At 42.0% G+C, this 57,671-nt stretch carries 44 protein-coding genes and 1 pseudogene (1 of these 45 cut by a window edge); 7 read left to right on the top strand and 38 right to left on the bottom strand.

All coding sequences use genetic code 11. The features are described from left to right. Positions 1-24 precede the first annotated feature (24 nt). The 18 genes from ilvN to T541_RS22185 form a co-directional block, all read right to left on the bottom strand. Positions 25-507 carry an acetolactate synthase small subunit gene (gene ilvN, locus T541_RS0107935; protein WP_026652208.1) on the bottom strand — a complete coding sequence of 161 codons (483 nt, stop codon included), beginning with the start codon at positions 505-507 and terminating at the stop codon, positions 25-27. 77 nt (positions 508-584) lie between these two features. Continuing rightward, a complete protein-coding gene (gene ilvB / locus T541_RS0107940) occupies positions 585-2,213 on the bottom strand; it encodes a biosynthetic-type acetolactate synthase large subunit (protein WP_026652209.1) in 1,629 nt (542 codons plus the stop codon). A 21-nt stretch (positions 2,214-2,234) separates the two neighbouring features. Then, positions 2,235-4,778 (bottom strand): homocysteine S-methyltransferase family protein, encoded by a 2,544-nt coding sequence (locus T541_RS0107945; RefSeq protein WP_026652211.1) that lies wholly within the window; start codon positions 4,776-4,778, stop codon positions 2,235-2,237. Beyond that, positions 4,771-5,787: an acyltransferase family protein gene (locus T541_RS0107950; protein ID WP_197025155.1), complete on the bottom strand. Its 1,017-nt coding sequence runs from the start codon at positions 5,785-5,787 to the stop codon at positions 4,771-4,773. The genes T541_RS0107945 and T541_RS0107950 overlap by 8 nt, the downstream gene beginning before the upstream one ends. 35 nt (positions 5,788-5,822) lie before the next feature. Then, on the bottom strand, positions 5,823-6,359 hold the full coding sequence (locus tag T541_RS0107955; protein WP_026652213.1) for a hypothetical protein: 537 nt from the start codon (positions 6,357-6,359) through the stop codon (positions 5,823-5,825). Between the two features lie 17 nt (positions 6,360-6,376). Beyond that, the gene (atpC, locus tag T541_RS0107960; RefSeq protein WP_026652214.1) at positions 6,377-6,799 is read right to left on the bottom strand and encodes an ATP synthase F1 subunit epsilon; all 423 of its coding nucleotides are present in this window, start codon (positions 6,797-6,799) and stop codon (positions 6,377-6,379) included. 3 nt (positions 6,800-6,802) lie between these two features. After that, a complete protein-coding gene (atpD, locus tag T541_RS0107965; RefSeq protein ID WP_026652215.1) occupies positions 6,803-8,194 on the bottom strand; it encodes a F0F1 ATP synthase subunit beta in 1,392 nt (463 codons plus the stop codon). A 4-nt stretch (positions 8,195-8,198) separates the two neighbouring features. Further along, positions 8,199-9,131 carry an ATP synthase F1 subunit gamma gene (gene atpG, locus T541_RS19150; RefSeq protein WP_051538156.1) on the bottom strand — a complete coding sequence of 311 codons (933 nt, stop codon included), beginning with the start codon at positions 9,129-9,131 and terminating at the stop codon, positions 8,199-8,201. Positions 9,132-9,137: 6 nt separating this feature from the next. Beyond that, positions 9,138-10,934 (bottom strand): F0F1 ATP synthase subunit alpha, encoded by a 1,797-nt coding sequence (atpA, locus tag T541_RS0107975; protein WP_242840761.1) that lies wholly within the window; start codon positions 10,932-10,934, stop codon positions 9,138-9,140. Continuing rightward, positions 10,927-11,421, bottom strand: a complete 495-nt coding sequence (locus T541_RS0107980; protein ID WP_026652217.1) for an ATP synthase F0 subunit B — start codon at positions 11,419-11,421, stop codon at positions 10,927-10,929. Before T541_RS0107980 ends, atpA begins: the two co-directional genes overlap by 8 nt. A gap of 22 nt (positions 11,422-11,443) precedes the next feature. Then, positions 11,444-11,662, bottom strand: coding sequence for an ATP synthase F0 subunit C (gene atpE, locus T541_RS0107985; RefSeq protein WP_026652218.1), 219 nt, complete (start codon positions 11,660-11,662; stop codon positions 11,444-11,446). A 44-nt stretch (positions 11,663-11,706) separates the two neighbouring features. Beyond that, a complete protein-coding gene (locus tag T541_RS0107990; RefSeq protein WP_420314801.1) occupies positions 11,707-12,390 on the bottom strand; it encodes a F0F1 ATP synthase subunit A in 684 nt (227 codons plus the stop codon). A gap of 69 nt (positions 12,391-12,459) precedes the next feature. Beyond that, positions 12,460-16,335 (bottom strand): hypothetical protein, encoded by a 3,876-nt coding sequence (locus tag T541_RS0107995; protein WP_026652221.1) that lies wholly within the window; start codon positions 16,333-16,335, stop codon positions 12,460-12,462. Between the two features lies 1 nt (position 16,336). Beyond that, entirely contained in the window at positions 16,337-18,850 is a 2,514-nt protein-coding gene (locus T541_RS0108000; protein WP_026652222.1) for an MMPL family transporter, read from the bottom strand. Between the two features lie 158 nt (positions 18,851-19,008). Further along, entirely contained in the window at positions 19,009-21,405 is a 2,397-nt protein-coding gene (locus T541_RS0108005) for a hypothetical protein (protein WP_026652223.1), read from the bottom strand. 42 nt (positions 21,406-21,447) lie between these two features. Further along, positions 21,448-21,759 carry a PilZ domain-containing protein gene (locus T541_RS0108010; protein ID WP_026652224.1) on the bottom strand — a complete coding sequence of 104 codons (312 nt, stop codon included), beginning with the start codon at positions 21,757-21,759 and terminating at the stop codon, positions 21,448-21,450. Positions 21,760-21,984: 225 nt separating this feature from the next. Further along, complete coding sequence (locus T541_RS0108015; protein ID WP_026652225.1) at positions 21,985-24,501, bottom strand: DUF342 domain-containing protein; 2,517 nt, start codon at positions 24,499-24,501, stop codon at positions 21,985-21,987. A 310-nt stretch (positions 24,502-24,811) separates the two neighbouring features. After that, positions 24,812-25,546, bottom strand: coding sequence for a methyl-accepting chemotaxis protein (locus tag T541_RS22185; protein ID WP_420314802.1), 735 nt, complete (start codon positions 25,544-25,546; stop codon positions 24,812-24,814). Between the two features lie 66 nt (positions 25,547-25,612). Between T541_RS22185 and T541_RS22190 the strand changes: the two genes are divergently transcribed. Beyond that, positions 25,613-25,663 (top strand): hypothetical protein, encoded by a 51-nt coding sequence (locus T541_RS22190; protein ID WP_420314803.1) that lies wholly within the window; start codon positions 25,613-25,615, stop codon positions 25,661-25,663. A gap of 414 nt (positions 25,664-26,077) precedes the next feature. Here T541_RS22190 and T541_RS22195 read toward each other — a convergent pair. From T541_RS22195 to T541_RS20655, 5 genes and pseudogenes are all read right to left on the bottom strand, one after another. Next, positions 26,078-26,611: pseudogene (locus T541_RS22195) on the bottom strand (cache domain-containing protein); the annotation flags it as partial. A gap of 249 nt (positions 26,612-26,860) precedes the next feature. Next, positions 26,861-29,704, bottom strand: coding sequence for a pyruvate, phosphate dikinase (gene ppdK, locus T541_RS0108025; protein ID WP_026652227.1), 2,844 nt, complete (start codon positions 29,702-29,704; stop codon positions 26,861-26,863). A gap of 53 nt (positions 29,705-29,757) precedes the next feature. Then, positions 29,758-30,660 carry a glycerophosphodiester phosphodiesterase family protein gene (locus tag T541_RS0108030; RefSeq protein WP_026652228.1) on the bottom strand — a complete coding sequence of 301 codons (903 nt, stop codon included), beginning with the start codon at positions 30,658-30,660 and terminating at the stop codon, positions 29,758-29,760. A 179-nt stretch (positions 30,661-30,839) separates the two neighbouring features. After that, on the bottom strand, positions 30,840-32,159 hold the full coding sequence (locus T541_RS0108035; protein WP_026652229.1) for an MFS transporter: 1,320 nt from the start codon (positions 32,157-32,159) through the stop codon (positions 30,840-30,842). A 48-nt stretch (positions 32,160-32,207) separates the two neighbouring features. Further along, the gene (locus tag T541_RS20655; RefSeq protein ID WP_051538157.1) at positions 32,208-33,962 is read right to left on the bottom strand and encodes a GDSL-type esterase/lipase family protein; all 1,755 of its coding nucleotides are present in this window, start codon (positions 33,960-33,962) and stop codon (positions 32,208-32,210) included. Positions 33,963-34,125: 163 nt separating this feature from the next. Between T541_RS20655 and T541_RS19160 the strand changes: the two genes are divergently transcribed. Continuing rightward, positions 34,126-34,536, top strand: a complete 411-nt coding sequence (locus tag T541_RS19160; protein ID WP_026652231.1) for a LysM peptidoglycan-binding domain-containing protein — start codon at positions 34,126-34,128, stop codon at positions 34,534-34,536. Positions 34,537-34,890: 354 nt separating this feature from the next. On the opposite strand, the gene T541_RS0108055 is transcribed toward T541_RS19160, so the two are convergent. Both T541_RS0108055 and T541_RS0108060 read right to left on the bottom strand, forming a co-directional pair. After that, on the bottom strand, positions 34,891-35,361 hold the full coding sequence (locus T541_RS0108055) for a methylglyoxal synthase (protein ID WP_026652232.1): 471 nt from the start codon (positions 35,359-35,361) through the stop codon (positions 34,891-34,893). A 117-nt stretch (positions 35,362-35,478) separates the two neighbouring features. Further along, positions 35,479-36,507, bottom strand: coding sequence for an SDR family oxidoreductase (locus tag T541_RS0108060; RefSeq protein WP_026652233.1), 1,029 nt, complete (start codon positions 36,505-36,507; stop codon positions 35,479-35,481). 128 nt (positions 36,508-36,635) lie between these two features. Between T541_RS0108060 and T541_RS20660 the strand changes: the two genes are divergently transcribed. Both T541_RS20660 and T541_RS19170 read left to right on the top strand, forming a co-directional pair. After that, positions 36,636-37,478, top strand: coding sequence for an AraC family transcriptional regulator (locus tag T541_RS20660; protein ID WP_081779905.1), 843 nt, complete (start codon positions 36,636-36,638; stop codon positions 37,476-37,478). Between the two features lie 75 nt (positions 37,479-37,553). After that, positions 37,554-40,076 carry an ATP-binding protein gene (locus T541_RS19170; protein ID WP_051538158.1) on the top strand — a complete coding sequence of 841 codons (2,523 nt, stop codon included), beginning with the start codon at positions 37,554-37,556 and terminating at the stop codon, positions 40,074-40,076. Between the two features lie 31 nt (positions 40,077-40,107). On the opposite strand, the gene T541_RS0108075 is transcribed toward T541_RS19170, so the two are convergent. The 3 genes from T541_RS0108075 to T541_RS0108085 form a co-directional block, all read right to left on the bottom strand. Further along, positions 40,108-40,728, bottom strand: a complete 621-nt coding sequence (locus tag T541_RS0108075) for an Hpt domain-containing protein (protein ID WP_026652235.1) — start codon at positions 40,726-40,728, stop codon at positions 40,108-40,110. Further along, positions 40,725-41,084, bottom strand: a complete 360-nt coding sequence (locus T541_RS19175) for a response regulator (RefSeq protein WP_051538159.1) — start codon at positions 41,082-41,084, stop codon at positions 40,725-40,727. The genes T541_RS0108075 and T541_RS19175 overlap by 4 nt, the downstream gene beginning before the upstream one ends. 155 nt (positions 41,085-41,239) lie before the next feature. Continuing rightward, positions 41,240-42,205: a hypothetical protein gene (locus tag T541_RS0108085; RefSeq protein WP_026652236.1), complete on the bottom strand. Its 966-nt coding sequence runs from the start codon at positions 42,203-42,205 to the stop codon at positions 41,240-41,242. 269 nt (positions 42,206-42,474) lie between these two features. On the opposite strand from T541_RS0108085, the gene T541_RS0108090 reads away from it, so the two are divergent. Next, on the top strand, positions 42,475-43,749 hold the full coding sequence (locus T541_RS0108090) for an endo-1,4-beta-xylanase (protein ID WP_026652237.1): 1,275 nt from the start codon (positions 42,475-42,477) through the stop codon (positions 43,747-43,749). 2 nt (positions 43,750-43,751) lie between these two features. Here the strand turns inward: T541_RS0108090 and T541_RS0108095 are convergent, their stop codons facing one another. The 3 genes from T541_RS0108095 to T541_RS0108105 are packed head-to-tail and all read right to left on the bottom strand — an operon-like array spanning position 43,752 to position 47,099. Further along, positions 43,752-45,107 carry a sodium-dependent transporter gene (locus T541_RS0108095; protein ID WP_334291898.1) on the bottom strand — a complete coding sequence of 452 codons (1,356 nt, stop codon included), beginning with the start codon at positions 45,105-45,107 and terminating at the stop codon, positions 43,752-43,754. 44 nt (positions 45,108-45,151) lie between these two features. Beyond that, on the bottom strand, positions 45,152-45,847 hold the full coding sequence (locus T541_RS20665; RefSeq protein WP_081779908.1) for a 4'-phosphopantetheinyl transferase family protein: 696 nt from the start codon (positions 45,845-45,847) through the stop codon (positions 45,152-45,154). 25 nt (positions 45,848-45,872) lie between these two features. Continuing rightward, positions 45,873-47,099 carry an EAL and HDOD domain-containing protein gene (locus T541_RS0108105; RefSeq protein ID WP_026652239.1) on the bottom strand — a complete coding sequence of 409 codons (1,227 nt, stop codon included), beginning with the start codon at positions 47,097-47,099 and terminating at the stop codon, positions 45,873-45,875. A 186-nt stretch (positions 47,100-47,285) separates the two neighbouring features. On the opposite strand from T541_RS0108105, the gene T541_RS0108110 reads away from it, so the two are divergent. Then, positions 47,286-48,428 carry a glucose-1-phosphate adenylyltransferase gene (locus tag T541_RS0108110; RefSeq protein WP_026652240.1) on the top strand — a complete coding sequence of 381 codons (1,143 nt, stop codon included), beginning with the start codon at positions 47,286-47,288 and terminating at the stop codon, positions 48,426-48,428. Then, positions 48,428-49,546 carry a glucose-1-phosphate adenylyltransferase subunit GlgD gene (gene glgD, locus T541_RS0108115; RefSeq protein ID WP_026652241.1) on the top strand — a complete coding sequence of 373 codons (1,119 nt, stop codon included), beginning with the start codon at positions 48,428-48,430 and terminating at the stop codon, positions 49,544-49,546. Before T541_RS0108110 ends, glgD begins: the two co-directional genes overlap by 1 nt. Positions 49,547-49,621: 75 nt before the next feature. Here the strand turns inward: glgD and T541_RS0108120 are convergent, their stop codons facing one another. The 7 genes from T541_RS0108120 to T541_RS0108150 all read right to left on the bottom strand — a co-directional run. Continuing rightward, positions 49,622-50,338, bottom strand: a complete 717-nt coding sequence (locus T541_RS0108120; protein ID WP_026652242.1) for a hypothetical protein — start codon at positions 50,336-50,338, stop codon at positions 49,622-49,624. Positions 50,339-50,341: 3 nt separating this feature from the next. After that, complete coding sequence (locus tag T541_RS0108125; RefSeq protein WP_026652244.1) at positions 50,342-51,688, bottom strand: esterase/lipase family protein; 1,347 nt, start codon at positions 51,686-51,688, stop codon at positions 50,342-50,344. A gap of 782 nt (positions 51,689-52,470) precedes the next feature. Continuing rightward, complete coding sequence (locus tag T541_RS0108130; protein ID WP_026652245.1) at positions 52,471-53,871, bottom strand: glucosidase; 1,401 nt, start codon at positions 53,869-53,871, stop codon at positions 52,471-52,473. A 96-nt stretch (positions 53,872-53,967) separates the two neighbouring features. Continuing rightward, entirely contained in the window at positions 53,968-54,813 is an 846-nt protein-coding gene (locus tag T541_RS0108135) for a carbohydrate ABC transporter permease (RefSeq protein ID WP_026652246.1), read from the bottom strand. 20 nt (positions 54,814-54,833) lie between these two features. Then, positions 54,834-55,739, bottom strand: coding sequence for a carbohydrate ABC transporter permease (locus T541_RS0108140; protein WP_026652247.1), 906 nt, complete (start codon positions 55,737-55,739; stop codon positions 54,834-54,836). Positions 55,740-55,843: 104 nt separating this feature from the next. After that, positions 55,844-57,286: an ABC transporter substrate-binding protein gene (locus tag T541_RS0108145; RefSeq protein ID WP_026652248.1), complete on the bottom strand. Its 1,443-nt coding sequence runs from the start codon at positions 57,284-57,286 to the stop codon at positions 55,844-55,846. A gap of 143 nt (positions 57,287-57,429) precedes the next feature. Next, positions 57,430-57,671 carry the end of a TIM-barrel domain-containing protein gene (locus tag T541_RS0108150; protein ID WP_026652249.1) on the bottom strand. It continues 2,278 nt past the right edge of the window, so 242 of the gene's 2,520 nt are visible here — the last part of the coding sequence; its start codon lies off the right edge, out of view — the gene reads right to left on this strand; it ends in the stop codon at positions 57,430-57,432.

The following is a 57,671-nucleotide window of genomic DNA, read 5'->3' on the forward strand; positions in this document are numbered from 1 at the left end:
AGTCACAACACGCATTAACTACACTCACTGCTCATTACACTTAGTAAGGGCCACAGTTCCAGTGCGCGCGATCTCTACTATGCTGACACTCTTTAGCATCTCGATAAAGAGCTCAATTCTTTCGGAGGTGTCACAGATCTGGATGACCATCATGTTCTTGGACATGTCAACGATGTCAGCCTTCATGATCTGGCAGTTCTCCATGATGTCACGACGGTTCTCCTTGTTGTACTTGACCTTGATGAGCATAAGCTCGCGGTTGATACTCATGCTCTCTTTAAAGGTCTTAACCTTGATAACATCTATCTTCTTGTTGAGCTGTTTCTCTATCTGCTCAATGGTTCTCTCATCACCACTTGAAACAATGGTCATGCAGGATACGCTCTTATCAGCAGTCTCACCAACAACCAGAGAATCGATATTGAAGTTCCTTCTTGAGAAAAGACCTGCTACCTTGGAAAGTACACCTGCTCTATTTTCTACTAGTACTGAGTATATTCTCTTCATCTGGGGCTCCCTTTTCAAATCATATTTAAACAAATCTATTACGATCAGTAACTTTCACTATCATTAACCATCATCCATCAGTATTTAACCAGATCCATAGGATCCACGCTAACTTCCATGATGCAGGAAGAATCATCCTTAAGGAACTCATCTAAAGCCTTCAGGATATCTGTATCTCCGTCCACCTTCATGTAGCCCATCTTGTAGGCCTGGGCAATCAGTGAAAGATCAGGATCATCTGAAAGCTGAACCATTGAATAGTTGTCGTCATAAGCATAGTGCTGATGCTCTCTTACCATTCCAAGGAATCCGTTCTTCATAACAACAATCTTTACATTGACCTTGTACTGCTTCATGGTAGCCAGCTCCATAAAGGACATCTGGAAAGCACCATCTCCGATCACAGCTACCACCTGTTTCTTAGGAGCAGCCATCTTGGCACCCATGGCAGCTGGAATGGAATAGCCCATAGTCCCCATACCACCAGAGGTAAGGAATCTGCCATTCTTAACGATGTGATAAGCACAGGACCAGATCTGGTTCTGGCCCACATCTGCCACATACACAGCATCATCCTTCATCTTAAGAGACAGCTTAGTAATAAAGTCCTTAGGATCCACATATTTACCAGTGGAAGCACTTCTTAGTGACCCCATGCTACTCTTATAGCCCTCAAGCATCTTAAGCCACTCAGAATGATCATCTGCATGGTTATCATATTTAAGGAATTCCTCAAAAATATGCTTAATATCTCCAACAAGAGGAATTGTAGGACCAACATTTTTACCGATCTCAGCAGGGTCGACATCAATGTGGACCATTACCTTGTTCTCTGTAATAAGGTCAGGTCTGTTCACCGCTCTGTCAGCAACTCTTGCTCCAACCATGAGAAGCAGGTCTGACTCATTCATTGCCCTGTTAGCAAAAGGCTGTCCGTTGTTGCCCACCATTCCAAAGCAAAGAGGATGCTCAGTAGGCATAACACCAATACCCATCATGGTAGAAACAACAGGCACCTGATTAAGCTCAGCAAACTTCCTGATCTCCTCTGTGGCACCACTAAGGTGAACACCGCCGCCAACACAGATGATAGGCTTCTTAGCCTTCTCAATTTCTTTAATAACCTTCTTGATCTGGGCCACATTACCATGAACAGTAGGCTTGTAGGATCTCATGGAAATAGACTCAGGATATGCAAATTTTCCAGATAACTCAGCCATCTGAACATCATAAGGAATATCAATAAGTACAGGGCCTCTACGACCAGTGTTGGCAATATAGAAGGCCTCTTTAAATATCCTTGGAAGGTCGTTAACATCTCTAACCAGGTAGCTGTACTTAACAAAAGACTCCACAGCTCCTGTAATATCAGCCTCCTGGAACACATCACTGCCGATCATGTCAGAATTAACCTGACCTGTGATGCACACAAGAGGAATACTGTCCGCATAGGCAGTAGCTATTCCTGTTATAAGATTAGTGGCACCAGGACCTGATGTGACGGCGCAGACTCCAACCTCACCGCTTATTCTGGCGTATCCGCTGGCACAATGAGCTGCATTTTGCTCAGTCCTAATAAGAACAGTCTTAATATCTGTCTTAAGAATGCTGTTCCAAAATGGATCGATCGCAACTCCAGAATAACCGTAGATTACTTTAACCTTTTCTTTTTCAAGACACTTTACTATCGCCTCTGCACCAATCATTAAGGCCACCTCCAAATGTATTTAAGCAATTTCCAAAATCTTCTTAACTACTCTGACTGCATCTGCAGCATCAGATGAATAACCATCTGCACCAATTTCAAAGGCATAGTCCTCAGTAACAACTGCGCCTCCAATTATTATCTTGGCTTTAAGCTCCTCTTTTCTTGCAAGCTCCACCACGTTCTTCATTTCCTTCATGGTGGTGGTCATGAGAGCAGAAAGAGCTATGATACTAGCATCATTTTCCTTGGCAGCCCTTATTATCTCTTCCTTAGGCACATCCTTACCAAGGTCGATCACTCTAAAGCCATAGTTCTTAAGCATAAGAGCCACCAGGTTCTTACCAATATCATGGATATCCCCGTGAACTGTGGCAATTACAATAACAGGAAGCTCCTCATTAACCTCTCCGTCATCCTTAAGAAGAGGCTCAAGATATCCAATAGAGAGCTTCATGGCTTCTGCTCCGGATATTAGCTGTGGTAAAAAGAACTTACCCTTATCAAAAAGTTCACCAACCTCGTTAATTGCAGGCATTAGCACGTCATTAAGAATAACCTTTGGCTCAATGCCGCTCTCAACAGCTTCCTTGGTATCTCTGACAATGGTTCTCTTAGAACCACTTAACACATCCTTCTTAATGATGGCCAGATAATCCTTGGAACCATCTCCTGAAGCGCTTGCTCCAGTAGTTCCAGCTGCAGCCTGTGTGCTTCCAGCTCCAGCTCCGCCCTGAGCATTCCCAGAACCTGTAGCGCCAGCACCAGCTCCGCCAGCTGACATCTTAACTTCGCCGTCGTACCTGCTCATTCTCTCAATATATCTGATATCAGACTCTTCCTTGTTCTTAAGAAGGTCTGAAGCAAAAGCAGCATTAACCAACATTTCCTGTGATGGATTAGCAATGGCCATTGTAAGGCCCTTAGATATGGCCATAGTAAGGAATGCTGTATTTATAAAGCTTCTCTGTGGAAGTCCAAATGAAATGTTAGACAGTCCACAAATTGTTGCTAAATCGTTCCTATAACAATATTCTATAGTATCTAGTGTATTTAGTGCAGCATTTTTATCTGCACCGATGGTGGCAACAAGTCCATCCACCACAATGTCAGTCTTGGTCATACCAAGATCAAAGGCCATGTCTACCAGCTTATCCACGTTTTCCTTCTTTTCTTCAAGGTCCTTTGGAAGACCAGAAAAACTTAGAGGCAGCAGAATAAACATAGCGCCGTATTTCTTAGCAAGAGGAAGGAATTCTTCAGCCTTACCCTTCTCAAGAGAAATGGAATTCATAAGGGCTCTACCAGGATACATCCTAAGAGCAGCCTCCATTACCTCTTTACTACTTGTATCAATACAAAGTGGAAGATCTGTCTGGGACATTACTTCTTCAAGAACCTTAAGCATCATGTCCTTTTCATCGATTCCGCTCATTCCCACGTTAATATCAAGAATAGCAGCTCCCTCAGCCTCCTGACTCTGGGCAAAATCACTTACCATATCAAGATTGCCTTCACGAAGCTTTTCCTGTAATTTCTTTTTACCAGTAGGATTGATCCTCTCTCCCACGATCATAAAAGGGTCATCCATACCAAAGGACAGACTCCTTCTCTCTGAACAAAGGTATCTGCGACCATTTATCTTCCTAGGAATAGGATTACCATCCTCTCCAGTAAGAGTCTGGGGATCAAGCTCTCCGTAGGCATTCTTGAGCCCTGCAATATAATCAGGAGTAGTTCCGCAGCAGCCGCCCACAACAGAAGCTCCCGCTTTAAGAAGCAGTTCCATCTCCTTAACAAAAGTGTCCGAATCCATGTCGTATTCAGTGCTTCCATCAGGAAGAGACTTAGGAAGTCCAGCATTAGGCTTAGCAATAATAGGAATACTGGTGACACTGGCCATGGCAGAAATAACCTCCATCATCTTATCAGGACCAGTAGAACAGTTGGCTCCAATAGCGCAGGCTCCAAGGGCTTCCAGAGTAATTGCACAGGAAGCAGCATCACTTCCATAAAGAGTTCTTCCGTCTGCCTCAAAGGTAAGGGTCACCATAACTGCCTTATCTGTGACCTCCTTGGCAGCAAGAAGAGCTGCTCTGCACTCCTGAAGACTCATCATGGTCTCAACTACAAAGATGTCAACGCCTGCTTCATCAAGGATCCTGATCTGCTCCTTGTAAACCTCCACAAGATCCTCAAAATCCATATCTCCAACAGGCTTAAGCTGCTTACCGGTCATGGTGATATCACCGGCAACAAGAGCCTTTCCTCCTGCTGCTTCTTTAGAGATATTAACAAGGTCAGTATTGATCTCTTTTATCCTGTCTACAAGGCCGTAATAGGTCAGCTTAACCCTGTTTGCGGTAAAACTTGGGGCATAAACGATGTTACTTCCTGCCTCCACGTACCTTCTCTGAAGGTCCACCATTACATCTCTATGCTCAAGAATCCACTGTTCAGGACAGACTCCCGCAGGCATTCCAGCCTTCATCAGGTTGGTTCCTGTGGCTCCATCCAGGAATATTACTTTATTTTTGGAAAACTCTAGAAACTGTTCTTTAGTCATGACTTCTTATACTCCTAAACCCCATGGGAATTATTCCGAATAACACAATACTTATTGCCATTATAATAAAGGGCTTTTGCCACATCAATTGATATTTTATAATGTCTTTGTTATAGGCAATGTCATAAATGGCTATGATCAGCACGTGGTAGTAGTAAATACCTGCTGATCCATCTCTGCCAAGCTTCCACCAAAACATACCGCCCTCTTTAATTTTCTCAGAAATGAAGAATATTCCAAGAATAATCAGAACTGAACCCACATATACTTCCTTAATTCCAAAGATTCTGATCTCCACAAAGGTTAGTATCAGTCCCAGCGCAGCCATCATAAGTCCCTGGTAAAAGAGCTTATTCTGATCCCGGTCCTTACCATCAACATAATCTGAAAAGATGATTCCCAGAAGAACAAAGGGAAGTCCCACAAATAACCAGTTTCGAAGCAAAAACCAAGTGGTAATGCTGATATCAAAGGGCCTTATAGGATATACGGTCTGCAATAGCTCACCAAAGAAAAGACCTGCAAAGGTAAGCACAGTGACTACCTTGTACCACTTCCTTAATACCGGTGCAAAAAGATATATGAGCCCATACACATAGATAAGGGCAAATAGAAACCACATATGGTCAAAAACAAAGGAGGAATCATACACAAAGCGCCCTGAATTAAAAAGCACAAACAACACTGTCTCATAGAGATTGTACTTAATTCCAAGCCACTCTCCAAAGGATACTCCCCTCTCCAAATGAACGATAAGAGAAAAAACAAGATAAACCAGGTAAACTACTGCCGTAGCCTTAAGGAGCCTAAGTAAGCTCTTTTTAACCTTAGTTCTTATCTGGGCTGCAGACACAAGCCCCTTATCTGCTAAAAGAAATCTTCCCGACAGCATGAAAAAGAATGGCACTGCAAATCTTGCCACTCCCTCTGTGTAATCACCAACAGCTCCAGGGAACTTGGCATGGATGGTGATGACAAACAGACATGCTATGAATTTCATCAAATGCAAAAAACGATTCTCTCTCATAATAATACAAGCACTGATTATTCCTCAGTGCTTGTGTCTCCTCCAATAGTTGAAAACTGCTGCGCTTCTTCAGGAGTAACTGTAACGCCCTCTCCTGTTGGGTCTTCGCCGTGAAGAACCTGAAGCATAATAAGAACTCGGCTGTTAGCTCTCTGATAATACTGAGAAGCAAGCTGCTCGCTGCTTTCGTCAAATTCATTGTCGTAGGCGTAGTGATAATACTCATCTGCCATGGACATGTAGTCCGCAGCCTCAACAGCAATGTCGCTAATGCCGGCAAATTCTGAAGGGATAGTAAGCTCAGCCATAGCCTTGTACTCGGCATTCATCTCATCAAGATAGCCAAGAAGCTCGGCCTTAGCCCCATCAGAATTAGGGTCTATAGCATTTATAGCCTCGTCGTAATAAGAAAGCTTGTCATAGAAAGCAGCCATGCTCTCCTTGTAGCTTGCAAGCTGTGAAGAATTCTTTTTACCACATCCAACCAGTGAAAACAACATTACAGTAGTTACTAAAAGTGTTCCGATAAATCTTTTAAGTCTTATGTTAAACAAGCAAAACTCCTCCAAAATCAATTCGAATACTTAGATGCAGTCTTAAGTCTTGTCAGGGCTCTTGCAAGACCTGCCTGAGACTTCTTAAATTCCTTGATGGACTGCTTTTGTAAAAGGTGCTCCATGGCAAACTCATAAGCCTCCTGAGCCCTTCTCTTATCGATATCTTCTGGTCTTTCAACGGTATTAACAATAACGATACATCTGTTGTTGGCAACCTGAACAGAACCAAGGCTCACTGCGCCATAGATCCACTTTCCGTCAGGGGTCTTGATCTTAATAACTCCATCAGAGATACCAAGAATCATCTCCTCGTGATTGGCCAAAAGAGCTATCTCTCCATCCTCAAGGGGAAGGATGATCTCCTCTGCCCTGTCATCGTAGAATATACCATTTACAGATATAACCTGAAGACCAAAAGTCGCCTTTTTTTCATCCATACTTTATGCCTCTATCTGTCTAGCCTTCTCAATTACTTCATCTATACCACCTACATTAAAGAAGGCTGCTTCTGGATACTGATCCATCTCACCATCAATGATAGCCTTAAAGCCCTTGATGGTCTCACTAAGAGGAACAAACTTACCAGGAATTCCTGTGAACTGCTCAGCTACATGGAATGGCTGAGAAAGGAATCTCTGGATCTTACGGGCTCTGTGAACTGTGGTCTTATCCTCATCACTGAGCTCTTCCATACCAAGGATTGCAATGATATCCTGAAGCTCTTTATACTTCTGAAGGATTTCCTGAACCTTCATGGCAGTTTCATAATGCTCCTTACCAACAACGTCCTCCTCAAGAATTCTACTTGATGACTCCAAAGGATCAACAGCAGGATAAATACCCTGTTCCACGATCTTACGGGAAAGAACTGTTGTGGCATCAAGGTGCGCGAAGGTTGTTGCAGGAGCAGGGTCTGTAAGGTCATCTGCAGGCACATATACAGCCTGAACAGAAGTAACAGAACCGTATCTGGTTGAAGTAATTCTCTCCTGAAGTGAACCAAGATCTGTAGCAAGAGTTGGCTGGTAACCAACGGCTGAAGGCATTCTTCCAAGAAGGGAAGAAACCTCAGAACCTGCCTGAACAAATCTGAAAATGTTATCAATGAAAAGAAGAACGTCCTGATGGCCCACGTCTCTAAAGTACTCAGCCATAGTAAGTCCGGTCTCGGCAACTCTCATACGAGCTCCCGGTGGCTCATTCATCTGTCCAAACACAAGGGCAGTCTTACTGATAACGCCAGACTCTGACATTTCAGTATAGAGATCGTTACCCTCACGGGATCTCTCACCAACACCGGTAAAGATAGAATATCCGCCGTGCTCTGTGGCGATATTCTGAATAAGCTCCTGGATAAGGACAGTCTTACCTACACCAGCTCCTCCAAAAAGACCTATCTTACCACCCTTTGCATAAGGTGCAAGAAGATCGATAACCTTGATTCCTGTCTCTAGGATCTCTACAACAGGGCTCTGGTCAACAAGAGCTGGAGCATCTCTATGAATCTCCCATTTCTCCTTGGAAGAAAACTCGCCCTTATTATCAATAGGCTCTCCCAGAACATTAAAGAGTCTTCCAAGAACCTCTTCTCCTACAGGAACTGTAATAGAGCCTCCTGTATGATGAACAGGCATATCCTTGCAAAGTCCCTCACTTGGAGCCAGCATGATACATCTTACTCTGTCCTCTCCGATATGCTGGGATACCTCCATGACACGTCTTTTGCCCTCAACATAAACCTCAAGGGCGTCGCTTATGTATGGAAGTTCACCATCTTCAAATTTAACGTCTACTACAGGTCCCATGACCTGCATGATTTTTCCGTCCTTCAACTTATTAACCTCTTTTTGCCTTTTCTTTGGCTTCCTTGACTTGTTTAGCTCTCTTAAGAGCCTTGGCTCCACTGACAACCTCAGTTATCTCCTGGGTTATCATGGCCTGCCTTGTCCTATTGTAGTTGCGCTTTAGGTCTGACAGCATCTTCTCTGCGTTCTTATTGGCAGAATCCATGGCCATCATACGTGAGCTCTGGACACTACAAAAGGCCTCAACCAGGGCGCCATAGATATAACCAGTTACATAGTTAGGAACGATATTATCAAGAACCGCTCCAGGGCTTGGCTCCATAAGGAATTCCTCAAGGATTGCCCCTTCTGGTGGCTTCTCCTTACGGATATCTGTGATGATTTCCAAAGGAAGGAGCTTCTCAAATCTGGTCTCACACACATTACCATGTACTGTGGTGTAGATTACATAGAACTCATCTATCTTACGCTCGTAGTAGTACTCAAGAATCTCTGCCGCAATCTTACGGGCTCTGTGGAGCGTAGGATTCTGAGAAGTAAACATAAAGGATTCCTCAATGGGAATGTTCCTTGATAAAAAGTGGAATCTTCCCACCTCGCCTATAACGAAAAGCTTGTAGTTATCGTTATCCTTGGCTATCTGTTCCTCAGCAAGCTTAAGAACATTGTGATTATATGCACCAGCAAGTCCCTTATCATCTGTAAAGACGATATATCCTTTTCTTCTCTCTTCTTCCGGAATATCAAGCCTTGTCTCAAGGAAGATATTCTCAACCTCTTCCGGAAGGTGCCTTACGATTCTGGAGATCATTGCCTTGGTGGCAAAGAAAAATGGCTCCGTATCTGTCAGCATCTTCTTGGCTCGTCTTAGCTTGGTAGAAGAAATGAGGTACATTGCATTTGTGATTTTTTTGGTGTCATTGACACTATTTATTCGATCTTTTATTTCTTTAATAGTTGCCAAATCTCTTTACCCCATGGAAAGCTGATTATCCTTAATCTCTTCCTTAAGCTTTTTATTCTCTGCATCATTGAATGCATCTACTGCATCAAGAATTCTCTTTTTAAGCTGTTCAGAAAGATCTCCTGACTTATCAAGCTCCTCATAGATGGAAGCCTGTTCAGTTTCAAAGAACTGAAGAAGTCTTTCCTTGTAGCTGCGCACATTCTTAACAGGAACCATATCAAGTCTTCCTGCATTGGCTGCCACAAGAATTACTACCTGCTCATGCATGGCCAGAGGATGCTCAAGAGGCTGCTTTAACAGCTCCATAAGCACATTACCATGGGCAAGCTGATTCTTGGTGGTCTCATCAAGATCTGAACTGAACTGTGTGAATACAGCCATTTCTCTATACTGAGCCAGATCTACTCTGATACTGCCGGAAGCCTTCTTCATGGCCTTGGTCTGGGCAGCACTACCAACTCTGGAAACAGAAAGACCAACATTGACAGCAGGTCTCATACCCTCAAAGAAAAGATCACTTTCAAGGAATATCTGTCCATCAGTAATGGAAATAACATTGGTAGGAATATAGGCAGATACATCGCCTGCCTGGGTCTCTATGATAGGAAGCGCAGTAATGGAACCGCCTCCCAAAGCTGATGAGAGTTTACTTGATCTCTCTAAAAGCCTTGAATGCAGATAGAATACATCTCCAGGATAAGCCTCACGGCCAGGGCTTCTCTCAAGCAAAAGAGATAACGCTCTGTAAGCCACAGCATGCTTGGAAAGGTCATCATAAATAATGAGAACGTCCTTACCCTGATGCATGAAGTACTCAGCCATAGCTGTTCCTGAATATGGTGCTATATACTGAAGAGGTGCTGTGTCTGAAGCTGTAGAGCTGACTACTATAGAATAGTCCATAGCACCGGTCTTCTTAAGTGTCTGAATTATCTTGGCAACAGTTGATGCCTTCTGTCCAATGGCAACATAGATACAGATAACATCCTTGCCCTTCTGATTGATGATGGTATCAAGAGCGATAGATGTTTTACCAGTCTGTCTGTCACCGATAATAAGCTCTCTCTGGCCTCTTCCGATAGGGAACATGGTATCAATAGAAAGAATACCTGTCTCCATTGGCTCATTAACAGACTGTCTGTCAATGATACTTGGCGCAGGCTCTTCCACTGGTCTGTAGCCAGATTCCTTAATATCTCCAAGACCATCAATAGGGGTACCAAGAGAATCAATAACCCTTCCAATAAAGGCCTCTCCTACAGGAATACCGGCCTCTTTGTAGGTTCTGACAGCTCTTGTGCCCTGCCTAATGCCTGTGTCGTTACCAAAAAGGATACAACCGATGTGATCCTCTCTGATATCCTGAGCCATACCCTTGGTTCCATCCTCGAACTCGATGATCTCACCATAGAAAGCATGCTCAATTCCATCAACATTAGCAATGCCGTCACCGACCCAGACTACGCTTCCAACCTCTCTATCCTTGATAGAAAGCTCGAAGTTCTCCACCTTGTCGCTGAGCATTGAAATGATCTTGCCAGTTTCATTGGATCCGCTCTTCTTGCGAACACTATTAAGTTCTGCGCGGAGCTGCCTTGCTCTTCCGGCATCACTCCAGTCATACTCAAAATTACCGCAGGAAATAATGAAGCCACCGCCAATTGATGAGTCCTGAACAATCTCAACATCAATGTCTTCTGTATCAAATTTCTTGTACAAAAGAGCTTTGATCTTGGAAAGCTGATCATCACTTGGGGCTGTTCCTGCATACCTAAGTACAGCTTTTAATCTTTCACTCATCTTTTGCTCCAGCTTCACTTATAAATTTGTCATAAAGCTCTTTGTCATCGTCAGCACTATGTCTGCCAGCTGCGATCTTACTAGCTGCATCGATTACCATATCAGTAAGCTCTGCTGCGTAGATCTCCTTAGCCTTGGCATTCTCAACCTCTGCGTTGTGCTTAGCCTCTACAAGGATCTGCTCACCCTTCTTCTTGGCATCAGACACAATTCTCTCATACTCGTCATAGCCCTGCTTCTTGATGTCGGCAAGAATCTGCTCTTTTTCCTCATCTGCAAGAAGGATCTTCTGCTCGTACTGTCTTTGGGTCTCCTTGGCCTCATTAGCAGCAAGCTCAGCTGCCTTGGTAGCCTCGTCCACCTCTTCCATTCTCTTATTGAGGATCTTATCAACTCTGCCAAACAAAAACTTTCTAAAAAGGAAGTACAGGATGAGAAGGTTGATTATAGTGTAGACAATGTTCATTATTGTAACGTTATTAAACATCCCAAAAACCTCTTTTTAAAAATTATTTTACGAACAAAATAGCAAGGGCAATGATAAATCCGTAAATAGCAGTAGCCTCTGCAAGGGCACAACCAAGGATAAGAAGCTTCATGATCTTACCATCTGCTTCTGGCTGTCTTGCTACAGCGTCAGTTGCCTTGGATGTGGCAAAACCGATACCGATACCTGCTCCGATTCCTGTAAATACAGCGATTGCTGCTCCAAGTGCTGTTAAATTCATAGTAATACTCCTTTCATACGTAAAAGATATAAGTGGTAAAGCTATTACTCTACTGCTTCGCCTATATACAATGATGTTAAGAAGACAAATACATAAGCCTGGATCATACCATCAAAGATATCAAAATAAAGACTGAATGGAACTGGAAGAACTGGAGCAAAAATCCCCTTAATAAGCTCCATGATAACTGTTGCACCAAGGACATTACCAAAAAGTCGCATGCAAAGTGAAAGAGGTCTGATAAAGAGCTCTAGGATATTCATAGGAAGAACAACTGCAATAGGAGCTGCAAAGCTCTTAAGCCATCCTCCTACACCCTTTTCCACTATTCCTGCTGCCTCCACAAGAATGATACTCATAAGGGACAGTGCCACGGTAACATTAAGGTCCATGGTTGGCGGTTCAATGCCAAAAAGGCCTGATAAATTGGCAATTCCAAGGAAAATCAAAACAGTACAGATATAATCAGTATATCTATCTGCTTTCTCCCCAAGTATTCCCTTTACCACGCCTCTTACAAACAATACAAAGGACTCAACGGCAGCCTGACGCCGTGAGATGTTATGCACTTTCATATTGCTGGTCAAAATAAGGATAAGGACAAAGACCACAGCCATTATTATCCATGTGTGGACGACAGATGCCTTAATATCAAACATTCCATCCCCAAATGGCAGCTTGATCATGGTCTTGTCTTCTAGAAGAATTTCATGTATAAGTTCACTAATATTCATATTAAACGCCCCCAAAACTTCTTTTATTATAAGAAACATAGAAGCTTTGTGCAATCAGTAAATCTATTTTTTCTTCTTATCCTTCCGCTTCTTGTCTTTGTTTTCAGCCTTTTTCTCTTCTTTTTTCTCTTCTTTTTTCTCTTCTTTCTTCTTTTCCAGTATCTCTTTTATTTTATCCTCAGGATCATCTTCTTCATCTTCGTTATAGAATAGGTTCTCTTTTCCTTCAATCTTCTTGGAAACTACTCTGTAAAGTTTTCTAGCGATCTTAGGCACTCGTCTTCCATTCTTGGCAATTGAGTATCCCACGATAAAGAAGATCATGATAAGAGCAAATACGATAAAGAAGAATACTGCTGCCAGGATAGTCACAAAGGAATTAAGTCCCATTACATTAACTGAAAGCTCAATGTTATTGCCTTCTATCTCGTAAAGGGAGTATTCGCCAAAGGTTCCAACCTTTTCAAGTTTTTCCTTTGAACCGTCCTTTACCAGATAGATTTCCTCTTTTACAAGGTCCAGCGTTGAAAATGGCACATTAACCTTGAACCTTACAACGTGGGTCTGCTTTCCATCATCTGGAATTGTAATCTTAAGGGTCTCATAATTTTCAATAGTGTTGTTAAAGGTAGCAAAAAGGCTCCCCTTAGTATACTCATCAACATCTACATTGACAGTTCTTTCTACAGTCAGTTCATCCTCTTCCTTGAATTCACCATCCACCAGAACTTCAGACTGCTTGTATTCATCCCCAAGGCCCTCTTCCGATAAAGTAGTCTTGCATCTTACATAGGTGGCCTTTACAATCTGATCTGTAAAAAGAGCTCCCTCCTTATTGTCAAAGGAGATATAATAGCCTTCTTTCTGCTCAATCTCTGGGAAGTCCTCTGGTGACAAGCTTCCACCATAGAGCTTTTTAACCTTGCATATGTTAGTGACGCTGTCATCAGTATCCACCAGCACAAAGGTAACCATAATATTCTTAAACTCTGAAGGAGCGCTGGTCATGGCATCCCTGTAGGAAGTAGGCTCTGCCTTAAGGGAGTAGCTGACTCTGTCGATTCCTGCCAAATCTTCACTTACAAAGAAGTTGTTCCTGACAACGCCATCTTCTGTGACGTGACCTGCAATTGCACCGTACCACTTCTCCGCATCTGCAATATCAACCAGTGAGAAGCAGTCTCTTACATGGGTTCCCTCTCCAGCGATTCCGCCGATATAAGAGCTTCCAGAGATGATGCCTCGTGAATTGGAGCTGATAATATAGGAAACAGATTTACCTGTGACTCCTCCTGCATATTCTCCAGAGGTTGTGGCAACGTTTGAATAGTTACTGCAGTCTACAATAGTTCCCATTTCCTGAAGGCCACAGACGCCGCCTGCATTATCCTTAAGTGCATAGACTTCTCCGTAGTTACGATCAAGCCTTAGAACACACTTAGTAATATAAGAAGTATTAACCTTGGAGTTCTTTACGCCTGTAATATCACTTTCAAGGTCATAGTCATATTCAATAGCCATGGTTCCTGCAATTCCGGATACGCTGATATCTCCGCTTACTTCGCCGTAGTTAAGGCAGTCAGCTATGGTTGCATCCACACAGGTATTGGCCTCTTCCAAAGATACATCCTCAAAGGCTGTGGTGTAATCCATCTCAAGGACACCGTCAATGGCATCTGAATAAAGAAGCATGATGTCATTGAACTTATCTGCCATTTGCTGAAGGTCATCAAGGAGAACTCCATTGGCATTGTTAACTTCCTGATTGAGGAATCCAAAGTTATCGTTCATGCCCTGCATATTGTCTGCAAGGGATGTGGAACGGGCTCTGTACTCGTCGTTAAGCTGTGGAAATACTATATTGTCATAGCCTGATACTGTGCTAAAGATTCTCTTGGTCTCATCTCCTGCTGCCTCAAGGTTACCTGCTGCCTCTTCAAGGTTATTCATGGCATTGGATGCATCAGCTCTGGAAGCCTCTGACATTTCGTCCATATGTGAATAAACCGCATCAGCGATTATGGCTGTGTTAGCTGCCAGATCACTAGAAAATTGTGATCCATGCTGATTATAATATGTTAGCTCTGCATATTGTCTGGCCTCCTGCATTGCCTCATTGGCAGCCTCTGTATCAATAGTACTGTCGTCGCTGTTATTTGAATCTGGAAAAGCTGTTTCATTTCCATTATCATCCACGTGAACCCAGGTACCCTTTAATCTGGTTCCGGATCCTTCTATAGGAGTCTTATCAAGGTCTGATCTTGGATTATCCATATCCCTTGAACCTGAAGGAAGATACTCAGTATATGTGCCATCTCCGTTATCTATAGGATTCGTTAATTTGTATTTCAAATTCGGAGTTGTATTATTCTTCCTATTCTCTACTTCTGCATTGTAATATGCTTCAAAAGCATTAGTATAAAGCTCTGAATACTCCTGGGATATCTCATGGATTCTCTCTTTAGCCGCGTCGTATCTAGCTCTTTCACCTTCATCCATGTACTGATAGATATCAAGATCCTGCACAGTCTTATCCAGATCATCCGCAGATTCTCTGGTATTTCTTGCAGCATACCTCATCTGATCAATGACGCCATCCTTCTTGGATGCCTCATCAATTACATAGTCAACTCTTGAGAAAGCCTCAGTTGTAGCAGAGGTAACCCCATTAACAAAATCGATGGTGCCGCCTGATAAATATCTAAGGTCATTAACCGCCCCAGCTGTAAACTGCTGAATGGCAGAGAGTCTGTTAGTAATGATATTGGACTGGGTCTTGGCATCTGAAATGGTTGCTGTAACAATATCGTGAAGATCTGATATAGCTTCAGATAGCTGGTAAGCCACGTCAGTACTAAGGTCAACTGTAACGTAAGGTTCGGCCTGACCTACAATACCGCCCACATCCTTTCTTCCAAGGATCTGTCCGTTGTTGGTGCAGCCCACAATATATCCAGACTGTCTTCCTGCAATACCGCCAATGTTATAACCAACATGGGAATAACCCACATTGCCGTTATTGATACTTCTTGAAATGATACCAATAGAAAGGCCTGCGATTCCACCGGCATCTGTAGTGGTCATGTCCGCATCTGCCTCGTGATTGTCAGTATCTCCCTTCTTGTAATCATTGATCACAGATGTGATCTTGTTAAAGGTCTCAAGGGTAAAATTCTGATCGATATTCTCAGTATTGACCATGGACTCGTTAATACACCTTACGATGCTGCCCATGTTCTCTCCTGCAATACCACCTGTAAAGTGGGTAGCCTGAACATATCCTTCTGTCTTGCAGCCGGATATGATACCAGTGAGCTTGTTCATACCAGCAATTCCGCCCACATAGTCACTGCCCTTTACAACGCCCTTGAAGCTGCAGTTAAAAAGAGCTCCCTCGTTATTACCAACAATGCCTCCAACAAAGGTCTGATTGCCGGAAGGAAGAATATTGCCGGTAACGTTAAGACTTCTTATTACGCCAGTTTCCTGAATATGGCAGAACAGTCCCGTATAGGACACGCCTTCAGAAATAGTAAACTCTGAGATTGTATGACCTGCTCCATCAAATATTCCTCCAAAGGTAGGGATTCCTTCAAAGTCCTTATTCAAAAGAGATATGTCATTAGCCAGAGTAACTTTCTTATTTACTGACCAGATATCCAGCTGACAGTTCTTGGCAAATTCCAGAAACTCATCAGCGGTAGAGATGGTAATATACTCATACTCAGTAGGAATAAGCTCACTTCTCTCCTCCTGAATATCCTCATCCACATTGGTAGTATTCTCTTCTGCCATCTGCTGGGTACCTGTAAGGTACTGACTTTGATTATCCTCTGTAGTTTCTGCGTTATCAGAAGACTCGGGCTCTGCAAAGGAGGTAAAGCAAGATCCTAAGATCATTACACTAGCTAAAAGTATTGAGAGTAATTTCTTTTTCATATCAGATCTCCTCCCCATTCTCAGTAGCCTCTTCGTTAAATACTACATCTCCCTGGGGGCTATCCTCTTCGTCTACTATATTGTCTTCGTCCAGGATCTCCACGTTGCCGTTATCGATAAAGGCACTTACTTCGCCCTTTACAACACCGTGGACGATACCTGTGATAGTTCCGTTGATCTTACCGCGGACCATACCGTCAATTCGCATGGTACCTGCAATCTGCTTGGTCTGAAGTGGCATGTTCATAACAAAGGCTGTAAGCTCAATAACCTTGTCGCCCACAAGAAGGATCTGTGGAAGAACGAACATGGTGATAAAGATGGAAATAATTGTTCCTCGTCCAAGACATTTACCAATTCCATAGATAGCACAGTCTGATGTCATCTTACCAATAAGGGTTCCTGCCACAGCCAGCATAGTTCCTGATGTAATGATGGTTGGGAAGGAAAGGTTCATGGTGTTGATAATGGCATCTCTTTTGCCCATGGTTCCACGAAGCTCTGTGTATCTGCTGGCAATAACGATGGCATAGTCGATGTTGGCACCCATCTGAATAGAACTAACGATAAGGTAGCCAAGGAAGAACAGGTGGTCATTGGTAACTGCAGGCACTGAGAAGTTGATCCAGATACTGCCCTGAATAACAGCGATCAGAAGTACCGGCATACCAGCTGATTTAAATGTGAAAAGAAGTACCACCAAAACCGCCAAAATTGATACAATGCCGGTTACCATGTTATCTCTTGAGAAGCACTTCTGAAGATCATACTGGCTCACTGATTCGCCCACAACGAAGATCTTATCTGCAGGGTAATACTTCTCTGCTATTGAATGTATGGTCTTAATGAAATGGAAGGTCTCTTCTGACTCCTGTGGAAGGCTCAGATACAGAAGCATTCTTGAATACTCTTCGCCCTGAAGCTGCTTCTTGGCAAAGTTCATCATCTTATTGGCATTTTCAAGCTTCTCCATCTTGTCGTCATCAAGAGTTACATAGCCTTCCTCTACCTCCTGATAGACGAACATGAACATATCGATAAGAGGAACTCTGTAATTGGAAAGACCATTAACAACCTTTCCATAGTCCTCATCATCTACTGCGTAGGCTGTATATACCAGTTCAGCCAGCTCATAGTCGATGTTTAACAGCTCTGAGAACTGCCTTGGTGTGAGCTTATCTGTAAGGGTATATCCTCCAAGGGCATCTGTGTTAGCCAGGCCTGTAATGGAGGTAATACTGTCATTTATAAGAAGATCATCGATTAGCATTTTCTCTTTTTCATAGTCGCCACATGGAATTACAAGGGCCACCATGTTGTCGGAAGCAAAGTTATCATCCTGCATATTCTGAGCTTTCTGAACCTCATTGGTGATAGGAGGTGTGATCTGGCTGTAGCCAAATACGTAAGGTGTTCTTGCAGATATCCTTGATGCAATGATGATTATGATAACGAACAAAGGGGCAACAATATATCTTGTCTTATAGGCGAATTTACCTACAAAGGGAATATCCGGAACGAAGTTCTTGTGAACGGTCTTTTCCATAAGCTTTGAAAAAACCATGATGATACCTGGCATAAGGAGGAATACGGAAATAAGGCTAAGAACAATAGCCTTGATAAGAACTATACCCAGGTCGGCACCCATCTTGTACTGCATGAACATCATGGCAATAAGACCGCCCATGGTTGTAAGGGAGGAACCTGAAATCTCGGGGATAGCTTTAGAAAGCGCAACAATACAGGCTTCACGGGGAGGCATCTCTTTTCTCTCCTCCTTGAACCTGTTAAGGAGGATAACTGCATAGTCAACAGACAGAGCCAGCTGAAGCACGATGGTAACTGAATCTGATACAAAAGAAATCTTTCCAAACAGGAAGTTGGTGCCCATCTGAACAAGGGCTGCAGAGCCAAAGGTAAGAAGGAGAACCGGAACCTCTGCATAGGCCTGGCTTGTAAGAAGAAGAACTCCTACAACTACGAAAACAACGATGATGGAAATAACATTCATCTCATCATTAATGAGCTCGGACTGAATATCTCCAAGGGTAGTTGATATGTAGGCATCATAATCATCAAAGTAGGTCTTTACCTCTTCAAGACATGATAAACACAGCTCATCCTTTTCATCATAATCAAAGGTTATGCTAAAAAGAGCTGAACCATTATTGTAGTGATCCTTGGAATCATCCAGCTCCACAGAGAACACTCCCTCTATTTTTTCCACTTCTTTTTGGATAAGAAGAGCCTGATCATAGGAAACATTGGCAACCATAACCTTTACAGACCCGTAGGTTGTAAACTGCTCTTCCATAAGATCAAGACCAAGTCTTGTCTCACAGTCCGCAGGCAGGTATGATGCCAGTTCATTTTCTACTTCGACCCAATTCCTTGAAACTGCTGAAAATATGCATAAAATAGCATAAATAAGAAAGAAAAGATTGCGCTTATCAACAATAAAAGCGCAGATTTTGAGCATGACGCTGTTGCCAGCTTTCTCCCCACTGTTCTCCATGTCTCCCCCTTAGAAAAACAATTCGCTTTAGTATTGCATTAAAGAACAAATATAAAAAAAATATAGTGAATTGATCATTTCCCCCGAAAAATCAATTCACTATATATTGTACACCTCTTTATTACTATATCCAATAAGACCTTTGAGAAAATGGAGTGTTATGATTTGATTTTCTCTTTCTCTTTTTCTTCTTCCTTTTCCTTGTACTCTCTGTACATCTTCTCGCCTGTTGCTCCAAGGATTGCTATTGCAAGAAGCCACCACCAGGATACTGCGTCTTCTTTTGTCTCGCCGCCTATGGTATCTGACTTAGCTACTTCTTCGTCAACGATCTGAACTATGTTCTTATCCTTAAGAGCTTCTGGATTTCCAAGATCTGCTGGAATATCAATCAGGTTATCGCTAAATACTGGAGCGTAGATTGCTTCTTCTGCTCCGTCGCCATCTCTTTTAACACCAGCTACTGTTCCGTTATCCTGAAGAAGAACTCCAATGATCTCATCAGCCTGCTGATCAAATGTTGCTGCGTCGTTTGTAGCCTGTGCATTTGTTGCCTGAGCTGTTGCAGTTGTTGGAACTGCTGTATCTTCTATAGTAGTACCAGCATTATCTGAAGCTGTGCTCTGTCCGCCTGCGTTACCTGGCTGATTAGCTTCTGCTGGAGTAGCCTTTGGTGCCATGTCATCAACTACCTGTGTCATCTCAAGGAAGTTAGAGTTGATTCCTGCAAGTACTGTTTCAGCATTTGCAAGCTTATCCTGAGCTTCCTTAAGAAGGTTGTTCATAAGAGCTACTGCCTGTCCAAGAGACATGCTGTTGTACTCATCAATGCTAATTCCATATGCTACAACAAGATCAAGAATCTTCTCATTTGGAAGAGTGCTGATTCTGTTGGTTCTGCTTCCCTTAAGTTCGTCGAGAGCTCCGTTAAGAGCATCGACTTCAGTCTTAGCGTTGCTGATAGCTTCCTTTGCTGCGTAAGATTTTTCTTCATATGCTTCAAACTTCTCAGCATTCTCTGCTGCGTTATTCATGAAGTTTAAGTAGTCCTCGTTGGTAGTTGTATCGAAGTAGGTAACGTTCTCAGGATCACCGTAAGCCTTGCTGTTCTGGTTCTGAACAACTTCATTCATCTCGTGGCCATCAACGTAGTATTTTCCGTTCTCATATGTGATGGTTTCATCTATAAGAAGCTGATCAACCTCTTCCTGAACAAGGTAGTGAACTTCTCCGCCTACGTAATATGCGTAAACTCTGAAGTCACCGGCATTAGCCTTACTTATCAGTATTGCTCTGTAATCTGACTGATTCTTAAGAACTCCATATTTATAGAAATCTTCATCCTTGTAGTACTGTCTAAGGTAGTTGTCAGCTCCAATCTCTTCTGCTGTCTTTTCGTAGATAATAATGTCTGCACTGCTTCCAAGATTTGTATATCTGTTGTTGCTCTTTATCTTATCTACTCTGTCGTAGTTAAAGTAAAGAACCTTTTTATTTCCTTCAGCATCTTTATACTCTACCTTATAGTAGTTGTAATCCTGAGTATCAAAGCCCTTGGTTCTTGTGATTTTAATGTTCTCAGGAGGAATCTCTGTCTGCTCTACAACCTGTGGAATGTAGTAGTAGGTAAGAATAGTCTTGACGTACTCAGCCTGTCTATCCCAGTTAGCAGTTGTCTTACTTCTCTGCTCTGTGATCTTATCTGCAGCCTGCTTCTCTGTCTCAACCTTTTCTGCAGCCTCAGCAATTGCCTCATCTGCTGCTGCGAAATCATCTGTCATTGTATCCAGGATTTCTTTTGCATCCTCAGCCTTATCTGCCGCATTGTCTACGTGGGTCTCATAGTTTGCATCTGCTGTAGTTAATGCATCAACAGCTCTATTATATTCTTCTGTAAGCTGATCTAAGATTGTTCTCTTAGCTTCAACATCCTCTGTTGTTGTCTCTACCAGATTCTTTAATCTCTCATAAGCTTCTGTAGCCTCTTCATAGCTAGAAGCGTTTGTGATTTCTTCTGTGATCTCATCTGAAAGAGTCTTGGCATCTTTAACAGTATCTTCTGCAAGATCTGCTATTTCCTGTGCGTACTCTACTGTATCAACAACCTCTTTAGCCTCTTCATTAGCCTTTTTATCTTCTGCAGCTGCCTGTGCAAGTTCTTCCTTAACTTCCTGAACATCTGCATCAGCTTCTTCAAGCTTTTCTGTGCTGTAAAGGTTCTCTGTCTCATTTACAGCCTCTTCTACGGCTTCCTGAGCTACATTTCCAGTATCCTCTGCTGACATTGGTGTGTCGCCGTTAATAACTTCTGCAGCCTGTTCTGTAGTTGTGATAGCCTCTTCAATTGCCTCGTGGCTTTCCTCAGCCTGTGAAGCTGCCGCATCTGTAACAGAAGGCTCAGCAGTATTAGTTGTAGCCTCATTAGTATTTTCGTTGTTATCTCCCTCAGGCTCTTCAGCAAAGGCTGTTATTGGCTGTGCAAATGCCATTGATGCGGAGATACCGATCAAAAGAGCTGATATGATGTTTTTGTTTACTAAATTGTTTTTCTTCATAATTTTTCCCCTCAAAGAATAACTACAGTTACAGATGTGTGCTTATACCTCAGCTGAAATATGTTCAAACAGATATTCAAGAACATCTGGAGTGAATTTCTTAGCGTGGAAGGCAAGAGTCTTGGTGTTCTCACCCTGATCCTCACGTACAACGTCTGCGTACATGATAAGTGTCTCTGCCACTATGATCACATCCTTATTTAAAAGAGATGGAGTATTATTATCTACTTCAATGGCTATTCCAAGGGGACTTACGTCCTTAACCTTGCCGTAGTACTTTTCAAGTGAATCTCTATCTACGATTACGCTATTAACATTGAATGATACTCTGTTTATTTTTCTACGTTCTTCCATGCTTCACCTCGTTATTTCATATTGGTTTGTTTCTTTCTTACGTTAATTATATCGGCACTTTTATCATAAAAACAATCATAATTTACATTATTTATGATACTTATGATTTATTTAATGGTTTTTATTTTCTGTTAAGAAAAGCCCCTGCAGAAATCTGCAGGGGCCTTTGCTTTTTCTTTATACTTTTCTTATAAATAGGGGTTTTGGTACATTTTCTGATTATATTTAGCCATCAGTAACTTCAATAGAATCCTTTTGAGCGTTGGTCTTAAAGATCATCTTGGAATAAGTCTTTCTATCCTCTTCAATCTTAAGAGCAATTCCATCTATCACAAAGATTGTACCAGCGTAGGCTGTTTCTGTTATTACAGCGGTGGCGTTACTACCCTTTCCAATCTCTGCCTCCATACTTTCCTTTTTGGCCATTAGCTTTTTAATAGCGATTTCCTTTTGGCTGATAGCAGCGTTAATCTTGATCTTCCACTGCATAACCTGAGCATTTACAGTGCCAACCTCCGCAAGTCTTTCTTTCTCAGTATTAAGGGCCTTTACATTCTCTTCCTCACGGGCTATTTCTTTTTGCAGCTTACCATACTCAGCAAGGAGCTGGCTGGTAACTCCAAGGTTAATAATGGTCTTGGCCTGGGTCTTATTACCAACTGAAGCTGTCTCAATACCATAAAGACTCTGAATAGCTCCGCCGTAGATAATGCCCACACGTCCATAGGTCTTAACAAGGCCTCTGGCATTAACTGTACAGTTGATAAAGTAGTTGGCTGAAATGTTATTAGCTGTAATGCTTACGCCCTCTAAGAACTTGGCAGAAACATCACCGGAAGCTTCAATGCTGCCTCTTATCGGGCAGGTAACGCCGCCCATGATAACAACATTACCATTAGAAGAAATGGTGGAACTTTCCATATGGCCACCGATCACGATATCTCCAGTAGCTCTTATCTCACTGCCGGAATTAACATTTCCAACTACATATACAAAGCCATCATAGTTGATCTTCTTATCTGTTATCTTAACTTCAGGAACCACCATGACCTTATTGATCTTAATGATTCCATCCTTCATGGAAATGGCACCAGTATACTTGGCTACGTAGGTCACTCTGTCGTTGAGGATCATGAAGCCTTCTCCCTTAAGGATAGGGATTTCTTTTCCCAGCTTGGCCTTTACCACTTCGCCAAAGACGTTAAATCCATCCTCACCCTTGGTGGCTCTGTGATATACAGCGATCTTCTCACCTACATGAATCTGTTTGATGACGCTTAGCTTGGAAAGATCTGCTGTTCCATCCTCTAGAATTTCTGGTTCATCATTATCTTCAGTATCAAAGAAATACTCATAGTATCCGTCCTGGCCATTTACGACTTCCTTGCCGGAGGCCACGAGATACTTCTTCTTGGAATCAAATCGTTTGCACATTAATGCGATTGCAGCCTTATCAATCCCCTTCCTTATCTTAACCTTAAAAAGGAAGGTCATTATCAGGTCTTCATTGATCTTACCAGCCAGGGCCTCAGGGAGCTGCAGGTAACAGAGCATATTATCCTGCTCAAGGAACAAACAGTTATCTCTGTTAGCCAGCAAATTCTCTATGATTGCTGCGTTACCTGTCAGGTTCTCAACTCTTCCAAAGATATCATCAGATCCTTTTTCTGAGTCAGTACTACTAAACTCACCAGATAACATCTTTTCCCTAATGCGGCGCATATCCTTTGCGGTATACATAAAGGTTGCATATTTGGATACATCAAGGCCTTCCTCTATTCCAAGGCGGATCTCACGCATCTGATCAGCCTGAAATAAAGGTTTGCAATAAGGCGTAATATCTATCTGATGCTCGAGGCCAAGCCTCATCTCATTCATCTGCTTCCAGCCATAGTTTCCATCGGCGTACTGGCTTACATCCACTCCGGACTCAAGACCAAGTCTCACTTCTTTAATGGCATCTCCGCGCATATCTGAAGACAAGAACTCATCTATAGGAAGATTGTCCTTAATGCATATTCTTATCTGTTCCAGCTGATCCGCATCATATCTTTCCTTAACGTATTTACTAATATCAACCTTCTCAAGATATGCTTCATGAAGCTCTTCAAGGATGCTGGCATTATATCTATCTATATCAGATTTCTCAAAAATAAGGCCATCCTCAGCGCTTTTCCTGATGGCTCTCATTTTCATATATGGCACGTTGGAAAGAGCATAGACAGATATATCTATGCCAGCCTCAAGGCCCTTTCTTATTTCACGCATCTGGTAGGCATCAAATTCAGGATCCTGATAGAAAATTATAGGAACTCCGCCATTTCTCGTAAGTCCAAGGCGGATCTGTTTCATCTGATCTGCAAGATAATCTCTTTTTGCATAGTTTGAAACATCAGCTCCAGCTGCTATTCCCTGACGAATCTGAGAAAGCTGCTGAGTATCAAAGCCTTCAGCTCTATAAGAGGACATATCGATGCCCTGACTCATTTCAAGACGCATTTCCTCCATATCTGTCCAGGAATACTTTGGATCCATATATTTGGAAACGTCAACCTTATCCTCAAGGCCTTTTCTGATTTCGGACAATTGAAGCGCATTAAACTTAAGAGCTTCTATTTTAGCAACATCAGCTCCCAGCTCCTTACACTTCTCGATTTCCTTTTCATAGACATTACTATTGAAGGAATCAAGTCCTTTATAGATATTAAGATCATCAATAAGTTCTACTTCTGCAGCAGCCATTTTACCCTTCCTGTTAAGTTTAAAGCGCAATCAATTAGCTGTTTCCAAAGCTTAGACTTATACCACATTAATTATAGAACACCAAAAAACAACTGTGAAGAGATATCGAACAATAATGTTCTTTATTTCGTAAATTTAATGGCATATTTATGTTTTTTTCAATGAGAAAGTGTTATTATTAATTTACCTTCATGTGGAGGAGTTCTCCACATTCATAAGAAATAGAGCCGGGATAGGCGTTCTGCTTATCCCGGCTCTACGTTTATACTTTCTATTATTCTTTCTGTAAAAAGAGCTATCTCCTAAAGGATTAAAGATCAAACCTTGCAACAAAGCTCTGGAGCTCCTGAGCATTCTCAGCAAGCTTATCAGAAGCCTCTGCAACCTCATGGGTTGAAGCTGTCTGCTGCTCTGATGCTGCAGATACATTCTGAGTTTCATCTGCCACGTTAACACTCATCTGCTCAATCTTATTGATATTCTCAGCGATTGTCTCAGTACCATTAGAAAGCTCACCAACAATTTCATTCATCCTTGAGGATTCCTCAGAAATTGAGTAAACCATGTCAACGATACGGTTAAAGGTCTGACCTGCTTCATTAACAACTTCAGTACCCTCTACTACGCTCTGAGCTCCTTCTCTCATGGCTGTAACAGCATCCTCTGAGCTCTTCATGATATCTTCAATAAGCTCTGTGATGCTGGAAGCGGCTTCATTAGACTGATCAGCAAGCTTACTGATCTCAGAAGCAACAACTGCAAATCCCTTACCCATTTCACCTGCTCTTGCAGCCTCAATGCTGGCATTAAGTGAAAGCAGGTTAGTCTGGCTTGCGATCTCAGAAATTGTAACAACGAAGGTATCGATGTTCTTAAGCTTTTCGCCAAGGCCATCAACAACTTCTGCACTGTTCTCAACAGAAGTCTTGATAGTCTCCATCATATTAGTAGCATTAGTCATATCTGCAGCGCCCTTAGATGCAGCCTCATTGGTAGTCTGGATCATCTCACCAGTACGAGAGATTGCATCCTGGAACTCCTGCATGTTATTAACAAAGATCTTGGTTTCTTCACTGGCACCTGATACAGCAGTGATCTGACCTGCGCAGGAATCTGCAACAGTTGTGCAGGAATTTGCCACCATCTCGCTGGCCTCTGCTGACTGGGAAGCACTTGCAGAAAGCTCCTCAGAAGCTGATGCAACATAAGATGTAGTATCAGTGATCTTAAGCATTAGCTCTCTGATGTTAGTGTGCATGAGAATAAGAGCATTGGAAATAAGTCCAATCTCATTGTTATTATTCTTAAGCTTGGCAACCTCTGCAATCTCTGGAGTGTTGGAGAAGTCTGAATTAGCCATTTTAACCATCTGGTTAGTTGTAAGGATAATCGGCCTTGTAATTCTCTTACCCATGTAAATAGCAAGGATCAGTCCAACTATGATCATGAATACCATGGCGCAAACTGACTTAAAAATAGTTGCCCCAAGGGCACTATTAGCTTCTGCTATGTAATCTGCAGTAAGACCGTCAATATAGTCAATCCATACACCAGTACCCATAACCCAATCAAACGGCTCATAGTATGCTGTATAGTTAAGCTTTGGAAGAGGCTCAGTCTCATTAGGCTTAGCAAACATAAGCTGAGTAAATCCTCCGCCCTCCTGCATACCATTTTTGATCATTTCCTGGATATATTTGGTACCATTAGGATCTGTAGCATCCCATCTGGACTGTCCCTCTGTATCTCTTCCAAGAAGAACCACGTTGATACCCTGTGATGTATCAACCCAGAAATAGCCTGCTCCATCATTGTATTTAAGCTCTCTGATAATATCAGCAGCTTCTTTCTTAGCTTCATCAAGGGTCATTTCTCCGGCTTCATAGCGGGAATACATAATTGAGCATACACTCATAGCCTCCTGAGTCTCATTAATAAGCTCAGTCTTTATATCATCAGTAAGTCTCTCAGTATAGGCTGCTGTGTTGACCCTGTTATAAGCAATAGTACTGTTAATGGAGAATAATTCGACCATAACACCAGTTAGAATAACTGCTCCGAGAATTGCTCCTACGATAACTGTCATTAAGGAGCCACGCTTTTTTTCCATAATCAATATTTCCTTTCTGTTGAAACGTTGACGGTATAGCGTACATCATATTAACTTTATCATCACAATTTCGATTAAACAAGGTGTCAAAATACAGAAAAACCAGTAATAGCCTATTATTGCGCCTTGTGGGTCATTATTAAATTTACATAAATAATTTCTTATTTTGTTTATGCTTTTTACAGATTTAAATGCAAAAAAGAGAGCCGCAAAAGCGACTCTCTTAATATATTTAATAATGTAATCTTATTAGTTCTTCTTGCTATCGTTGTAAGCTCTCTTAGCCTCTTCGATACCAGCCTTAAGGCCAGCAAGTCCAGCCTTAGCAACCTCTGCAGAAGTCTCAGCAAGGTCCTTAGCAAGAACCTGAGCCTTCTCAGCAGCTTCCTTAAGCTTTTCCTTAGTCTCGTCGTCTACGAATGACTTCTTGCCATCGCATCCGCAATCCTTGTTTGCAGCCTTCTCAGCGATTGCAGCCTGAGCAGCAGCAAGTCTAGCTACAGGTACACGGAATGGTGAGCATGATACATAGTCAAGTCCGATCTTGTGGCAGAACTCAACTGATGAAGGATCTCCACCGTGCTCGCCGCAGATACCAACATGAAGTGAAGGATTTACTGGCTTACCAAGCTTGAGTGACATCTCCATAAGCTTACCAACACCTGTCTGGTCAAGCTTAGCAAATGGATCGTTCTCGAAGATCTTTGTGTCATAGTAAGCATTGAGGAACTTACCAGCATCATCACGAGAGAATCCGAATGTCATCTGTGTAAGGTCGTTTGTACCGAAGCAGAAGAAATCAGCTTCCTTAGCGATCTCATCAGCTGTAAGAGCAGCTCTTGGGATCTCGATCATTGTACCAACTTCATAGTCAAGCTTAGCGCCTGCAGCAGCGATCTCAGCGTCAGCTGTCTCAACAACTACCTGCTTAACGTACTTAAGCTCCTTAACCTCACATACAAGTGGGATCATGATCTCTGGCTTAACTGTCCAATCAGCGTGTGCCTTCTGAACTTCAAGAGCAGCTCTGATAACAGCCTTAGTCTGCATCTTAGCAATTTCTGGATATGTAACTGCAAGACGGCATCCTCTGTGACCCATCATAGGGTTGAACTCGTGAAGTGAGTTGATGATAGCCTTGATCTCGTCTACGCTCTTGCCCTTAGCATCAGCAAGCTTCTTGATCTCGTCCTCTGTTGTAGGAACGAACTCGTGAAGAGGTGGATCAAGGAATCTGATTGTAACTGGGCATCCCTCAAGAGCCTCATAGAGCTGCTTGAAGTCGTTCTGCTGATAAGGAAGAATCTTCTCAAGAGCAGCTTCTCTCTCTTCTACTGTATCTGAGCAGATCATCTCACGGAATGCAGCAATTCTGTCTTCCTCGAAGAACATGTGCTCTGTACGGCAAAGACCGATACCTTCTGCACCAAGCTCTCTAGCCTTCTTAGCGTCAGCAGGTGTATCAGCGTTTGTACGAACCTTGAGCTTTCTGAACTCATCAGCCCAAGCCATGATACGTCCGAACTCACCAGCGATCTTAGCGTCAACTGTTGCGATCTGACCCTCATAGATGTTACCTGTTGTACCATCGATTGAAATGAAGTCTCCCTCGTGGAATTCCTTACCAGCAAGAGTGAACTTCTTGTTCTCTTCGTCCATGTTGATGTCGCCACAACCTGATACGCAGCACTCACCCATACCACGAGCAACTACGGCAGCGTGTGATGTCATACCACCACGAACTGTAAGGATACCCTGAGCAGCCTTCATACCTGTGATATCTTCTGGAGATGTCTCAAGACGAACAAGAACAACCTTCTCGCCTCTCTCAGCCCAAGCTACAGCGTCATCAGCTGTGAATACAACCTTACCACAAGCAGCTCCTGGTGATGCACCAAGACCCTTTCCGATAGGTGTTGCAGCCTTAAGAGCAGCAGCATCGAACTGTGGGTGAAGAAGTGTATCAAGGTTACGAGGATCGATCATTGCTACAGCTTCTTCTGGAGTCTTGTGTCCCTCATCAACGAGGTCGCAAGCGATCTTAAGAGCAGCTGGAGCTGTTCTCTTACCGTTACGGCACTGAAGCATATAGAGCTTCTTGTTCTCAACAGTGAACTCCATATCCTGCATGTCATGATAGTGGTTCTCAAGAGTCTCGCAAACCTTGATGAACTCTGCGTATGCTTCTGGGAATTCCTTCTCCATCTGAGCGATTGGCATAGGTGTACGAACACCAGCAACTACGTCCTCGCCCTGAGCGTTGATAAGGAACTCACCCATAAGCTTATTCTCACCTGTTGCAGGGTCACGTGTAAATGCAACACCTGTACCAGACTCATTGTTAAGGTTACCGAATACCATAGGCATTACGTTAACAGCTGTTCCCCATGAATATGGGATATCGTTATCACGACGATATACGTTAGCACGAGGGTTATCCCATGAACGGAATACAGCCTCGATAGCGAGCTTAAGCTGCTCTACTGGATCTGAAGGGAAGTCCTTACCGAGCTGGTTCTTGTACTCAGCCTTGAACTGCTCAGCGAGTTCCTTAAGATCTGCTGCTGTAAGGTCAACGTCGAACTTAACACCCTTCTTCTCTTTCATTGCATCGATAAGCTGCTCGAAGTACTTCTTACCAACTTCCATAACAACGTCTGAGAACATCTGGATGAAACGACGATATGAATCGTAAACGAAACGCTCGAAAGCTGGATCAGGATTACCCTTGATCATAGCCTCTACTACTTCATCGTTAAGACCAAGGTTAAGGATTGTATCCATCATACCTGGCATAGATGCGCGAGCACCTGAACGAACTGATACAAGAAGAGGATTCTGGAGATCACCAAACTTCTTACCGTTGAGCTCCTCCATCTTCTTAACGCCTTCCATAGCCTGAGCCATGATCTCGTCGTTGATCTTACGTCCATCCTCGTAGTACTGTGTGCAGGCCTCTGTTGTGATTGTGAAGCCCTGTGGTACTGGAAGACCAATGCTTGTCATCTCAGCAAGGTTAGCACCCTTACCACCGAGAAGGTTACGCATTGTCATGTTACCTTCGCTAAACATATAAACCCACTTGTTTGCCATGTTTTTACCTTTCTTGTCGTTCCTCATTAACGACAACCTTTCATATTACATTTTTATTTATTATTAGCTCCATTATTTGGAACGAAGCTGTCAAAAATATATATATCGAAATGCTTCATAGCTCTGTCCAGCTCTTCCTGACTCTTAATGGTCCAGGATGCAGCTGTGTTCTTGTACAGGTTCCTACATATTGTCCTTGATAAGCACTTGTAGTATCTGTGGTTGAAAGCTATGAAATCAGGCTTAGTCAAAAAGTTAAGCAATAAATTGGTAAGTACAAAATACAAAGGGCCCTTGAATTCATCTGGCTTGTCCTTGTGGAAAGCATCAGAAAGCTGACCTCTGAAAACATCGTTGTGATGTCTTCTATACCAGATAAGTCCTAATGGATTAAAGGATTCAATACAGTAAACACCCTTATAATCTCTAAGCATGTTATCAACTATAGGACAGACTGATAAGTCCTTGTATTCTATCTTAAGCTCGATAACAAGTGGCACTTTGCCATCTACAAGCTTAAGAAAATCTTCAAATTTAGGGATTTTTTCTTCAGAATCAAGCACATGGAAGCTCATAAGCTCCTCATATGTGTAATCGATAACCTTCCCAACAACACCTAAAGATCCATCTTCATTCCTAACTGCATTGTCTGGAACATTACCCTCTGGATATCTAAGTACTCTCCCCAATGTAAAATCATGAAATATTACTGGAACACCGTCCTTGGTAAGCTGAACGTCACATTCAATTCCGTAACCAGCATCCACAGCCTTCTTAAAAGCAGCCATGGTATTCTCAGGAGCATCCGATGAATTATCATGAAGGCCCCTATGCGCATACAACACTTTAGTGAATGGTTCTCTTCTATCCTTCCCCGAAAGCCTTGGCATTATCATAAGTAGATATAATATGAAAAGAACTGCCAAAACTATGCATATTGTCTTAAGAATAAACATTAAAAATCACTTCCTAAACTGCCGAAAATATAATGCACACATTACCCGTAACGCGTCCGCTAAATATTTTACATTCGTTTCTTATATTTAGCAACATAAAAAACAAAAATTGATAAATAAAAAACAAAAAAAACGATTTCCAAAGCCGGAAACCGTTTTTCTATGGGTATTTTCAATAATCAATCATCCACATCAAAGTGCTCAAGAACATTTGCCTTCTTCTGTGGTTTAACATCACCGTGTCTAACCATAAGCATGGTTAAAAATGCCAGTGCTGAGAATATAAACGCATATGGGAACAATGTCCTATATGAAATATGCTCTAAAAGGAAGCCTGAGAAAATTGGTGTAAACACCTGAGCTGCCATGGAGAAGGTGTAATAGGTTCCTGTGTACTTACCGATATCTCCTGCTTTACTCATCTCAACTACCATAGGATAGGAATTAACATTGATAGCTGCCCAGCCAATACCTACCAGCGCAAAGAAAACATTGATAGAAACATGGAAGCCAGGATATAAACCTGTGATCACGTAACTTGCTGCCATCAGACTAATTCCAATAAGGATGGTTTTCTTTCTACCAATAATTCCAGAAATAAAAGCAATAGGAATGTAGCTAAGTGTTGCTGCGATTGTTGCTACGAGAAGACATGTGGCATAGGCTCCATCATGAAGGTCCCAGACCTCAGCAACAAATCTTGAAAAAGCTGTTGTTACTGCATTGTAGGCTGTAAACCAGAGGAACACTGATAAAAGAAGGAATATAAGACTTCTCTTAACCTCCTTAGGCATTACCTTGTGACTCTCACCATCTGCTGTTTCCTCATCCTCAAAGGTCTCTCCCAGTGACTGAAGTCCACCCTCTGCCTTAATCTCTTCCTTAACCTTATTCTCATGGATTGTCAAAAGAACTATGGCAATAGAAACAACCATGCAAAGCACGATGCTAAGCATAAGTGGAATATAGTTAGTCTTGGAAGGATCATCTGCATCCTTAAGAAGGACCTTGATCATTACAAGAACATAAATACCACCCACTGTTCCCATGAGATTGATAATGGCATTAGCCTGACTTCTGTGAGGAGCCGGAGTAAGATCTGGCATCATTGAAACTGCTGGAGATCTGTAAATACCCATGGCGAGAAGAAGCAGTAATAATACCACCAGGAAGAACACAATACTCCCGCTTGGTCTTGCAACTGTAATAAGCACTGTCAAAAGAATTACAGAAAGAATAGTTCCTACTAATATGAATGGGGTTCTTTTACCAAGCTTTGTCTCTGTCTTATCAGAGATTGCTCCAAATAAAGGCAAAAGAAAAAGTGCCAATACGTTATCAAGGGCCATTACAACGCCAGTTGCTGTCTCCTTGAGATTAAAGGTGTACTTAAGAATTCTTGGAATCTCATTGTCATAGAACTGCCAAAAGGCGCAGATTGAAAGAAAGGCAAAGCCCATCAACACAGTTCTTCCATAATTAAGCTTACTGTTTTTCATACAAACTCTCCCGAAATTATTAAAGTTTAGCAATAATGTAAAAATGCTTTAGTGAACAGGGTGCATTTCTACTATTTCTCCCCCGCCAGAATTATCCCTCCTGTCCTGATCCATATATCTTACAAGAGCGATATAGACTTCACTTCTGGTAACAGGCCTGTCTGCCAGGATATCTTTATCAAAAAGTCCCAGCTTATCAGCCCTACCAATGCTCTCCTCTATGGAGATATTTCTTTTGGCAATATCCTTTTCATGCCATCTCATAAGGAAGCTGGCAAATTCCCCAATGGTAAGGGAATCGTCAGGTCTGAACATCTCTGCTCCCCCCTGCCTTGTTATGGTCTTCTCATCAATAAGCTGTTCATTGATAAGGGCCTGCACAAAGCCAGAATCCCACTCATCCACATAAACGTCTGCAAAGCGCTTAAGATATGGCCTGACTCCTGGAATGTGAAGGGCACTGCACATAACCATCAGAACCCTGCCCCTTTCCATCTCCTCATAGGGATGAAGGTACATAACACAAGGATCCAAAAGGCCATAGCGAAAGGCCTTAACCAGCTCTTCCCTCTCCGGAATATCCTTAATATCAAGGTATGGCGGCTCTATCATAAAGACATTTTTACCAAGGCGCTGCTTTGGAACCTTCTTTTCAGAAGGCGGAATAGCCGGAACTTCTTCCTTACTCTTGCAGCCATTCATAAAATCGCATTCTGAAGCAAATGCATTTCCTATAAAAAGAGCTCCATACTCATTGGTATGGGTAATGTCCCCGGGCATGAAATAATCCCTTGCCTTATCTCCCAGTTCTATCCACTTATCAAAGGTGATCCTGTGCAGATCCACCAAAGGCACCTCTAAAACACTGCACACATTCTGGCATGCCTTGGCATAGGATGAAAGCAGTGAATAGTGTCTGTCCATCTTAAGTAAAGACGCCTCATCCTCTGTTAGACCAAGGGGTATTCTGCTAATTGGCGAGCAAATAATTGGTTCCGCGCCAAAATCCCTTGTTTCCTGGACAAACCTTTTAAGATTATCACTATAGCCCCCAAAGGCAGATAATCTGCGACGCTTCTGGTCATTATGTCCAAACTGAATAACCACTGTATCCCCAGGACTTATGAATTCCTTCAATATATCGTAGTGGCCATCAGCCCTGATGCACTCTGAGGTCATCCCGGAATGGGCAAGGTTATAGACAGCTCTTTTATCAGAAAAGCGCAGAAGGGTCTGGGCCCATCCACAGCAGCTCTCGAAAGGATAATAGGGCTCTGGTGCGTTCTGATCAGTCAGCGTGGAATCGCCAAGCACCCATATTACCGGAGCCTTTTCTTCTATAATATTTATTTCTATTCTGGGATAATTGTCAGAGCGAGAAATCCCCTTAAAAGTCCAGCTAACGAACAGGTCCTTTGCTTCATATCTGTTTGCTTCAAGGGCTGGAATATAGGGATAAACAGCCGCATAGAAGCTCCTTAACAGGCTACTTCCTGCCTTAACCTGTTCGTCAAATAAGACGATGTTCCTTCTTCCTGTAAAAAGACATAGCCCCTTAACATCAGAATTACCAGGAGTAACCTTTACATCAACCCTGTAGGTTCCGTAAGAAGGCACTTCGCACTTTAAGATATGCACGTCTCTTCCATGGTCAGCATCCTTTTCATTTTCAAAGGTCCTGACATTCCAACCACCGCACAGCAGCGCCAGATGTGCATCCGTCTTATCTTCTTCATTGAAATCAATGGGATTTACTCTGTTTTCGAAATCTTCCCCTGTAATAACAAAACTTTTATTAAACACTACTTCCCCCTTCCCCAAATCTACCTTCCACATGATAGTTTACCACAAATGCAATAAAAAAGGCTGCAATTATAGCCAAAAACATAGTAAAAATGCGCATTTTGAGATGTCCTTTTTATAACCCACATAAAAAATAGAATAGGTAGTATAAGGAGGTGTCGTTATGAACGGTAAAGTATTAAACGGACAGTTTATGAGTAGCAGTGAACTTCGTATCTATAACAATAAACTTAGGAGAATAAGAATTGTAAGAAGACAGCGAATCTGTCTTGCTTTTATTATTTTCATAGTTGTTTTTATTTCTGTTTTTCTTATAAGTTCTTTGAAGTTAAAGGCTCAGAGTGAGGATTTCACTCCTAAGTGCAAATACTATAAGGTTATATCTGTTGAGTACGGAGATACTCTCTGGGACATTGCATCTTCCAATATTGATTATGACTACTATAATTCTTTAGAATCATATCTATCAGAAATAGAGACAATTAATAAGCTTGATGAATCTGGGCTTATCAAGGCCGGTGAAAATCTCGTCATTCCCTACTACGACGTGCTGGATACAGGCTCAGCGAAGTAACCATGCTGTTTTTAGTTAGTATACATTTTCATAATAATACTTCAATCATACGTGTCCCAAAGCGCATTTTTGTTTCAAAATCATGGTGATATTTAACAATATGAAAATGGTTACATGGATTATTTTTGTATCGAATGTAGATAATTATATATTGATGTAAATATTTATATTCTTGATGGGCGTTTTGTGTTATAAGTAGTTATCAAAATTCCAAAAGAAAGAAGGACGAATTTATGGCAGCTAATGATAACGGAAACGTGTTGCTCTCCCAGTCAGAAATAGATAAGCTCATCAAACAGATGGAAGAAGAAAAAGAAAAGAATTCATAACTGAACTCTTTTCTTTTTCCATGCATTAAAGCAGTGTCTCTGCCCTGTGCTCAATATTCTGTTTGAAATTGATTATGTCGTGATCATATTCTTCGTCCATAAGTGTTGAGTGGATGAGGAAATCTGCTGTTGCCTTGTTGTTGGCAAATGGAATGTCATAAACCTGTGCAATTCTCATAAGAGCCTTTACATCAGGATCGTGTGGTGCTGCTGTAAGAGGATCTGAAAAGAAAATAACAAAATCAATCTTCCCTTCAACAATCTTAGCACCGATCTGCTGGTCACCACCAAGAGGGCCTGAATTATAGCCTCTAACCGGAAGATCTGTTGCATCAGTTATCATGCGGGCCGTTGTGCCTGTTCCACATAAAAAGTGTCTCTTAAGAACCTCTGCATTATCCTTACACCACTTTATAAGCTCAGCCTTTTTACCATCGTGGGCAATAAGGGCTATATTTTTTTGTTTCTTAATTGTAAGTGTGATTGTTTCTGACATAGACTACTCCTCCAACTTATATTCTAGAAATACATTACCCTATAATAACACAAAATCAGGGTGACATTACTGCCACCCTGAAAAAAAGGTCTATATCATTTTCTGACAATTCTCATATTATATTATTTTTTTTGCTTCCTCTTGGGCTTCTATTACTCTATCGCAGAAATCATCAAACTCGGGGTCCTCTTTCTGACACTCAGGATGAGATTCGATGTAATCAAGGGCAATTCTTACTCCCTGATCAAATCGCACTGTAGTAGCCATGTCGGGAACAACCCTTTTGAGCTTGGAATTGTCAAAGACAACGGACACCGCCTTATCCCCAACCAGGCCACCTCTAAAGTCATAACCATACTTTTCTCCTACATCGCTTAAGAAATCCGAAGAAACATGATAAGCCTTAAGCTCCACTCCAAGAGCATCGGCAATTGTGCTGTATATCTGATCCCAGGTAAGGGTCTCATCGCCAGTGATCTGGAAAGCCTCACCAATAGCGTGTCTGTTACCCATAAGTCCTGTGTAGCCAATGGCAAAATCCTTGTTAAAGGTCAAGGTCCAAAGTGAGGATCCATCTCCATGGATAATAACAGGCTTTCCTTCCTTCATGCGCTTAACCACCTGATATGAGCCATTATTACCATGAACTCCAAGAGGAATGTTTCTCTCATCATAGGTATGGCTTGGTCTTACGATGGTAACAGGGAATCCTTCATTTCTATACTTCTCCATAAGGAAGTCCTCACAGGCAATCTTATTTCTTGAATACTCCCAGTATGGATTAGCCAGTGTTGTGCCCTCTGTTATCACATAGCTTGCCGCTGGCTTATTGTATGCTGATGCTGAACTTATATAGATATACTGCTTGGTTTTATCCTTAAAGAGTCTGTAATCTCTTTGTACCTGATCAACTGTAAAGCCGATAAACTCGCAGACGCTGTCAAAGGTCAAATCCCCAAGCTTTTCCAAAACAGCCTTTTCATCGTTAATATCGCAGATTATCTGGTGAATCTCCTTAGGAAGCACGTCTCCTCTGTTTCCCCTGTTAAGAACATAAACCTCCCAATCAAGCTCGTTAACCAGTCTCTTAACTATTGCTGTACTGATTGTGCCGGTTCCACCTATAAAAAGAGCTCTTTTCTTCATTCTAGTCCCCTTTCGCTATATAGTTTTACTCCTGTAAAAATACCCACTACTTTTAATATATATCTGCCCACAATCAAATGGAATAGGATACTTGTTGAGTTTTGCCCAATTTTTGTTATCATTAATTTATGAGTTCAAATTATCAGGAAAATGTTCAATTCAATGCACCCTCTGCAATCAATATTGCCTATAATGAAATCCTTGATTTTCCCGCTCACTGGCACAATGCTTTGGAATTCACTATAGCTCTTAAATCCGGGTGTAAATATCGTGTAAACGGCGTCCTCTATGAGCTTTCAAAGGGGGATGTCCTTTTGGTGTGGCCTCAGCAGATCCACGAAACCGTGAGTGCTCCATTAAAGGGCTCTGTTTTTGTACAGTTCCCATCAACAATTATTGAGAACAATCTTGATCTTCTTTCTATAACCAGGTTTATGTATGGCTATCACCACATTTCCGTCAAGAAGGAAAAAGAGCTGGCTAATTTCATCTCAGATAAGATTCATGAGCTTACAGATATTTATGAATCCAGCTATCCTCTTTCAGAAACCAAGTGTAAGGTGTGTATCTACGACATTTTGCTTAAGATTGGTGATAAGGTCATTAAAGAAAAAAGAGAGGAATTAAATAGTAAGTCAAACAAGGGATCTATTTTTAAATATGTACACGCCGCCTGCAATTATATTGTAGAGAATTCTACTGATGACCTTACTCAGGCCGGTGTTGCTTCTCAGATAGGACTTAGCACCTACTATTTTTCCAAGATCTTTAAGTCCTATATGAACATGTCCTTTCCGCAGTATCTGGCCAATATCAGAGTAAGAAACGCCATCAGACTTTTATCCGATGAGAATCTGTCCATCACAGAATGTGCTTTCACCTCCGGGTTCCAGTCAACCACTGCATTTAACAAGGCCTTTCACGATATCACCGGGTATTCGCCCAGAGAATATCGCAAGTTGTACAGATAATACATCTTTTTGTGCAATAAAAACGTTAACTCGTTGTGATACAATCAGCATATAAAACATTTTGGGGCGGGGATTATGTTTAACTTCTTTAGAGAAATACAACTTGATCTAATGCTGGTGCTGGCAGGAAGCTGCGGTGTTCTGGTTATACTGGCTCTTTTCACCAAGACCATAACCAGAAGGCGTAAGCATGCTATGGTTTTTCTTGAGCTTGGGGCTATGTTCCTGCTGCTCTTCGACAGACTAGCATATATGTACCGTGGCGACACAAGTATTACCGGCTATCACATGGTTCGCATCAGTAACTTCATGGTATATTTCCTTTCTCTATTTATCATTCACTCTTTTACCATTTATCTTATGGATCTTATCATTACCTGCAACGGTGTTCACAAGATACCTCCAACTCTGGTGGCCTGCGAGATTCTGTTCACCCTTGGCGAGATAATGATAATCATAAATGCCTTCACCAACATCTACTATCACTTTGATGAATTCAACAGATATACCAGAAATTCTGGTATTATCATTTCTTATATTTTCCCGATAGCTGTTGGACTTTTGCAGATCTACAACATAATCCATTACAAGAAAAAGCTGGGACAGTCAACATTTATGTTAATGCTTCTGTTTAGCATTTTGCCTATGCTGGCTACCTTTGCCCAATTCTACGCTTACGGCCTGTCCCTTTCCAACATAACTCTGGTTGGCATGTGCGTTCTTCTCTACGTCTTTGAGATTATTAACATGAACAAACTGGAAGCCGCCAAGGCCGCTGCAGAAAAGGCAAGTAACGCCAAGTCAAGGTTCCTTGCCAACATGTCCCATGAGATCAGAACTCCTATCAACACCATCATGGGCATGAATGAAATGATCCTTAGAGAGAATCCTGAAGGGGTTCCAAAGCCCTACTTCTTGTCAGTTATCAACTATGCCATGGATATCAGGTTTGCTTCAGAATCTCTTTTATCCATAATCAATGACATCCTTGATATCTCCAAGATTGAGTCCGGTAAGATGCACCTGGTGGAGCAGGAATATGACCTAAGTGAACTCCTGCAGGGCCTTGTGACCATGATTCGAATCCGCAGTAATGAAAAAGATCTGTATTTTAACCTTGATATTGATGAGAACATTCCTCAAAGACTTTACGGCGATGTGGGTAAGATCAAACAGATCGTACTTAATCTTCTTACCAACGCTGTGAAATATACTGAGGAAGGCGGTTTTACTCTCACTGTCAAAGCCGGTTCCATTACAGATGATACCTGCAGCCTGTACTTCTCTGTAAAGGATACGGGAATCGGCGTCAAAGAGGAAGATATCGAAAAGCTCTTTACTGCCTTTGAAAGAGTTGATGAACAAAGAAACAGTTCCATTCAGGGTACTGGTCTTGGCCTTAGTATTTCAAACCAGTTCGCAGCTCTTCTTGGTGGAAGCCTTACCTGCCACAGCGTTTACGGAGAAGGCTCTGACTTCATATTTACAGTTGATCAAAAGATTGTGGACAGCACTCCAATCGGTGAATTCACAGAAAGACGTGACAATCTGATGCTGGTGGGCTTTGCTCCTAGATTTACCGCTCCGGAAGCCAGCGTCCTTGTTGTTGATGATAACACCATGAACCTTTCAGTTATCGCAGGCTTCCTTAGAACCTCCAAGGTTAAGGTATCTCTCGTCACTTCAGGTACTGAGTGCCTTGAGATACTTTCTGAGAACCACTTTGATCTTATCCTTCTTGATCACATGATGCCAGTTATGGACGGAATCGAGACCCTTAAAAAGATTCGTGAAACAGGCAATACCGTTCCGGTTGTGGCACTTACTGCCAACTATATTCCAAATGGAGAAGCCTATTACGGAAAGAGAGGCTTTGATGGCTACATCCCAAAGCCTGTTGATTCCAAGGTTCTTGATGATGTTCTTCTCAATCTCCTTCCTAAGGAGCTTATCAACGAGGAGTTCAATCCTGCCTTTGGCCCTCACATGGAGGAGTTCCCTAAGGATCTTGCATGGATCGAGGAAATTGAGGAACTGGATATAGACGAAGGCATCAAGAACAACGGATCAATTGAGATATTCATCACTTCTCTCCACCTGTTCCTTGATACCATCGATGACAACGCCAAGGTTATCATAGATGCCTATGACAGCGGCGATATTAACCTGTACACCATTAAGGTTCATTCCCTTAAGAGCTCAGCCAAGATAATCGGTGCCACAAAGCTCTCTCAAATGGCACAGGCCCTTGAAAACGCCGGCAAGAAGAACGACACCGAATTCATCAAGGCCAACCATACTAGATTTATCAGTCACTACTATTCCTTCAAGGATACGCTCTCAAGACTAAGTGGAACCCTGTCTCCCATTGAAGAATTCATGGCAAAAGAGCTATCGGAAAATGAGGTAAAAGACGCTGTTAGCCAGCTTAAAGAAATATCCAAACAGCTTGACTACGACGAAGCCCTTATAGTTATGGACAAGTTAAAGAGTGGAAATCTTGATGACAAAACAAAGACCTTAGTTGATGACCTTGAAAAGGCCCTTAAGAAATTTGACTGGGATAAGGTGGACGAAATCCTGGATAAATACTCGTAAACAAAAACCTATACACATAATAAAAGGAGGCTTAATTGCCTCCTTTTAATATTCTCTCCATGTTGTCCCAATCGTAATTCTCCAGATAATTAGATAGTTCTTTTACCTTGTCTGCCTCGTCAGAATCCAGGTCCATCATTGAAAGCTCTGACAGAATATCCTCTGCCACATCTGCATCAAGGCTTGTCACAGCTGTTAAAAGAGCTGCATAGGCCTTCTGGACCTCTGTCTTGGGGCGCTTATCTACTGCAAAGCCTCCCATAGGGGGTCTAAATACCTTATCAAGAAATGTGAGTTTATCCTTGTAGCTAAGGTAAAATTCAAGGAGCTCCCCGGTGTTGGCATCGATGAATTCCCTGTCACCTCTTCTACCTGCCTCTTCAAGAGCAAGGGCCTTACTTGAAAGCTCCGTAGCACCAAGCATTCTGGCAGTACTTTTAAGGGCATGAACCTTGATGGTATAAAACTCCAGACTGTCTGCTGTGCGGGCAAGGTCTATTTCTCTAGCCTTGATCTCAATATTCCTGTAAAAGGTGGTGGCAAACTTAAGCAAAGATGCATCATCTCCGCAGAAAGTAAGGCCATCCGAAATATTAATTCCCTCTACACTCTTAAGTTGTCTAAGCGCCTGTGCATCGCCTGGTCTCATCATTTGAGAAATCCCTTAACTACACTTAGTAGTTCTTCTCTTCCATTAGTTTTGAAAACATAGCCCTCCGGATTGATTGAAAGAACGCTGGTAATACTCTCTGCATCCTCTCTGCCCGTAAGAAAGATAACAGGAACCTTGGACAGTTCTTCGTTCTGTCTTATCCTGTCGTAAACCTCAGGACCATTTAGATCTGGCATTTCATAATCAAGAAGAATAAGATCCGGTTTGTTGGCAGAAAGCCAGCTAAGAGCCCTTTGCCCAGAGTTGGCCACAAATACTTTGTACTTATCCTTAAGCCACTCTCTAACAATTCCAAGATAATTAGAATCATCATCCACTATAAGAATATTCTTCAAGCTATACTTTCCCCCTTTGATCGTTATATCAAACAAAAGAAATATACCTGTGTGAAATACCACTATTTCTATAAACATTGTATCATCAAGGATTAAAAAAGGCTAGAGAGCAAAAGCTCTCCAGCCTTTTAATATATATGCTTATCGCCAAAGCATTAATATTCTATGAATGTAAGAGAATCAATGATTGCAACAAGCTCATCAGAAACGGCTATATCAAGCTCGTCATTACCACTGTTGTGTCCGATAACTTCAAAGGTAAGAGAACCACCCATATAGTCTCTACTCATAGATGTCATGTAAAGACCAGAACCATTTGCAGCTGGTGGACATACTGCCCAGTAACCTGTCTCTTCCTCTGCTCCAGGGAATGGTCCCTCTGAAGACTGTGTAGCCTCACCCCACTCACTTAAGCATTCATCTCTTACTTCTTTACCGTTCTTGTTAACATCATAGGTAACAATGATCATGTTAGTTCCAGCGCTCTCGCCCAAGTATACAAAAGAAACCATGTTGTCCTGCTTGTTGACTTCAAAGAGCTTAGGATTGTACTTTACGCTCCAGCCATTGGCATCTTCATACACATAATCGCCATCGCTTATATAATTGATAGCTCTAAATTCTGCTGGATCTGCATCTGCTACAGGCTCAAATACCATTTCTCTATCTTCAACCCCCTCAAAGTATCCGTAGACAAAACCATTCTCTGAACCAGTAACAACAAATACCTCAGGCTCTTCTGTTGAGCTTCCAAAGTAGAACAGCACCTTGCCCTCTTCCTGGGTGCAGTCAAATGGAAGACCCATGTCACTTACTCCGTCATCTGTGTGTCCGTAGGTATCCTCACTAAATACGTAGAAGTATGTCTTAGAAGGTTCCTCAGCCTCTTTAACATAATTCACATATACACCCTTTTGGAAGTAAAGAGCTTCAGACTCCTTAGTTACTCCAAGGACCTCAGGTGTGTCATCTGCTACCATCTCTGCCACTTCCTCTACAGAAGCAATTTCAGCGGCACCCTCAGCCTCTGAAGATTTACTACCGCAGCCAACAAGCACTGTAGCAGCCATCATTAGTGCCATTCCAAGTACAGCAAACTTTCTGAATAACTGTCTTTTCATAAAAAATCTCCCTCTCATAAAAGATTTCCCTCATTTACATTTATCATTCTAAAATGCCTTGTCCAACACATGTCCAACACGGATTAAAGAAAAAAGAAATATGTCATAATAAGCAATAAAATGATCAAATTCCACAAAATTTGATAAGCGCATTTTGTATCCATCCCATATAGTATCTGTATATCAGTTCCATGGGCACGGAGCCATATGTATACATATGGCATCGCGACCAGGAACTAATTACAAAAACACCCTGGGGAGGATACAAAATGAAAGTACGAAAAATAGTAGTGGTACTGGCTGCCGTCACGTTACTTTGTGGCTGTACAAATACTGCTAACACCTCAGCAACTTCTGCCAGTACGGGCGAATCATCCGCAGAAGCAGCTGTAAGCTCAAGTAGCGAAGAAGTAACTGAGGCTGCAGACGCAGCAAGCACAGAAGTAACTGCTTCCTATGACCTTGAAAGTGAAGAAGCCCTTAAGGATCTTTGCAGCGACTACTTTACATTGGGCGTAGGAATAAACGGAAGCACCTTGGAAAACCAGTGTCTTAATATTCCACAGTACATGGAATATGCTAATAAGCACTTCAACAGCGTAACCATGACTAACCTCATGAAGAGCTGCTACATTCTTGATCAGATGGGTTCAATAGAAAGTCTTAACAGCGGCGATGGAAGCCCAGCACTGTCCTTCTACTCCATTGACCCAACCCTTGAATGGTGCAAGGAAAATGGCATGAAGATGCGTGGCCACACCCTGGTATGGCACACACAGGCACCTAACTGGTTCTTTAGAGAAGGCTATACAGATGATGGTGAATACGTTGATAAAGAGACAATGCTCTTTAGAATGGAAAGCTATATCAAACAGCTGATGACCCATGTTCAGGAAAACTACCCTGGAGTTATCTACTGCTGGGACGTGGTTAACGAAGCTGTTGACCCAGACAGTCCTGCAGATGGCAGCTCTTTTATGTGCAGAACAAAATGCGGACAGGATCCTAATCCATGGTATGACACCATCGGTGAGGATTATGTAGAAATGGCATTTACCTACGCCAGAAAATATGCAGACAGTGATGTTAAGCTCTTTTATAATGACTACAACACCTTCCAGGCTCCTAAGACAGAAGCCATTTATACACTTTGCAGTTCCCTTAAGGAAAAGGGTCTCATCGATGGAATTGGAATGCAGGGATATTGGGGGATCGACTATCCTACTCTTGAGACAATAGAAGGTGCCATCAACAGATTTGCAGAGCTTGGTCTTGAGATTCAGATAACAGAGCTTTCAATTGGTGTGGAAAGTGAAACAGATGCACAGTTTGAGAAACAGGCAACAGCCTACGGAAATGTATTTGATATGCTTATAAGACTTGATACAGCTTCAGGTGGACCTGCTAATATCACTAACGTAACTGTATTTGGTCTGGTAGATCATTACCGCGATGGGGATACAACAAATACCCGAATCTTTGATAAAGACTACCAGCCAAAACCAGCTTATTACAAGATAAAAGAAGCTATGCAATCACATTGATATTATGCATTAACTATTGAGCTTACAAGAATAATAACAATGAAGATTGGACAAACATATTTGATCATAAAGCCAAATATCTTTTTTCTTCTGAAGGGGTGACCTCCGTAGGTCACCTCTTTTTCTACCTCATCAATTCCCATATGGAATGACACAAGACCGCAGATAAACAGCGCTGCGATTGGCATCATAATAGAATTAGTAAGGAAGTCAAAGAAATCCAAAAACTGCTTACCAATAATAGTCACGTTTGCAAGTGGACCATATCCAAGGGATGAAAGGCTTCCAAGGATGATCATGATGATTCCCATCAGGATTGTTCCCTTGTTTCTTGAAAGCTTAAGTTCATCATTAAAGGTTGATACAGCACTTTCAAGAAGAGCTATAGCACTTGTAAGAGCTGCAAAAAGTACAAGTACGAAGAAAAGGATTCCAATGATCCTGCCAAAGCCCATGCTGGCAAAAATCTTAGGCATAGTGTTAAACATAAGTCCAGGACCTGCATTTAATGATTCTGGCTCACCACCGGAAAATGCAAATACTGCAGGGATGATCATAAGGCTGGCAAGAATAGCAATTGCTGTATCAAAGAACTCTACCTGTCTTGTAGAATCCTCGATGCTTACTTCCTTCTTAACGTAAGAGCCAAAGGTAATAAGAATACCCATAGCAATGGAAAGGGAATAGAACATCTGACCCATAGCAGAAACAACTGCCATCCATGAGAAGTTCTTAAAGTTAGGAACAAAGCAGTATTTAACGCCAAGCATTGCTCCTGGTCTTGAAATTGAATAAATACAGATAAGTACAGCAAGAACCACGAGAATTGGCATCATGACTCTTGATACTCTCTCAATGCCGTTCTTAACACCCATGAAAATAACGGTAAGAACTAAAATAGCAAACACAATAAACCAAAGCTCTGACTGAGCTCCGTCTGTGATGAAATTTCCAAAATAATCATCAGCTGCTATAGCATTAACATCTTCACTGAAATAAGCAAAAAGATATTTGCATACCCATCCGCCGATAACTGAATAATATGGAACGATCAAAATAGGGATAATTGCATTGATCCAGCCCCCTAAGCGTACTAATTTGCTATCAGAAAGAGCTGCAAATGCGCCTACAGGACTCTTATGAGTTGCTCTACCAATGGATGTCTCTGCAATGATCATGGTGTATCCAAAGGTTACAGCAAGAATGATATACACAAGAAGGAAAACTCCTCCGCCATAGCTGGCACAAAGATATGGGAACCTCCAAATATTACCAAGGCCTACACTGGCACCTGCTGCGGCCAAAACGAAGCCAAGTTTTCCTGAAAATGAACCTCTCTTATTCTTATCCAAAACAATACCACCTTAAACTTTTTCTACTCCCCAAAACACATATCAGATACTCAAAGTGTGACCCACTTTAGGTCTGCCCCAAAGTCTTCGTATTCAGAGCACACGCTGATCTGATAATCATCAAATTCATAGTTTTTTATATGTATACCTTTATTTTCTATTTCCTTATAAAAAACATGAATTTTAGTTTTTTGACAAGCCTTATTAATATAACTATTTTCGCCATCAGTATCAAGGCAAATATTTAAAGGGTCCATAGAAAGTCCAATGCCGTAATACTTCATCACAGCCTCTTTAACGGTCCAAAGGTAGGTGGCTACGAGGTTTCTATCAAATCCAAGAGAAATTGTATTCTCTAATAATTCTTTTTCTCTGGGTAAAAAAACTCTTTTTATAAGGTTGTCCTTGAAGGTCCTGACCTTCTCCACATCAACTCCCACTTCATGATCAGAAAATGCAGCCACAGCCACGTCTCCGCCATGGGAAAGGTTAAAGGAAAAATCCAAATTTAAAGGTGCAGGCTTCCCGTTATCATTCGCGATAATCTTGGCGTTGCCTGCACCTAATTCTTTAAGTCCTTCCTTAAGTACAATGCCAGCTCCCAGGGATAATCTCCTATTCTTATCTGCTTTGATGGAAAGCACCTTGTTCTTCCTGACTTCATCCATCTGCTCCAAATAAGCACTGTATGTGTCCCCATCAAGGAGAGCTGTTGTATCTAAGGCGTATAGTAAATTCTTATTCATAAAAGGTATTATAGCATTTATTTAATTATGTGGCAGGAATAAGGTCTCTGTACCACTTAAGGGCTGAAAGATATGCCTCGTAAACCTTATCCATGTCAATATTCTTAAGGACAAGAACTCTTGAAACCTCTGTCCAGTCCGCATCCTCATAGCGTTTAATAAAATCAAGAACAGGAGCAAAATCGCCCTTTCCTTCAAGAAGAGCCTGCTTCACATTATTAGAAACCTGTACCATTCCAAGGGCCTGTTCCATGGTCTTATCAAGCATAACATCGATAGCTGAAAAAAGACCCATGATGAAAAGCTCTGGAGCCATCATGCCAAGCTCAAAGCATTCTGCCAGATTCTCAGCAAACTTAGCTCTTATCATGACAAGTCTTGTGATCTCACTAGGCTTATCAGAGCAAAGCTCCTTGGTTACCGCTGTGTTGATCCATCTCTTAAGCTCTTTTTGTCCCAGCATAGCTGCCGCATGTCTTATGGATGTGATATCAGAATTAAGGGACATTCTATTAACCATTTCCAAAAGGGAAATAACAAGAGCAGGGTCCTTACCGATAACGTCAGCTGCATCTGTAAGATCAAAGTCTGGAGCATTAACAACATTTAAAAGCTCGATATAATTGGCCTTTAATGGGTTAACCTCTGTCTCAGATTCCACAACAGGCATTCTAAAGAATCCGCCCTCGTAGAAGTCGTATCCGCCGTCCTTACGAAGTTCATCGTACTCTTCCTGGGTATTAACATTTACAGCAACGAGCTTAATGTTTGGATAAACGTTACTAAAGTAGATCTTAGCTTTTGTAATATCAATCTTGGCGTGATTAAGAAGAATATAATCGCACTTATTAAGAATCTCTCTATAGGGTTCAAAGCTAAGGATAGGGAGTTTTCGCATTGCCAGCTTATAGCCCTGTTCCTTGAGTTCTCTTACTCTTTTAACATAGTTCTCTTCAGGAGTAATGGAATTATCCATCAAAAGAACTACCTTATTAGCAGGCACTGTACACTGCAGTGAAATTTCCGCGAAAATGGAGAACTGGTTGATAGGAACAAATACTTCCTTTCCACCAGACAATGTCTGAACGCCCATGCTGCTTACAACCTCAAGCTCATGAACTGTTCCTGCTCCGTCGAACCTTGCGCCTCCTTCATAATTGGGATTAACAAAGTGATTTTCCTTTCTTGCAAATACCGAATATGCACAAACGGACATGTTATCATCAAACAAAGGAATCAACGTTGCTAACATAGATAGTCTCCTTTCTCATAGGTAGACATACTACCACTTAATTATATTGTAACAAAAAGATACTGTTAAACAAATAATATTTTTATAAAATTCCGTTTGCTATCTCTTATTTTTCTTATGCCTACTGTGTGGTATGATATATATAGGGAACAAATTCACTAAATTCGCTATATAGGGGGATATAATATGGCTCAAAACGAGATGCTAGCCATGATCCTGGCCGGTGGTCGCGGAAGCAGGCTTAGGGATCTGACAACAAAGGTTGCGAAGCCCGCTGTATTTTATGGCGGCAAGTACCGAATCATTGATTTCCCACTTAGTAACTGTGCAAATAGCGGTATCGATACTGTAGGTGTTCTTACCCAGTACGAATCAGTTCTTTTGAATAGCTATGTTGCCCAGGACGGTCGTTGGGGTCTGGACTCCAAGGACAGTGGTGTCTACGTACTTACTCCAAGAGAAAAGGCAGACGAGGGGCTTGATGTGTACAGAGGTACAGCAGATGCCATTTCTCAGAATATTGATTTCATTGACGCGTACAATCCGGAGTACCTTCTTATTCTTTCCGGAGATCACATTTACAAAATGAATTATGCTAAGATGCTCTCCTATCACAAGGAGATGGGTGCTGATGCAACCATCGCTGTTCGTGGTGTCCCAATGAAGGAGGCAAGCCGCTTTGGTATCATGAATACTGATGGCAAGGGCAAGATCGTTGAATTCGAGGAAAAGCCTGCTAAGCCAAAGAGTAACTTAGCTTCAATGGGTATCTACATCTTTAGCTGGAAGCTTCTAAGAAAGATGCTTGTGGACGACATGAAGAAGGCTGACTCTGACCATGACTTTGGAAAAGACATTATTCCTAAGATGCTGTCTGAGGGCAGAAGCCTTTATGCCTACGAATTCTCGGGCTACTGGAAAGATGTTGGAACCATTGATTCTCTCTGGGAAGCCAACATGGATCTTCTTGATAACAAGAATGAGCTTAACCTTAACGACTCTTCCTGGCTTATCTACACTGAAGATGTATCCACTCTTCCTCAGTACATAGGTAAGGATGCCAAGGTAAAAAGAGCTTACATTACCCAGGGTGTTCGCGTAGAAGGAACAGTTACTAATTCAGTTCTTTTCACAGGAGCTGTTGTTGAAAAGGGCGCCAGAGTTACAGATTCCGTTCTGATGCCGGGCGTTGTGGTTGAAGAGGGAGCTTCTGTTACAAGGGCTCTGGTGGCAGAGAATGTCCACATTGGTAAAAAATCTAAAGTAGGCCGCAAGGATAGCGAAGAAATCCTGCTGGTTGCAAAAAATGTGAAAGGAGGTACAAAGTAATGGCAGTTAAAGCTTTTGGTATCGTATCCTCCGCAGATAATGGAACTCATGTTGAGGGTCTTCACGATTACAGACCTATCGGTTCCTTCTCATTCCTTGGAAGATTCCGTGTTATTGACTTTCCAATTTCTAACATGAGTAACTCTGACATTAACAGAATTCAGGTGTATTTAAGAAGCCGTCCTCGTTCAATCGCTGAGCACATTGGATCAGGAAGACATTACAATATCAACTCAAAGCGTGGTAAGATTCAGCTTCTGTTCTCCCACGATACAGATACCCGTTCACTCTACAATACCGATATCTGTACTTATATGGAGAATCTGGACATCATTGAGCGTATGCATCAGGACTATGTCATCATTGCGCCAAGCTATATGGTGTACAAGCAGGATTATCGCCAGCTCCTTGATAGTCACGTTGCTTCCGGAGCAGATGTAACTCTTTTGTATCACAAGGTTGATAACGCCAAGGAGTACTTCCAGAGCTGCTACTCTCTTAACATGAATAAGCAAAAGGGAGTATCCAGTCTTGAGAAGAACCTGGGAACAGCCAAGGAAAAGAACATCTTCATGGACACCTACTGCATGAGCAAGGAGGTGTTCATAAGCCTTATAAATGATGCAAGAAAGCTCTCTTCTGTTTATACTCTTAAGGACATCATCAACATTAAGTGTAAGGACCTGGATATCAGAGCTTATCAGCACAAGGGCTACTTTGCTTCACTGACAAGTCTTAAGGATTATTATCACGCATCCTTAGAGCTTCTTGATTACAATCTTGCCAGTGACTTATTCCAGACTGACTGGCCAATTTATACAAGGACCACCGACTCCTGCCCTACCAAGTATCTGGAGAGTTCAAAGGTCACAGGATCCTTTGTATCTAACGGTTGTATCATAGAGGGTTCTATTGATAATTCTGTAATTGGTCGTAGCGTTGAGATCAAGAAGGGTGCCACCATTAAGAACTCCATCATTATGGCCTATGCCGTAATTGAAGAGGGCGTCCACATTGAAAACGCCATCGTGGATAAATGGGCACATGTGATACATGTTAAAGACATCCGTGGTGATGCAGACCATCCGCAGTACATCAAGAGACGAGATACGTTGTAAATCTAATACACTCAATAGTTGCAATAAAAATCGCCATCCTCTGGAAATTCCATTGGATGGCGTTTTCTTTTGTCATTAGTTATATAGGCCCCTTTGGACCATTTCTTTAATCTGCATGTACTTTTTGTTATAGGCTGAATCAGCTACAACGCAGGCAATTCCAAGTCCCAGCGGAACTATCATTAGCATTAAAAGCAGAAACGACATGGCCCCCGCTCCCATAGCAAGCATCGGAATCATTCCTAAAAGAGGTAAAACAGACAGGCTAAAACCTACAACCTTTAGTGTTTTCCTTCCGTTATCACCGCTCCATACTCCAGTACAGTCAAAGAATCCATTTTTGTAAAACATATTCTGACCAAAGAAGTATTCATCAACTATCACATTCATAGTATTAGCATTACTTGCACAGACAGTAAGATATGTACCTGGCAAATAACTGATACTTCCATTAGGCTTCATCCTGCCAACTCTATGTGGCACATCGCAAAATACAGCCTTAAATTTTCTGTAGTAGTTGCTAAGTATAGCATCTCCAAGTCCTATAACATTAGGATTCTGAACCATAACTGATGCGGTTCTGAACAGGTTATAATCATCAAGTCTTATAAGCACTCTGTGGGTAGGACTTACGCTTGAATAATCAAATCTTGTATCACTCTGAACTCTGTTAAAGTTTAACTGAACCACCAGAATATTCTGGCCATGAAAGCTGCAGATAAAAGGATAATTGGTGCTAAGCTCATTTGCAGCCTTTTCTAAAATACTTCTTCTAACATAATTAAAATCCACTACTTAATACCCCATATTCTTAAGATCACTGACAAGCTGAACATAGAATTCTCTAACATCAAAACCGTCAATATTCTCTCTGTTTAGATCGATCATGTCGCCGTGGGAAATACCACGAGGACCTGTTGGCGAAAGCATATTAAATCTCTGGCCCCAAGGGAAGGACTTCTCTCCCACAAGACCGTCATTTCTGCCATCAAAGTACTTAACAAGATGGTATGAGAAGTTAAGTGGGAACTTACCACCAGATGGTCTGCTCATGTAGGTTCCGATACTCTGGTAAAAGACCTTACTTGAATCAGGAGTTATATTATTAAATCTCTCACAGTTTTCGTGAGTAAGATCTGTAACTGCCTCAATAAAGTTTGGATCAGGATCACCTAGTCTTGAAAGTGTGGCATTATAGGCAGCAGCCACCTTATCCTTAACACCCTGGCCTATCTTACTAAGAAGGTAATCTGCAAATTCACAGCCTCTGTGAGGAGTGTTGATGGTAGTAAGTGAAGCCACCATGTCTTCAACGCCGTATCTTGCAATTGCAGCGCGGCTATCAAGACCTCCCTTTGAATGGGCTATGATGTTGACCTTCTGACATCCAGTCTCTGCAACGATCTGCTTGATTCTCTCAGCCAGCTCTGCTCCGCATCTTTCTACAGAGGCAGCAGACTGCTGATTGCCAAAGTAGACTGTGGCACCGTTCTGAATAAGCTCATCAGAAATTCTGCCCCAGTAGTTAAGAAAGGATGGCTTAAAATCTCTAAAGAACACACCGTGAACCATAAGAAGAGGATATCTGGTGTGGCAGATCTGCATCATTCTGCGCTGCTCATTAAGAAGGATCTTATTATTCTCAAAATAAGCTTCCTTCTCAGCATTCTTGATCATTCCTGGAAGAACAATGAAGTTAACAGGGAATATCCATCCCCAGAAGTAAGAAGCTGTCTTACTAACAATGCCCACCTGAGATGAGCAGGTAATAAGCCTGATAACACCGTTCCAGTAAGTAACCATTGATGTAAGGAAGATAACAATAGTTGAAATCCCCCAGGTAGCAACGCCATCATGGTAACTTCCAATTACATGTAAAAAGAAAAACACTATCCAGATCACTGTAGCTATCAGCGTAGAAATAAGATTGATTCTAAGAAGCTCCGCTCCATTAATACAGCCCTTAAGCTTGGAGGTGCGCATCTTGCCAGCCTCTATGGAAGGAATCACATTGATAACTCCAAAAAGACAATAGAAAATAATATACAAAAGCCAGTTAAATTCACCTCTTGGAATCAACATAGAAATAGTGGACGCAATTGCTGCCACCACTATACAGAAAACCCTATATACTCTCTTCATACTTAAGTCCCCTAATTCCTCAACAAATTGGAAATATTACAAATATTTCCTACTAAGAATCCATAATACATCTCTCCCTAAATAAATGCAAACCCCTAGGAAGTACCGTGCCTCCCCCTCCATTAGCAGTCATAAGCTCTCCGCTTCCCACCCGGACCTTTCACTTGTACAAGAGATTTTTTTCGTCACTCGTGACTGATGTTTAATGCTTTGCGGGTGGACGTTCTTAATCCTAAGGCTCAAAACTCGCACTGCAAAATACCGCTGGGGGCATCATCTTTATCTAAGTGAGTCTCAGATTCAAAATGACAATTTCCAATGTTCTAAGGCGCCCTTCAACGCGCATGCGAAGCGTTGTATGAAGCAGGACGAGGGAGCGTAATCTAAACAAAAAATGTCATATGGCGCAGAGCGCCTATAAAAAGAGAAGGTATCAACTTCTTCAAGCTAGCTTGGAAGATTGATACCTTCTCTTTTTAATACGCTTGCAAAGCAAGCTATGACATTTTTATCTTGTATGTTTATTCCCCGTCCTGCAAGCTGTTAGCTGCAGCATGCGCTATAAGAAGAAGGGTGCCAGAACATTTGGAAATGTTTCATTTTGAAGTGACGAGTGTGATAAAGATGATGCCCCCAGCGGTATTTCGCAGTACTCAGACATGTTGAGCCTTGAGAAGGATTAAGAACGTCCACCTGCAAAGCTCTTAAACATGTCAGTCACTCACCAGACTCAAAAATATCTCTTGCACAGCGTTATCGGTCCGGGTGGGAAGCGGATCCCCTTATTTCCATCCCTCTGGGAGGTACTTGATTGTGTTGGCGATCATGTCGTCTACCAGGGTGTGGATGTCTTCCTTGGTGCAGGACTTTCCGATGAATTGTGGATCGTTTTCAAAGGCTTCGTAGACCAGGGATTTGTCGCAGGTTGTGGCTGCTCTGTAGATGCGCTCGTGGTTTTTGATGTGAGGATCTACAAGAGCCTTTACGTCCTCTGGGATGTTGCCAGCAAATATTGGACGAATTGAATCACGGGAGAATACTGCGTTAGTCTCAACTATGGCATTGGCTGGAAGGTTAGGAATCTGCAATGCATAGTTAGGGATGTTAACGTTACTTACAAATCTTGAAAGTCCGCAAAGAGCTTTGATAAGGAGGATTCCCTCTTCTCCTGTTGGCTCAAGCTTCATCTCCTCTTCGCCGCTTGCAAGGCGTTTGCTTCTATCAAGACGCTCTACAAGATCATCCTTTCTCCAGGCAACACTAGTAAGAGCAAAATCCCAGGATTTAACTGTCTCAGGATCCTTAAGGTACTGATCTCCCGGCATGAACTCTGCAAGATGTCTGTCTCCTGCTGCAGCAATAAGACCGTACTTATTAAAGAGATCCATCTTAACTCTGTGCTTGCAGACAAAGTTGGCGTTGAGCCAGTTCTCGCTTTCGATGGATACGCCCTCATCAAAGTGCTTGTCTATATAACTTCTATAGATTGGGAAAAGATCTTTTCCCTTATACGAGCTCTCTGTAAACCAGGTGAAATGATTGATTCCCACAACGTTAACAAATACATCGTGCCAGTCTTCTATCTTTTCACCAGTCTCTTTTTCATAAACAGTCTGAAGAACCTTCTGGGTTCCAAATACCTCATGACAGCAGCCAAAGGCCTTGATCTGTGGGAAAGCCTCATAGAGAGCCTTAACGCAAAGTGACATAGGATTGGTGTAGTTGATGACCCAGGCATCAGGAGAAAACTCCTTTATGGCGTTAGCAATCTCTGTGAACATAGGAATGGTTCTAAGAGCTCTTATCATGCCACCGCATCCTGCTGTGTCGCCTACGGACTGGTAAATGCCAAGTCTCTCAGGAAGGTGAACATCAGATTCCATCTCATCAAAGGTTCCAGGAAGGATTGAGATAACAACAAAGTCTGTGCCTGTAAGGGCCTCCTGAAGGGAAGTCTTTACTTCAAACTTCCAGTCCCCCTTAGCATCTGTCCTTGACATAAGGTGATTACCTATAGAAGCGTTAACCCCAGCTGCCTCCTCATCAAGGTCATACAGACGGATTGTCCCCGAAATCTCGTCGTCAAGAGCAAGGTCAGTCATAAAGGTCCAAGCCCAGCCCCTAGATCCACCGCCGATGTAGGCGATGTTCACATCCTTCATCTTTCCATCAACAAATTTCATAATACATACTCCTCTCTTCCCTTTTATACATAGTTAACGCCGGGTCTGCGCACAGGGCACAAACTCGGCGCTTAGTTCAAACAGTTGTGTAACTAATTATCCCTTGATACCAGAGCTTGCAATTCCTTCTACCAGCGACTTCTGGAAGATAAGGAAAAGAATTGTAGCAGGGAGAATTGACAATGTGGACATTGCCAGTGTTGCTCCTATATCAGAGCCTGAGTTAGGATCGTTAAAGAGCTTAAGAGCAAGAGAAATAGGTCTCATCTCAGGTCTTGTTACATAAAGCAGTGCTGAAAGGTAATCATCCCATCTCCAAATGAATGAGAAGATAGCACTTGTGATAAGAGCAGGTGTAATAAGAGGAAGGATTACACGGAAGAAGATTCCATAGTAAGAGCAGCCATCGATCTTGGCAGCCTCGTCCAGCTCTTTTGGCACACCACCAATAAAGTTCATGATAAGGTATACAAAGAATCCCTGAATCGCGAAGAAATAAGGAACGATCATAGGATTAAAGGTTCCAACCCATCCAAGATGTCTAAACCACATGTACTGTGGGATCATCATGATCTGAGGTGGAAGCATCATTGTAGCCAGTACCAGGATAAAGAGAAATCTCTTTAGCTTAAACTGGAGTCTCTGAAGTGCATAAGCAACAAATGCTGATGAGATCAGAGTTCCAAAGGTTGATAAAAGTGAAATAAAGAATGAATTCTTAAAAAATGTTGCGAAGGTATATCCCATAAAGCCCTTCCAACCATTTCTGTAGTTATCCAAGGTCCACTGAGTTGGAATCAGATGTCTTGATGTGGCAAGAATTGTGTTGGTTGGCTTAAAGGAACTTAATATCATCCATAACAGGGGATACACCATTATGAATGCGCCAATAGCAACAAGTACGTGGTATACTATTGCGCCCACAGTTTTCTTTTTACTCATATGTGTCTATCCTCCTGATTTTAGTCTTCGTAAACCCACTTGTTACGGCTAAGGAATAAAAGAGCTGTAACAGTAGATACAATTATGAGCATGATCCATGCAAGGGCTGAAGCATAACCCATCTGGCTCTTTCCCTGTGTAGGGAAGGCTTTGTTGTAAACATACAGTGTGTAGAACAATGTACTGTTCTTAGGATCACCGTTTGTAATAAGTTTACTCTGTGTGAAAGCCAGGAATGAGTTGATTGTCTGCTGAACAAGGTTAAAGAAAATTGTTGGAGTAAGAAGCGGAAGTGTTATCCTCCAGAACTGTTTCCACTTGTTAGCGCCGTCAACCATGGCTGCCTCATAGAGCTCTTTGTTTATCTGTTTAAGGGCAGATAAGAAAATAAGCATTGAAGAACCAAACTGCCATACCGTCAAAATGATAAGAACCCATATAGCAGAACTTTCACTAAACCAGTTGAAATTACTCATGCCTGGGAAAAACAGGCTAAGGAATGCATTGATAATACCTGTAGATTCAAACATTCTACGCCACAAAATAGCTATAGCTACTGATCCACCAATGATAGAAGGCAGATAATATGTGGCTCTGTAAAGGCCTGTTGCCTTGGTATCTCTGCAAAGAATAAGTGCAATGATAAGAGCAAATATAACCTTTAAAGGTGTGCCGATAAGTGCATAGTAACAGGTAACCTTAAGGGCCTTCCAGAAAACTTCATCCTGGAAAATATTTACATAGTTTCTAAGACCTACAAATGTAGGTGCATTCTGAATATCGTATTTACAAAATGAATAATACAAGGACAGAACCATCGGAATCATAAGGAATAAAGCAAAACCGATGATGAAGGGAAGGCTGAATACGTAACCAGCTACCTTCTCCTGCCCCATGAAATGTCTTAAGCTCTTTTTCTTCTCCATGTCAGTGTTTCCTTTCGCAGTAGTTTATCAGTACGAGCTTACCTTTAATAAGCAGGAAGGGCACCTAAGAAGATGCCCTTCCCTTAGAATCGTACTATTTGGAATTAATAATCTGCTGCAATCTTGGATGCGCTGTCTACCAGCTTGGTAGCTGCTTCCTCTGCTGAGATTGAAGGCTTAGGATCAAGTACTTCATCAGCTGTTGGCTTGATTGCATCATCATTAACTGTTCCTGCATAACCAGGAAGTGATGGGAAGATTGGGCTTGAGTTAGCTGCTACGAACTCAAGGTATTTAACAATTACAGGATATGTAGGATCCTTTTCTCCAACTGCATCTGCGATGTCTGCAGCAACCTTTGTGCTTGCTGGAACACCACGCTCAGCCTGAAGAAGGATACCAGCCTGTGTATCGTTGATAAGGTAGTTAAGGAATGCTACTGCAAGATCAGGGTTCTTTGTATCTGTTGTGATTGAGAAGAACTGACCTGGCTTTAAGTAGTTAGCCTGTGTAGGATTGTTCTCTGGCCAGCTTGTGATACCAAGCTCGATTCCGTCAGCCTCAGCAGCTGCCTGATAAGCAGAAAGCTGATTAGAGAATGCAAATGCAACCCATGTTCTAACTGAAGGATCTGTACCATAAACAAGTGGATACTCAGGAATTGTAGCTTCACTTACGTTAGCAATCTTGTTAGTATCATACATCCAGCCCTCTGATACGCCATCGAGAAGTCTCTGATAGTAGCCAGTCATCTCTTCAACTGATGTTGAAAGACCGTCTGCCTCAAAGAATGCCTGATGTCCAAGGCCACGTGCATAATATGTTAATGGGTTCTCTGAATTGGTATTACCATAGATAACACCATATCCTGACTCTTCGTAGATCTTCTTAGAAAGCTCTGCGAACTGATCCCATGTCATGTTATCTGGAACTTCGATCCCAAGCTCATCTGTAAGTGTCTTGTTGTAAAGAAGCGCTGGAGCATTCTCACCTGCACATACAGCGTAGATGTGTCCATCTGATGAGCTTCTTCCTGTATCTACGATACTAGGAGAAACGTTGCTAAGATCAAGAGCACCGCTCTCTACATAAGGAGTAAGGTCAAGGAGGTTACCTGCCTCTACCCACTGCTCAATGAAAGCGTAATCCTGCTGCATGATATCAGGAAGCATATCGCTGGCTGCAAAGGTCTGCATCTGTGGCCAGTAATCGTTCCATGTCTGAGCATTTAAGTTGAAAGTGATATTTGGATAAACTTCAGAAAAATAATCGCAGGCGTTCTTAGTAACTTCATCTCTTACCTGGTTGCCCCACCAACCAAAGTTGAGCTCTACATCTCCGGCTGTAGCTGGATCATAGGTTCCAACTGCAAGTGGTGAATCCACTGGAGTAGCTGCTGGCTGTGACTCAGATGAGGTATTCTCTGTCTGATTAGCATCTCCTGATGTATCATTGGAAGTAGTTGTTCCACCACCATTTCCACTGCAGGCAGCAAGTGACAATACCATTACTCCGGAAAGCATAATTGATACTAGTTTCTTCTTCATTTGTTCCCCTCCTATTTTGTTATCAACGGGATTCCGTCTCGTCAAAACTACTAAGTAAATTATACTTGGAATTATGTGCTTCGTAAACATTCACTATATCATAGTGCAAGAATGGCAAACTTTTGTACAACATTCACAAAGTATTACATACCAATGAGATCAAACTCCTCAAAAGACACCTTAATAGTCATGTCCTTCTTAGGATTGTCGAATTTAACTAAAGCTGACCTTACTGTTTCGCTGTAATACCAGCAATTATCAGTGTTTACAAACTTATCTCTATCCAAAATGTGAGTGAGTTCTTTACCATCAACCGATATCCACAGAGGAGCTTTTTCTTTATGTACAAAAGTTGCACAAATCTTCTCGATGGAATCTGTAAAGG

The organism is Butyrivibrio proteoclasticus P6B7 (assembly GCF_000622085.1).
GTDB lineage: Bacteria > Bacillota > Clostridia > Lachnospirales > Lachnospiraceae > Butyrivibrio > Butyrivibrio proteoclasticus_A.

Excerpts from the sequence above, each read along its gene's own strand:
- ilvN (WP_026652208.1), bottom strand. The coding sequence starts at position 507 with ATGAAGAGAATATACTCAGTACTAGTAGAAAATAGAGCAGGTGTACTT.
- ilvB (WP_026652209.1), bottom strand. The coding sequence starts at position 2,213 with ATGATTGGTGCAGAGGCGATAGTAAAGTGTCTTGAAAAAGAAAAGGTT.
- T541_RS0107945 (WP_026652211.1), bottom strand. The coding sequence starts at position 4,778 with ATGACTAAAGAACAGTTTCTAGAGTTTTCCAAAAATAAAGTAATATTC.
- atpC (WP_026652214.1), bottom strand. The coding sequence starts at position 6,799 with ATGGATGAAAAAAAGGCGACTTTTGGTCTTCAGGTTATATCTGTAAAT.
- atpA (WP_242840761.1), bottom strand. The coding sequence starts at position 10,934 with ATGAGTGAAAGATTAAAAGCTGTACTTAGGTATGCAGGAACAGCCCCA.
- T541_RS0107980 (WP_026652217.1), bottom strand. The coding sequence starts at position 11,421 with ATGTTTAATAACGTTACAATAATGAACATTGTCTACACTATAATCAAC.
- atpE (WP_026652218.1), bottom strand. The coding sequence starts at position 11,662 with ATGAATTTAACAGCACTTGGAGCAGCAATCGCTGTATTTACAGGAATC.
- T541_RS0107995 (WP_026652221.1), bottom strand. The coding sequence starts at position 16,335 with ATGAAAAAGAAATTACTCTCAATACTTTTAGCTAGTGTAATGATCTTA.
- T541_RS0108000 (WP_026652222.1), bottom strand. The coding sequence starts at position 18,850 with ATGGAGAACAGTGGGGAGAAAGCTGGCAACAGCGTCATGCTCAAAATC.
- T541_RS0108005 (WP_026652223.1), bottom strand. The coding sequence starts at position 21,405 with ATGAAGAAAAACAATTTAGTAAACAAAAACATCATATCAGCTCTTTTG.
- T541_RS0108010 (WP_026652224.1), bottom strand. The coding sequence starts at position 21,759 with ATGGAAGAACGTAGAAAAATAAACAGAGTATCATTCAATGTTAATAGC.
- T541_RS0108015 (WP_026652225.1), bottom strand. The coding sequence starts at position 24,501 with ATGGCTGCTGCAGAAGTAGAACTTATTGATGATCTTAATATCTATAAA.
- T541_RS22185 (WP_420314802.1), bottom strand. The coding sequence starts at position 25,546 with ATGCAGGAGTTCCAGGATGCAATCTCTCGTACTGGTGAGATGATCCAG.
- ppdK (WP_026652227.1), bottom strand. The coding sequence starts at position 29,704 with ATGGCAAACAAGTGGGTTTATATGTTTAGCGAAGGTAACATGACAATG.
- T541_RS0108030 (WP_026652228.1), bottom strand. The coding sequence starts at position 30,660 with ATGTTTATTCTTAAGACAATATGCATAGTTTTGGCAGTTCTTTTCATA.
- T541_RS0108035 (WP_026652229.1), bottom strand. The coding sequence starts at position 32,159 with ATGAAAAACAGTAAGCTTAATTATGGAAGAACTGTGTTGATGGGCTTT.
- T541_RS19160 (WP_026652231.1), top strand. The coding sequence starts at position 34,126 with ATGAACGGTAAAGTATTAAACGGACAGTTTATGAGTAGCAGTGAACTT.
- T541_RS0108055 (WP_026652232.1), bottom strand. The coding sequence starts at position 35,361 with ATGTCAGAAACAATCACACTTACAATTAAGAAACAAAAAAATATAGCC.
- T541_RS0108060 (WP_026652233.1), bottom strand. The coding sequence starts at position 36,507 with ATGAAGAAAAGAGCTCTTTTTATAGGTGGAACCGGCACAATCAGTACA.
- T541_RS20660 (WP_081779905.1), top strand. The coding sequence starts at position 36,636 with ATGAGTTCAAATTATCAGGAAAATGTTCAATTCAATGCACCCTCTGCA.
- T541_RS19170 (WP_051538158.1), top strand. The coding sequence starts at position 37,554 with ATGTTTAACTTCTTTAGAGAAATACAACTTGATCTAATGCTGGTGCTG.
- T541_RS0108075 (WP_026652235.1), bottom strand. The coding sequence starts at position 40,728 with ATGATGAGACCAGGCGATGCACAGGCGCTTAGACAACTTAAGAGTGTA.
- T541_RS0108085 (WP_026652236.1), bottom strand. The coding sequence starts at position 42,205 with ATGAAAAGACAGTTATTCAGAAAGTTTGCTGTACTTGGAATGGCACTA.
- T541_RS0108090 (WP_026652237.1), top strand. The coding sequence starts at position 42,475 with ATGAAAGTACGAAAAATAGTAGTGGTACTGGCTGCCGTCACGTTACTT.
- T541_RS20665 (WP_081779908.1), bottom strand. The coding sequence starts at position 45,847 with ATGAATAAGAATTTACTATACGCCTTAGATACAACAGCTCTCCTTGAT.
- T541_RS0108105 (WP_026652239.1), bottom strand. The coding sequence starts at position 47,099 with ATGTTAGCAACGTTGATTCCTTTGTTTGATGATAACATGTCCGTTTGT.
- T541_RS0108110 (WP_026652240.1), top strand. The coding sequence starts at position 47,286 with ATGGCTCAAAACGAGATGCTAGCCATGATCCTGGCCGGTGGTCGCGGA.
- glgD (WP_026652241.1), top strand. The coding sequence starts at position 48,428 with ATGGCAGTTAAAGCTTTTGGTATCGTATCCTCCGCAGATAATGGAACT.
- T541_RS0108125 (WP_026652244.1), bottom strand. The coding sequence starts at position 51,688 with ATGAAGAGAGTATATAGGGTTTTCTGTATAGTGGTGGCAGCAATTGCG.
- T541_RS0108130 (WP_026652245.1), bottom strand. The coding sequence starts at position 53,871 with ATGAAATTTGTTGATGGAAAGATGAAGGATGTGAACATCGCCTACATC.
- T541_RS0108135 (WP_026652246.1), bottom strand. The coding sequence starts at position 54,813 with ATGAGTAAAAAGAAAACTGTGGGCGCAATAGTATACCACGTACTTGTT.
- T541_RS0108140 (WP_026652247.1), bottom strand. The coding sequence starts at position 55,739 with ATGGAGAAGAAAAAGAGCTTAAGACATTTCATGGGGCAGGAGAAGGTA.
- T541_RS0108145 (WP_026652248.1), bottom strand. The coding sequence starts at position 57,286 with ATGAAGAAGAAACTAGTATCAATTATGCTTTCCGGAGTAATGGTATTG.